The sequence below is a fragment of the Enterobacter sp. 22499 genome, assembly GCF_052044815.1.
GTDB classification, from domain to species: Bacteria; Pseudomonadota; Gammaproteobacteria; order Enterobacterales; family Enterobacteriaceae; genus Enterobacter; species Enterobacter bugandensis.
The window spans coordinates 1,361,287-1,417,777 of sequence record NZ_JBQENR010000001.1 but is presented as its reverse complement, the minus strand read 5'-3'; the positions used below and the strand labels follow the sequence as shown (position 1 = coordinate 1,417,777).

Here is a 56,491-nt window from a genome sequence, read left to right as displayed (position 1 = left end):
TCTCATATGCCCGAATCCGGACGCTGAGTTTCCTGCCTGAAGAGAAAGATTTTACCGCGAAATGAAATAGTTATAGCACGTGGGGGCAGGGTTTTCATGTTATCTAAAGCAAATTAGAAAATATCCTCAGGAGAGAGAGGGTTGTTTTTTCAACCTTGCCTGGATATTATTTTGTTATGTTATAACAAAACACAAAGGGTTTATGATGAAACCAAACATCCATCCAGCGTATCGCACCGTGGTATTCCACGACACCAGTGCCAATGAATACTTTAAAGTGGGTTCAACCATTAAAACCGACCGCGAAATTGAGCTCGACGGTGAAACGTATCCGTACATCACTATCGAGGTTTCTTCAAAATCGCATCCGTTTTATACCGGTAAGCAAAAAACGTTTTCCACGGATGGCAGCGCAGCGCGCTTCCGCAAGCGTTTTGGCGGTTTTCTTAATGCGAAGCGGGGCTAACCATGCAGGTGCTTAACTCATTGCGCAGCGCAAAACAGCGTCACCCGGATTGCCAGATAGTCAAACGCAAGGGACGCTTATACGTGATTTGCAAATCCAATCCGCGTTTTAAGGCGGTGCAGGGACGTAAAAAAAGACGCTAGACGCGCGTTTCTCGCCAGCTTTCCAGGGATCTTTTCTGTTTGCCATCGGCAGTAAAATTGTCGGTGGCAAGCCAGCTTTCAAAGGCGCTCGCCAGCGCCGGCCACTCTTTGTCGAGAATCGAAAACCAGTCGGTATCCCGGTTACGGCCTTTTATGACCAGCGCCTGGCGAAAACGGCCTTCAAACTGAAAGCCCAGACGCAGTGCCGCTTTGCGTGATGGTTCGTTCAGGCTGTTGCACTTCCATTCATATCGCCGGTAGCCCAGGGTATCGAACGCGTACCGCATCAACAGATATTGCGCTTCTGTTGACATGGGCGTGCGGCTTAACAGCACGGAGAAGTGAACGTGTCCCACTTCCACAACGCCGTTTTTAGGATCGATCCGCATCAGGGCCAGCGTCCCGACCGGGGCCTGGGTCTGATTATCTATAACGGTAAAGTGCATCGGGTCAGATAACTCACACACGCTTGCCACCCATTCGGCAAACTCAGCGGCCGTGGCATCGGGTTCACGCAGTAGCCACGTCCAGCTCCGGGTATCTCCGGCCAGAGCATAGGCGGAGAACAGCGCCCCGGCATGCTCCACGCGCAGCGGTTCAAGCCGACAATAATGCCCCTGCAGTACTACCCGGGACGGATGAGGGCGAGGCTGCCAGTCGGTAAGGGCTTCGCCCACAGGTTGTCCAAACTCATTGAATATCTTCATCTTTATTTCCGTGACGTTGAGAAGAGTTTCAGATTAGAAAATTACTGGTTCCTTAAAAAGAACCACTCAGCTATGTTTTGGTGGTACCACAAGGAGATGAGATGAACATACCGGGCGATGAACTTTATACCTTGCTCCATGCTGCGCTTAAAACGCGTGGGGAAGAGACGCTCCAGCGCGCGCTCTATCTCGCTTTACGGGAGGCCATACTGGGCGGAAGGCTTCGGTCCGGCAGCCAGCTGTCCGGCTCGCGAACGCTGGCGCAGCAGCTTTCCGTTTCACGGAACACCGTCAATGCGGCGCTGGACCAGCTCACGCTCGAAGGCTATTTGCTGCGTAACCGTCAGGGGACGCGGGTGGCGCAATTCGCCCATCGTGCCAGCCCGCGGGTTCTGACCGATCCTGAGGTCAGGCTGGCAAAACGTGTCGTTCAGCTGCCTGCGCCTGTGCCGCGCGACACCCCGGTGATGGCCTTTACGCCGGGAACGCCCGCCATCAACTATTTCCCCTTGCCGCTGTGGCGGCGATTGTACGATCGCGTCCTGCGGGAGGAGGGGAGCGCTCTGCTGGGCTATGGCGACCCGGCCGGTGAGCCGTCGCTGCGGGCAGCCATCGCCCGTCACCTTGCGCTTTCTCGCGGCATTGACTGCGACGCCAGCCAGATTGTGATAACCGAAGGGGCGCTGGAGGGCGTCAATCTGTGCACGATGCTGTTAAGCGAGCCGGGGGATGTCGCCTGGGTGGAAAATCCCGGCTACAGCGGGGCCAAAAGCGCCTTTGTCAAAACCGGCCTTGCGATGACCGGCATACCGGTGGATGACGAGGGAATGTGCTGGGAAGGGCTGCATGCGCCTTCACCTGCGCTCATTTTCACTTCGCCGTCGCATCAGTTTCCTTACGGGAGCGTGCTCAGCGCGCGGCGGCGTCTGGCGCTGCTGGAACTGGCCCGCCAGCACAAGACGTGGATCATTGAGGACGATTATGACAGCGAGTTCCGCTATGTCGGCGAGCCCGTACCGGCGATGCTGGGCATGGTCAACAACGCGCCCGTTGTGTATCTGGGGACGTTCAGTAAAACGCTGTTTCCGTCGCTCCGAATGGGGTTCATGGTGTTACCGCCAGCGCTGGCGAAAGCGGCGCGTCCTGCTATCGGCTCGCTGCTGCGCGGCGGGCATCGCGCAGAACAGCGCACCCTGGCGCTGTTTATCGAGGAGGGGCACTATGCCCGTCATCTTGCCGCCATGCGTCGCCTGTATCGTAAGCGTTACCGCCAGCTGCGGGAGGTGCTGAGCGCAGAGCTTTATACTCCGCACCGTGTTCTTGCCGGTGAAGGGGGAATGCACCTGACATTGGCGATTGACGGTATCGACGACCAGCGGCTGGTGGAGAAAGCGAGGGCATTTCAGCTGGCACCCGCTGCGCTGAGCGGCTATTACCTGGAGACGAAGCAGGGGCAAACCGGCCTGGTTTTAGGTTACGGCAACACCTCTGCTTCGCAGTTTGCGCCGGGTATCCGACGCCTGCAGGCGTTAATTACGCAGCAGCAGGACGGGAAAGGGTAAAAACATCATAAAAAGAGAGCTGGCCTTTCGTTGCGACCATTTTCTGCAGCTTCTCTTTGTGCACGGTTTCGACAGCCGGAGAGTGCAGGATGCTGTCGATAAGCTCATTTGGCACAAAACGCGTGTTGTACCATTCGCCGTTGTAGCAGACCCGGAAATCGAGGACGTCGATATCTTCGTAACGGTAGCGGGGATTCACGTCGAAAAAGAAAAAGGCGTTAAACACGACAAACAGCACCACCAGCAGCCAGACGGAGTCCACCAGCGTTTCGGACTTCAGCATGACAATCAGCGTCGCCAGCCAGGCGGCATACATGGCAACAAAAAGCCCGGGATGTTTGCGGATAAAGCTAATGCTAAAGCGCGGGCGATTGTCTCGCTTTTCGCGGTGGTTAAGATCGTCGATGGTGGCGGTAAGCAGGCGCTGTATCTCGGTCATTTTTGGCCTTTTGAGAGTTGACAATACAGGGTATCTGCCAATTTTAGGGGAGCCATCCGGCTGAAAAAAGTAACAGTCGGGCGCTAAAAGACCATAACAGTTGGCTCCCCGGATCGTTACAGCGTTTTGATGATTTTCGCCGGGTTGCCGCCCACGACGACGTTAGCCGGCACGTCTTTCGTCACGACGGCACCGGAAGCCACAACCACATTATCCCCGATGGTGACGCCTGGGTTAATGACCGCACGTCCACCAATCCAGACATTATTGCCAATGGTGACGGGCTTACCAAACTCCACTCCGCTGTTACGTTCTTGCGCATCCAGCGGATGGGTGGCCGTATAAATATGAACGCCCGGCGCGAGCATGCAGTTGTCGCCAATATGTACAGGGCAGACATCCAGCATTACGCAATCAAAGTTGGCGTAAAAGTCTTTGCCCAGATAGATGTTATATCCATAGTCACAGCGGAAGCTCGGCTCAATATACGCCCCTTCGCTTTGTCCCAGCAGTTCCGCCAGAATGTTCTGGCGTTCTGTTTTTTCGTCAGGCGCGGTGTGGTTATAGCGGTGAAGCAGATGGCGCGCCCGAAGCCGGTCGGCGCGTAACGTCTCATCACCAGGGCGGTAATGTTCACCTGAAATCATCTTCTGTTTTTCTATGCTCATCGGAAACCTCTCTGGATGTTATTCCTGAAGGGTAATCGCAACAGGCGTTAAGGGGAACGTTCCCGGAAGGCCGATGTGACCACAGTCACAACATTGTTGCTGATGAGCGCGTTTAACACGGAGACCTGGCTTTCGCGCAGGGAGCATAACGGGACAGGTGAATACAGCTTATAACGTGGCGTAGAACCTCTACAGACACACTTCAAAGATTAACGGACAAATTTCCATACAGAAGTAGGGATTTTGTCATACAGCTTATTCATCGTTAGCTCTGCAAGGCGATGGTCAGCGGCTGAATAAAATACCGCCAGTTCATTATCAGAAAGCTCGTATTTATTCTTTTCAATGACGCGTTCAAGGGTGTCAATTGACTGACAACGTCGTAAGCGCATCAAATAATCGATTTTTGTGAGTGGTTTATCAGACATAAATTCACCTTAGTAATTGTAATAATTTTAACAGGAAAGACTAACCGGGTTAGCTCTGCTCACGTTGACGAAACAGCGGAATAGCCGGTTTCCCGATTTACGCCATTTTTGCAAATCCTGAGTGTTAATGCCGTAACTGCTGAACAACATAAAGGTGTCGTCCAAGTATTCATCAATTTGCTCAATGAGCTTATTATCTTCATTGTACTTAATTTTATAATTAAGCGCGAAGGTAGCGATATGCTCTATCAGCTCATTCAACTGTAAATTGATGGCAGACGTTGGGTCATTTACCCAGCCATGGTTGCTTTCATCAAGATTGGCAAGGCAGTCATGGTACAAGGATTCGCAGAGAAATTTCAACTGCGCGATATCATGCCTTTTTGGCGAGTACTCGTCCATAGCGCATCCCCTTCTGAGTGATTTCTTACTCACCGAACATCATTGTCGGGATGGATACATCTGACTTAGCTACATGAGCGCTGTGTTCCTGATAACCTAACTATAAGCCACTCCTTCCTGGATTTCACCGCGCTATTACGAAAAATTACAAATAAAACCGCAGGCTGCGAGCGTCTACGCAAATGTTCATCCGAAACTGAACTTTTTTATCAGGATTAACGGTAGTTTTTTCGCTTCCTTACATTTCATTGGCTTAGCTTACAGCCATAAGAAAAGTTCACATCCGGAGTTCCGTTTGTCTTAACTTTTAATTAGGAATATTCCTAACAACTTAAGCAGGGAAATAGATTTAAAAAAATCCTGAGTTCACCTATTAAGTTATCAGTTAAATATGATATGTCTGTTTAAGATGACAGAAAATAAATAGGACCTCAATAAGCTTATTTTATGATTTTTTCTGAAAATGAAAAAGGCCGCAAATGCGGCCTTTTTATTATATGAAACCGGTATCAGTGAGGTTCTACCGAATGACTGTGCTCAACATCTTCATTCTTCCGGCTGAAGCGGCGGCGCACCACCACGAAGAACACCGGGACGAAGAAGATAGCCAGTACGGTCGCGGTGATCATACCGCCCATTACACCTGTACCGACCGCGTTCTGCGCACCGGAGCCTGCACCGGAGCTAATAACCAGCGGCATTACGCCGAGGATGAACGCCAGAGAGGTCATCAGGATTGGACGCAGACGCATACGCACTGCTTCCAGCGTCGCCTCAATAAGGCCTTTACCCTCTTTCTCCATCAGATCTTTGGCGAATTCAACGATAAGTATCGCGTTCTTCGCCGACAAGCCAATGGTTGTCAGCAGGCCTACCTGGAAGTACACGTCGTTGGTCAATCCACGGAACGTTGCCGCAAGCAGCGCACCAATAACCCCGAGTGGAACCACCAGCATAACGGAGAACGGAATTGACCAGCTCTCGTACAGCGCCGCCAGACACAGGAAGACCACAATCAGTGAAATGGCGTACAGGGCAGGGGCCTGGTTACCGGACAGACGTTCCTGATAGGACATACCGGTCCAGTCATAGCCGATACCCGCAGGCAGTTTGCTGGCCAGCTCTTCCATCAGGTTCATGGCTTCACCGGTGCTTCGGCCCGGTGCGGCCTGGCCCAGGATTTCCATCGACGGCAGACCGTTGTAACGTTCCAGACGCGGAGAGCCGTATTCCCAGTGTGACGTTGAGAAGGATGAGAACGGCACCATCTGACCGTTGCTGCCGCGAACGTACCAGTTGTTGATATCGTTCGGCAACATACGGTACTGCGCTTCGGACATGACGTACACTTTCTTCACGCGACCACGGTCGATGAAGTCGTTGACGTAGCTACCGCCCCAGGCCGCGCCCAGCGTGGTATTGATGTCGCTGATGGACACGCCCAGCGCCTGCGCTTTTTCCTGATCGATGTTGATCTTATACTGCGGCGTATCTTCCAGTCCGTTTGGACGTACGCCGACCAGCAGGTCAGGGTGTTTAGCCACTTCGCCGAACAGCTGGTTACGCGCCTGCGTCAGTTTCTCGTGACCCAGACCGCCCTGGTCGATCAGCTGGAAGTCGAAGCCGGTCGCCGTACCCAGTTCAACAATCGCTGGCAGGTTAAAGGCGAAGACCATCGCATCTTTAATCTGCGAGAAGGTGCCCATGGCACGGCCCGTGATCGCTTCAACTTTATTCTCATCGCCCGGACGATCCGCCCAGTCTTTCAGAGAAACGAAGGCGATACCGGTGTTCTGACCACGACCCGCAAAGCCAAAGCCGTTAACCGCAAACACGGATTCAACGTTCGCTTTCTCTTTGGTGAGATAGTAGTCCGTCACTTCGTCCAGCACCTTCTGGGTACGCTCTTGCGACGCCCCTGCCGGAAGCTGTGCCATCGTCAGGAACACGCCCTGGTCTTCATCTGGCAGGAACGAGCTTGGCAGACGAACGAACAGGAACGCCATCCCCACTACGATGATGATATAGAGCAGCAGATAACGACCGGTGCTGCGCAGGATATTGCCCACGCTGTCGGTGTAGTGGTGCGCGCTCTTATCAAACATGCGGTTAAACCAGCCGAAGAACCCTTTATGCTCGCCGTGACCGCCTTTCTGAACCGGCTTCAGCATGGTGGCACACAGCGCTGGCGTCAGGATTAACGCTACCAGTACCGACAGCGCCATCGCGGAGACGATGGTAATGGAGAACTGGCGGTAAATCGCACCCGTAGAGCCCCCGAAGAAGGCCATCGGGATAAATACCGCGGACAGCACCATCGCAATACCGACCAGTGCGCCCTGGATCTGGCCCATAGATTTACGGGTGGCTTCTTTCGGCGGCAAACCTTCTTCCGCCATCACGCGCTCGACGTTCTCTACCACCACGATGGCGTCATCCACCAGCAGGCCGATGGCGAGCACCATCCCGAACATCGTCAGGGTGTTTATCGAGAACCCAAAGGCTGCAAGGATGGCAAAGGTCCCCAGCAGAACGACCGGCACGGCGATGGTTGGGATCAGCGTCGCGCGGAAGTTTTGCAGGAACAGATACATCACCAGGAACACCAGGATGATCGCTTCTACCAGCGTTTTAACCACTTCGTGAATCGAAATTTTAACGAACGGCGTAGTGTCATACGGATAAACGATTTTCAGGCCTGACGGGAAGAACGGTTCCATCTTCTTCAGTTCCGCACGGATCGCCGTCGCGGTGTCCAGGGCGTTCGCGCCTGTCGCCAGTTTGATACCCAGACCGGACGCCGGTTTACCGTTAAACTTCGCGATGATGTCGTAGTTCTCACCACCCAGCTCAACCCTGGCCACGTCGCGCAGACGAACCTGCGAACCGTCCTGGTTCACCTTCAGCAGAATTTTGCTGAACTCATCGGCGGAGGTCAGACGGGTTTGCGCGATAATGGACGCGTTAAGCTGCTGGCCTTTCACCGGCGGCGTACCGCCTAACTGACCGGCTGCCACCTGGGCGTTCTGCGCTTTAATCGCGTTAATCACGTCAACCGGCGTCAGCTGGAAGTTGTTCAGTTTGTTCGGATCCATCCAGATACGCATCGCGTACTGGGAACCGAACAGCTGGACGTCACCCACACCGGACGTACGGCTGATGGCGTCCTTCATGTTGGCGCCCACGTAGTCGGAAATATCCTCCTGCGTCATGGTGCCGTTGGTGTTAATAACGCCGACAACCATCAGGAAGCTGCTGGACGATTTCTCGACGCTCACACCCTGCTGTTGCACTTCCTGCGGCAGAAGAGGCATTGCCAGCTGCAGTTTGTTCTGCACCTGAACCTGCGCAATGTCCGCATCCGTACCGGATTCAAAGGTCAGGGTGATCTGAACCGTACCGGTGGAGTCACTGTTTGAGGACATGTACATCAGGTTATCGATACCATTCATGTTCTGTTCGATAACCTGAGTCACGGTATCCTGCACCGTTTTCGCATCAGCCCCCGGGTAGGTTGCGGAGATCGTTACCGCCGGTGGCGCAATCGTTGGATATTGCGCAACAGGCAGCTTCAGGATCGCAAGTCCCCCGGCCAGCATGATGATAATGGCGATCACCCACGCAAATATGGGGCGATCGATAAAGAAATTAGGCATGTCTTAACGGCTCCTGTTTAAGTTAAGACTTGGTTTGTTCTGACTGGCCAGCGGCCGAAGCTTGTTGTTTATCGTCAGATGTCACTTCCTGTGCTTTTACCTGCGCGCCAGGACGTACTTTTTGCAAACCAGTAACAATCACGCGATCGCCATCTTTCAGACCTTCCGTCACCAGCCATTTATCGCCAATCGCCTGCGTGGCGGTGATATTGCGCGTTTCGACTTTGTTATCTGCCCCAACAACCAGTGCGCTCGCATCGCCGCGTGGCGTACGGGTCACACCCTGCTGTGGAACAAGAAGTGCGGTTGGATTCGTTCCTTCTTCCAGACGCGCGCGAACGAACATACCTGGCAGCAGATTTTTGTCAGGGTTCGGGAAAATCGCACGTAAGGTGATGGAACCGGTGGTCTGGTCGACCGTCACATCAGAGAATTCCAGAGTACCTTCCTGCGGGAACTTGATACCGTCGTTGGTAACCAGCTCCACTTTGGCTTTGCCGTTTTCCTGTTTCAGGGTGCCGTTAGCCAGCTCCTGTTTCAGGCGCAGGAAATCGTTGCTGGACTGCGTCACGTCAACGTAGATCGGATCAAGCTGCTGCACGGTAGCCAGCGCAGTGGTCTGCCCGTTCTGCACCAGCGCCCCTTCCGTCACGGCAGATTTACCAATACGACCGCTGATAGGGGAGGTCACTTTGGTATAGGCCAGGTTAATGCGTGCAGTTTCGACAGCCGCTTTGGCTGCTACCACGGCCGCGTTAGCCTGCTGGGCATCTGCCAGCGCGGTATCGTAATCCTGTTGGCTGATGTACTTCGTGCCGAGCAGTTTCTGATAGCGGTTCAGCGTCAGCTGAGCGATTTTTGCCGCCGCTTGTGCTTTAGCCAGGTCACCTTTCGCGCTTTCATAAGAAGCCTGATAGGTTGCGGGATCAATCTGATACAGAGACTCACCGGCCTTCACATCGCCGCCTTCGGTAAAGTTACGTTTCAGGATAATGCCGCTAACCTGAGGACGCACTTCCGCAATGCGGTAAGCGTTTGTACGGCCTGGTAATTCTGTGGTGATCTGCAGAGGTTCAGATTTGAGTGTCACAACGCCGACTTCTGGCGCCTGCTGAGCTCCTTGTTGAGCCGGTTTGTCGTCACATCCTGTAAGCGCTAAGCTGCCTGAGAGCATCAGAACGACCGCCAGAGGCGTTAACCCTCTGTTTTTGTTCATATGTAAACCTCGAGTGTCCGATTTCAAATTGATCAAGGGTCCTGAGTCTAAAAACCCATTGCTGCGTTTATATTATCGTCATGCTATGGTACATACATTCACAAATGTATGTAAATCTGACTCCTGTAAATTCACCCACCTATGGCACGAAAAACTAAACAACAAGCGCTGGAAACCCGACAACATATTCTGGATGTGGCAATACGTTTGTTCTCTCAGCAGGGTGTTTCTTCTACCTCGCTGGCGCAAATTGCTCAGGCTGCCGGTGTGACGCGGGGAGCGATTTACTGGCATTTTAAAGACAAGTCAGATCTGTTCAGTGAAATCTGGGAGCTTTCAGAGTCCAGCATTAGCGATCTCGAGAGTGAGTATCGGGCAAAATTCCCTGACGATCCACTCTCAGTATTAAGAGAAATATTAGTATATATCCTTGAAGCAACGGTAGTTGAAGAGCGTCGCAGATTAATGATGGAAATTATCTTTCATAAATGTGAGTTCGTGGGCGAAATGGCGGTGGTGCAACAGGCGCAGCGCAGCCTCAGCCTGGAGAGCTACGATCGTATCGAACAGAACCTGAACCTGTGTATGCAGGCAAAGCTGTTACCGGCCAATTTACTCACCCGCCGGGCGGCCATCCTGATGCGCAGCTACATTTCAGGTCTGATGGAAAACTGGCTTTTTGCGCCGCAATCCTTTGACCTCAAAGAGGAAGCCCGCAGCTACGTGGCGATTTTACTGGAAATGCTACAGCTCTGCCCGACGCTGCGCAGCGACGCGCCTTCGCTCACGGCCTGAGTCCTTCCAGGATTTATCCCAGAGGCTTACGTTCTCGCTATTCTGCTTCCGACGAGCGTGATATTCTTCACGCCGGACTATTTTCGGTCATCTGCTGACATCATTCACAACTATGCTGCCCATCAATCGCTCGCAACATCCTGTATTTGCATTGCTCTTTGCTATGCTGTTTTTCTTCTCCACCGCGCCGCTTTCCTGGGCCCGCGCAGACAACAGCACTGATATTCCCTCGCGCAGTGAAATTCAGTCGCAGCTCGATACCCTGAACAAACAAAAAGAGCTCTCTCCTCAGGAGAAACTCACCCAGCAGGATCTGACGGAAACGCTGGAAAACATTGATAAGATTGAGCGCGTTAAAGCTGAAACCACCCAGCTTCGTCAGAAGGTGGCGCAGGCGCCGGAGAACATGCGTAAGGCCACGGAAGCGCTGAGCGCGCTGAGCGACGTCGATAACGACGATGAAACGCGCAAAACGCTCTCCACGCTCTCCTTACGCCAGCTGGAATCGCGCGTCGCGCAATTGCTCGACGATCTGCAAACCGCACAGTCTGACCTCGCGACCTACAACAGTCAGCTCGTCTCCCTGCAAACTCAGCCCGAGCGCGTGCAAAACGCGATGTACGCTGCGTCTCAGCAGCTACAGCAGATCCGCAACCGCCTGAACGGCACGACGGTAGGGGAGGGCACGCTGCGCCCGACCCAGCAAACCCTGCTGCTGGTTCAGCAGTCGCTGCTCAATGCGCAAATCGAACAGCAGCGTAAAAGCCTGGAAGGGAATACGGTGCTGCAGGACACGCTCCAGAAACAGCGTGATTACGTGACGGCGAATATTAATCGTCTGGAGCATCAGCTTCAGCTGTTGCAGGAGGCGGTAAACAGCAAACGCCTGACCCTGACGGAAAAAACCGCTCAGGAAGCCGTCTCGCCGGACGAAACTGCCCGCATTCAGGCCAACCCGCTGGTGAAACAGGAGCTTGAGGCTAACCACCAGCTCAGCCAGCGTCTGATACTGGCGACGGAAAGCGGCAACTCGCTGGTTCAGCAAAATATCAAAGTGAAGAACTGGCTGGATCGCGCGCTGCAGGCGGAGCGCAACATCAAAGAGCAGATCGCGGTCTTGAAGGGCAGCCTACTGCTGTCGCGTATTCTCTACCAGCAGCAGCAGACGCTGCCGTCTGCCGACGAGCTGGAGGACATGACCAACCGCATTGCGGATTTACGTCTGGAGCAGTTTGACGTCAACCAGCAGCGCGATGCCCTTTTCCAGAGTGATGCTTTCGTCGCCAAAATTGAAGAGGGGCACTCCAGTGACGTAAACCCGGAAGTGCATGACGCGCTGCTCCAGGTGGTGGATATGCGCCGTGAACTGCTGGACCAGCTCAATAAACAGCTGGGCAACCAGTTGATGATGGCAATTAACCTGCAGATCAACCAGCAGCAGCTGGTCAGCGTGTCAAAAAGCCTGCAGGAGATTTTGACGCAGCAGATTTTCTGGGTGAACAGCAACAAGCCGATGGACTGGGACTGGATTAAGTCCTTCCCGGAGACGCTGAAAACGCAGATTAAGAGCATGAAAATCACCGTGAACTGGGAGAAAGCCTGGCCTGCGGTAATGATTGCTTTCCTGGCGGGCTTACCGCTGCTGCTGATTGCCGGTCTGATCCGCTGGCGTTTGAAATGGCTGAAACAGTACCAGGCGAAGCTGGCCTCGGAAGTGGGGCAACTGCGTAACGACAGCCAGCTCCATACGCCAAAAGCGATTCTGATCGATCTCATTCGCGCGCTGCCGGTGTGCCTGATTATTCTGGCCGTGGGCCTGATCCTGCTCACGATGCAGCTTAACGTCAGCGATCTGCTCTGGGCGTTCAGTAAAAAACTGGCGCTGTTCTGGCTGGTATTTGGCGTGTGCTGGAAGGTGCTCGAAAAAGACGGCGTGGCGGTGCGTCACTTCAACATGCCTGCGCAGCTGACCAGCCACTGGCGTCGCCAGATTGTGCGCGTCAGCCTGGCGCTCCTGCCGCTGCACTTCTGGTCGGTAGTCTCCGAGCTTTCCCCGCTGCATCTGATGGATGATGTGCTGGGTCAACTGGTCATTCTGCTCAACCTGCTGCTGATTGCGATCCTGATGTGGCCGATGTGCCGCGACAGCTGGCGTGATAAAGAGTCCCACAATATCCGCCTGGCCACCGTGACGGTGCTGGCGATCATTCCGCTGGCGCTGATGGTGCTTACGGCAACGGGCTACTTCTACACCACGCTGCGCCTGTCCGGGCGCTGGATCGAGACGGTCTATCTGGTGATCGTCTGGAACCTGCTCTATCAGACCGTGCTGCGCGGCTTAAGCGTCGCGGCCCGCCGCATTGCTTACCGTCGTGCCATTGCGCGTCGTCAGCATCAGGTGAAAGAGGGGGCTGAAGGCGCGGAGCCGCAGGAAGAGCCGACCATCGCGCTGGAGCAGGTTAACCAGCAGACGCTGCGTATCACCATGCTGGTGATGATCGCGCTGTTTGCGGTGATGTTCTGGGCGATCTGGTCTGATTTAATTACCGTCTTCGCCTATCTCGACAGTATTACCCTCTGGCAGTACAACGGTACCGAAGCCGGCGCGGCGGTGATGAAAAGCGTCACCATGGGCAGCCTGCTGTTTGCGCTGGTGTCGTCGGTAGTGGCCTGGGCGCTGATTCGTAACCTGCCGGGTCTGCTGGAAGTGCTGGTGCTCTCAAGGCTGAACCTGCGTCAGGGGGCGTCTTACGCCATCACCACCATCCTGAATTACGTCATCATTATCGTCGGGGCGATGACGGTATTCGGCTCGCTGGGCGTCTCGTGGGATAAACTGCAGTGGCTGGCGGCGGCCCTCTCGGTCGGTCTTGGTTTTGGCCTGCAGGAGATCTTCGGTAACTTTGTCTCCGGCCTGATTATCCTCTTCGAACGTCCGGTGCGTATCGGCGATACCGTCACCATCGGTACGTTCTCCGGTACCGTCAGCAAGATCCGAATTCGTGCGACCACCATCACTGACTTCGATCGTAAAGAGGTGATCATTCCGAACAAAGCGTTCGTGACCGAGCGTCTGATCAACTGGTCGCTCTCGGATACCACCACGCGCGTGGTGATTCGCCTCGGCGTGGCCTACGGTTCCGATCTGGATAAAGTAAAAGAGGTATTGCTTAAAGCCGCTAAATCGCATCCAAAAGTCATGCACGATCCTGCGCCAGATGTCTTCTTCACCACCTTCGGGCCAAGCACGCTGGATCACGAGTTGCGTTTATACGTGCGTGAACTGCGCGATCGCAGCTACACCGTTGATGAACTGAACCGCGCGATCGACCGCCTGTGCCGTGAAAACAACATTAACATCGCCTTCAACCAGCTTGAGGTTCACCTGCATAATGAGAAAGGTGACGAGCACACGGAAGTGAAGCGCGACATTAAGGGCGACGACCCGACTCCGGCTTAATCTATTTTCCCTCTCCCACAGGGAGAGGGTTAGGGTGAGGGGGAAGTTTCCCCTCAAAATCCCGCCGCACAATCTCCAGCGCTTTAAGCACCGTCTCGGCCGGGATCTCATGATTCTCCAGCAGCATAATCAAATCGACGGCCAGCTTGACCTCGTCGGGTGCATTTTCCAGTGACATAGATGTGGCTCCAGTTAACGGGTCAGGCGTTCAATCACGCGTTCAATCTCATCCAGCGCCTGACGGCAGCGGACGATGCGGCCTTCCAGCGCGCTAATCTCGCGCATCAATAGCTGCTGCTCTTCCAGCGTTTCGCTATTGTTCAGGCGGGCTTCGCGCTCGCGCTTCATCTCAAACAGACGCCGCTCAAACTCCTGGTTCTCCAGTCGCTTGCGCTGCCATTTTCCCAGCCCAGGCGAGGCGCTGTCCCACGCCCGTAGCGGCCAGGCGGCGATTTCGCGGTGCAGGGCGGTGATCTGCTCGGTAAGATGCTCCGCAAGCCACACCACCTGTTCCTGTTGTTCACTCTCAACCGCGTGGCGAAGCTCATCGAGGTTGGTCTGCATCTCAGCAAGGTAATCCTGAATGACGGTGCTGCGGGTGCGGAAAAGCTGCCGGTCAAAGCGCGGTTTCAGCGTGGCGTGTCCCATCAGCGGCGTGGCCTGCGCCCGCAGAGCGATCAGCTGATTTTGCAGCTTCTCAAGAAGCAGTGCTGTTTTCAATGCGCTCTCCAGTGGTAAAGTAGCCGTTCAGTTTGATAACGATTCGCATTATGCAGCGTACTATTTTAATCATCATTGGCTGGCTCGCGGTAGTGCTGGGTACGCTAGGTGTGGTTTTGCCCTTGCTGCCGACCACGCCGTTTATCCTGCTGGCCGCCTGGTGCTTCGCCCGCTCGTCGCCGCGTTTTCACCACTGGCTGCTGTATCGCTCGTGGTTTGGCGGCTACCTGCGGCACTGGCAAAAACACCGGGCCATGCCGCCCGGTGCCAAGCCGCGCGCCATTGCCTTTATCCTGATCACCTTCGCCGTTTCGTTATGGCTGGTGAACATGATGTGGGGGCGTATTCTGCTGCTGGCGATCCTGGCCTGCCTGCTGATCTTCATGTGGCGGATCCCCGTGGTTGATGAAAAGCAACAAAAGCACTGAAGCCTCATCATGGCGGTTGCAATTATGGCGCGCAGCCAGTAAATTCGACCGTTTTCGAGCACAGGTGCGCCTGGTCAAAGGTTAAACAACTGTTACTTTGACCGACTCGTCGCGCGCCGTGAGTAACACTGTTTCATTTAGGCACAAACCGATGACCGCAACTGCACAGCAGCTTGAATATCTGAAAAATAGCATCAAAAGCATCCAGGACTATCCAAAGCCTGGCATTCTTTTCCGTGATGTCACCAGCTTGCTGGAAGACCCGAAAGCGTACGCGCTCAGCATTGAACTGCTGGTGGAGCGTTATAAAAACGCCGGGATCACCAAAGTAGTAGGTACCGAAGCCCGCGGCTTCCTGTTTGGCGCACCGGTTGCGCTGGCGATGGGCGTGGGTTTTGTGCCGGTGCGTAAGCCGCGCAAACTGCCGCGTGAAACCATCGCCGAGAGCTACGAGCTGGAGTACGGCACCGATCAGCTGGAGATCCACGTTGACGCGATCAAGCCTGGCGACAAAGTGCTGGTGGTTGACGATCTGCTGGCAACCGGCGGCACCATTGAAGCGACCGTCAAGCTGATCCGCCGTCTGGGTGGTGAAGTGACCGACGCGGCCTTCATCATCAACCTGTTCGATCTTGGCGGTGAACAGCGCCTGGAAAAACAGGGCATTAACAGCTACAGCCTGGTGCCTTTCCCGGGTCATTAATCCCGGTTTTCACAACCTCGCTCAATGGGTGAGGTTGTGATAGCATTCCCCTCCATAAATTCACCTTCCAGCGTTGCAGAGCCTGCCCATGAGTTATCAGGTGTTAGCCCGTAAATGGCGACCACAAACCTTTGCTGACGTTGTCGGTCAGGAACATGTGCTGACGGCCCTGGCGAACGGCTTGTCGCTAGGTCGCATCCATCACGCCTATCTTTTTTCCGGCACCCGCGGCGTCGGTAAGACCTCTATTGCCCGTCTGCTGGCGAAAGGTCTGAACTGCGAAACCGGGATCACCGCCACCCCGTGCGGCGTGTGTGACAATTGCCGCGAGATCGAGCAGGGGCGTTTTGTCGATCTGATCGAGATCGACGCCGCCTCGCGCACCAAGGTGGAAGACACCCGCGATCTGCTCGACAACGTGCAGTACGCCCCGGCGCGCGGCCGCTTCAAGGTCTACCTGATCGATGAAGTGCACATGCTGTCGCGCCACAGCTTTAACGCCCTGCTGAAAACGCTGGAAGAGCCGCCCGCGCACGTTAAATTCCTGCTGGCGACCACCGATCCGCAAAAGCTGCCGGTCACCATCCTGTCGCGCTGCCTGCAGTTCCACCTGAAGGCGCTGGACGTTGAGCAGATCCGCGCTCAGCTTGAGCACATCCTTGATGAAGAGAAGATCGTTCACGAGCCGCGCGCCCTGCAGCTGCTGGCCCGCGCGGCTGACGGCAGCCTGCGTGATGCGCTAAGCCTGACCGACCAGGCGATTGCCAGCGGTGACGGCAAGCTCTCGACCGAAGCGGTCAGCACCATGCTCGGCACGCTGGATGACGATCAGGCGCTGTCGCTCATCGAAGCGATGATTGCCGCCAACGGCGAGCGCGTGATGTCGCTGGTGAACGCGGCCGCTGCCCGCGGTATTGAGTGGGAAGCGCTGCTGGTCGAGATGCTCAGCCTGCTGCACCGCGTGGCGATGCTGCAGCTGTCTCCGTCGGCCATCGGTGCGGACATGGCCGCCATTGAACAGCGGATGCGTGAACTTGCCCGCACCGTGCCGCCTGCCGACGTGCAGCTGTATTACCAGACGTTGCTGATTGGCCGCAAAGAGTTACCGTTCGCGCCGGACCCCAGGATGGGCGTCGAAATGACGCTGCTGCGCGCGCTGGCGTTCCACCCGCGCATGCCGTTGCCGGAGCCGGAAGCGCCGCGGCAGTCTTTTGCCCCGGTCGCCCCTACGGCGGTGATGTCACCGCAGCAGGTGCCACCGCAGCCGACGCCGCCGCCACAGCAAAACGTGCCGCTGTCGGATGCCACCAGTTCGGTGCTTGCCGCACGCAGCCAGCTGCAGCGTGCGCAGGGAGTAACCAAACCAAAAAAGAGTGAACCGGCAGCGCCAGGAAGAGCGCGGCCGGTGAACAACGCCGCGCTTGAACGACTGGCCTCGGTAACGGAGCGCGTACAGTCGTGTCCGGCACCGTCCGCGCTCGAGCAGAAAGCCCCGGTGAAAGAAGAGGCTTACCGCTGGAAGGCGACCACCGTTGTTGAAACGGTCAAGGAAGTGGTCGCCACGCCGAAAGCGCTGAAAAAGGCGCTGGAGCATGAAAAAACGCCGGAGCTTTCCGCTAAGCTCGCCGAAGAGTCCATCGCGCGCGACGCCTGGGCCGCTGAGGTCAGCAAACTCCAGTTGCCGAAGCTGGTGGAGCAGGTCGCGCTGAACGCCTGGAAAGAGCAGGACGGCAATCAGGTGCGTCTGCACCTGCGTCCGGGCCAGCGGCACCTCAATTCCCCTGGCGCGCAAAAGGCGCTGGCCGAGGCGCTTGCTGCTTTACAGGGTTCACCGGTTGAATTGACTATCATTGAAGATGATAATCCGGCAGTGAAAACGCCGCTCGAGTGGCGCCAGGCCATTTATGAAGAGAAGCTCGCGCAGGCGCGCGAGGCAATTATTGCGGATAACAACATCCAGACCCTGCGCCGGTTCTTCGACGCCGATCTGGATGAAGAGAGTATTCGCCCCATTTGATCGTGAGTCTGACTTACGGTTGTAATCCTTAAACGTGAAAGAAGAGAGAAGCCTATGTTTGGTGGAAAAGGCGGTCTGGGTGGCCTGATGAAGCAGGCTCAGCAGATGCAGGAAAAAATGCAGAAGATGCAGGAAGAGATCGCTCAGCTGGAAGTCACGGGTGAATCCGGTGCCGGTCTGGTCAAGGTGACCATCAACGGTGCGCACAACTGCCGTCGCGTTGAAATCGACCCGAGCCTGCTCGAAGACGACAAAGAAATGCTGGAAGATCTGGTTGCAGCCGCGTTTAACGATGCCGCTCGCCGTATCGACGAAACCCAGAAAGAGAAAATGGCCTCTGTTTCCAGCGGTATGCAGCTGCCGCCGGGCTTTAAGATGCCATTCTGATGCAAACCAGTCCGCTGCTCACGCAGTTAATGGAAGCACTGCGCTGCCTGCCGGGCGTTGGCCCGAAGTCGGCGCAGCGCATGGCGTTTACGCTATTGCAGCGCGACCGCAGCGGCGGGATGCGCCTGGCGCAGGCTTTAACCCGCGCCATGTCAGAAATTGGTCACTGTGCGGATTGCCGGACCTTTACCGAGCAGGACGTGTGTAACATCTGTACGAACCCGCGTCGTCAGGAAAACGGTCAGATTTGCGTGGTGGAGAGTCCGGCGGACATCTACGCCATCGAACAAACCGGGCAGTTTTCCGGCCGCTACTTTGTGCTGATGGGGCACCTCTCCCCGCTGGACGGCATTGGCCCGGACGATATCGGTCTCGATCGCCTTGAACAGCGTCTTGAGTCCGAAACCATCAAAGAGGTGATCCTCGCCACCAACCCGACGGTGGAAGGGGAGGCAACCGCCAACTATATCGCCGAGCTGTGCGCGCAGTACGGCGTTGACGCCAGCCGCATCGCCCACGGCGTGCCGGTCGGCGGCGAGCTGGAGATGGTCGACGGCACCACGCTGTCGCACTCGCTGGCCGGACGTCACAAGATTATTTTCTGACCAAACGGAGGCTGCGCGCGCGGCCTCCGCTTGAAAATTTCCCCCCTTATCCCCATCTCTCACTCAACGTTTTACAACCCCATTAAATGGCATTGTTGAGGTCGACTTAGATGAAAGGACAAGAAACCCGTGGTTTCCAGTCAGAAGTAAAACAGCTTCTGCACCTGATGATCCATTCCCTGTATTCCAACAAAGAAATTTTCCTGCGTGAGCTGATTTCCAACGCCTCCGATGCGGCGGACAAGCTGCGCTTCCGCGCGCTGTCCAACCCGGATCTGTATGAAGGCGAGGGCGAGCTGCGCGTGCGCGTCTCTTTCAACAAAGAGAACCGCACCCTGACCATCGCTGATAACGGCATCGGGATGAACCGCGACGAGGTGATCGACCACCTCGGCACCATCGCTAAATCCGGCACCAAAGCGTTCCTGGAGTCCATGGGCTCTGACCAGGCGAAAGACAGCCAGCTGATTGGCCAGTTCGGCGTAGGCTTCTACTCGGCGTTCATCGTGGCGGACAAAGTCACCGTGCGCACCCGTGCCGCGGGCGACAGCGCCGAGAACGGCGTGCTGTGGGAATCCAAAGGGGAAGGCGAATACACCGTTGATGACATCACCAAAGCGGATCGCGGCACCGAAATCACCCTCCACCTGCGCGAAGGCGAAGATGATTTCCTGAACGACTGGCGCGTACGCTCCATCATCAGCAAATATTCCGACCACATCGCGCTGCCAGTAGAGATTGAAAAACAGGAAGAGAAAGACGGTGAAACCGTTGTTTCCTGGGAGAAAATCAACAAGGCGCAGGCGCTGTGGACGCGTAACAAGGCTGAAATCAAAGACGACGAGTACAACGAGTTTTATAAGCACATCGCCCACGACTTTACCGACCCGCTGACCTGGAGCCACAACCGCGTGGAAGGGAAGCAGGAGTACACCAGCCTGCTGTATATCCCGGCACAGGCACCGTGGGACATGTGGAACCGCGATCACAAGCACGGCCTGAAGCTGTACGTGCAGCGCGTCTTCATCATGGACGACGCCGAGCAGTTCATGCCGAACTACCTGCGCTTTGTTCGTGGCCTGATAGACTCCAACGATCTGCCGCTGAACGTCTCCCGTGAAATCCTCCAGGACAGCACCGTTACCCGTAATCTGCGTAACGCCCTGACCAAACGTGCGTTGCAGATGCTGGAAAAACTGGCGAAAGACGACGCGGAAAAATACCAGACCTTCTGGAAACAGTTCGGCCTGGTGCTGAAAGAAGGTCCGGCGGAAGACATGGCGAACGTTGAAACCATCGCTAAACTGCTGCGCTTCGCCTCTACGCACACCAACTCCTCCGCCCAGACCGTGTCGCTGGAAGAGTACGTCTCCCGCATGAAGGAAGGGCAGGAGAAGATCTACTACATCACCGCCGACAGCTATGCGGCAGCGAAGAGCAGCCCGCACCTGGAGCTGCTGCGTAAGAAAGGCATCGAAGTGCTGCTGCTTTCTGACCGCATCGACGAGTGGATGATGAACTACCTGACCGAGTTCGACGGTAAGGCGTTCCAGTCCGTTGCCAAAGCCGACGAGTCCATCGACAAGCTGGCGGATGAAGTGGACGAAAGCGCGAAAGAAGCCGAGAAGGCGCTGGAGCCGTTCGTTGAGCGTGTCAAAACCCTGCTGGGCGACCGCGTGAAAGAGGTACGCTTCACGCACCGTCTGACCGATACTCCGGCGATTGTCACCACCGATGCGGACGAAATGAGCACCCAGATGGCGAAGCTGTTCGCCGCGGCGGGCCAGGCCGTGCCGGAAGTGAAATATATCTTTGAGCTTAATCCGGATCATCCGCTGGTGAAACGCGCGGCGGATACCCAGGATGAAGCTCGCTTTGCCGAGTGGGTTGAACTGCTGCTGGATCAGTCCCTGCTGGCCGAGCGCGGCACCCTTGAAGATCCTAACCTGTTCATTAAACGTGTGAATGCGCTGCTGCTGGCGTAACTGACCACGTCTCCCCTGGTCTTCTCCCTCTCCCCGTGGGAGAGGGCCGGGGTGAGGGCACCAGACCGCACTCTCCCAAATTATCTCCCCCCATTAACCGTTTCAGCCTTCCCGCCTTCCTTGAGCCACGCCCGTTCTGGTGGTATTGTTTAGCGCTTTTGAAAAATTGAAACGACATTTGAGGGGATTTTCGCAATGCGTATTATTCTGCTTGGCGCTCCGGGCGCGGGTAAAGGAACTCAGGCTCAGTTCATCATGGAGAAATACGGTATTCCGCAAATCTCCACCGGTGACATGCTGCGCGCCGCTGTAAAATCTGGCTCCGAGCTGGGTAAACAAGCGAAAGACATCATGGACGCAGGCAAGCTGGTAACCGACGAGCTGGTTATCGCGCTGGTTAAAGAGCGCATTGCGCAGGAAGACTGCCGTAACGGTTTCCTGCTGGACGGCTTCCCGCGCACCATTCCTCAGGCTGACGCCATGAAAGAAGCGGGCATCAACGTGGACTACGTGCTGGAGTTCGACGTACCGGACGAGCTGATCGTTGACCGTATCGTTGGCCGTCGCGTGCACGCTGCCTCTGGCCGCGTTTACCACATCAAATTCAACCCGCCTAAGGTTGAAGGCAAAGACGACGTGACCGGCGAAGAGCTGACCACCCGTAAAGACGATCAGGAAGAGACCGTGCGTAAACGCCTGGTGGAATACCATCAGATGACCGCGCCGCTGATTGGCTACTACACCAAAGAAGCGCAGGCGGGTAACACCAAATACGCCAAAGTTGACGGCACCAAAGCCGTGGCTGACGTACGTGCAGAGCTGGAAAAAATCCTCGGCTAATCACGCGCCTCTCACCCGGGCTTCCGGGTGAGAAATATTCTCATCTTACCTATTACAGCAATGGGTTTCGTTTAAACGCATTTCCGCTACAATTGACAACCTATCAAATGGTTAAGAGGCGTGAATGAGTCAGGCGAAAACCGGCATCCTGCTTGCCAATCTGGGCACCCCAGAAGCACCCACTCCAGCGGCGGTAAAACGCTACCTGCGACAATTTTTAAGCGACACCCGCGTCGTGGATTTTCCGAGACTGCTGTGGTGGCCGCTGCTACGTGGCGTCATTCTGCCGATTCGCTCTCCGCGCGTCGCCAAACTTTATCAATCCGTCTGGATGGAAGAGGGCTCGCCGCTGATGGTTTACAGCCGTCGTCAGGAAAAAGCGCTGGCCGCCCGTCTGCCGGATATGCCCGTCGCACTCGGCATGAGCTACGGTAAACCTTCGCTGGAAAGTGCCGTCGATGCGCTGCTGGCACAGGGCGTGGATCATATCGTCGTGCTGGCCTTGTATCCGCAGTACTCCTGCTCGACGGTGGCCGCCGTCTGGGACGAGCTGGCGCGTATTCTGAAGACGCGTCGCCGCATTCCGGGCGTGACCTTTATTCGCGATTACGCCGATAACGACCTCTACATCAAGGCGCTTGCCAACAGCGCCCGAGCATCGTTTGAGAAGCACGGTGAGCCGGATCTGCTGCTGCTCTCCTATCACGGTATTCCGCAGCGTTTCGCCAACGAAGGGGATGATTACCCCCAGCGCTGCCGCGATACCACCCGCGAGCTGGTCTCCGCCCTTGGCCTGCCGCCGGAGAAGGTGATGATGACCTTCCAGTCGCGCTTTGGCCGCGAGCCGTGGCTGACGCCGTACACCGATGAAACCCTCAAAATGCTTGGCGAGAAGGGTGTGAAGCACATTCAGGTGATGTCGCCGGGCTTCTCGGCGGACTGCCTTGAAACGCTGGAGGAGATCGCGGTGCAAAACCGGGAATTTTTCCTTGAGGCCGGCGGCGAAAAGTATGAGTACATTCCGGCGCTTAACGACTCACCTGAGCATATCGACATGATGGTCTCGCTGGTGACGAACAGCCGCTGATCGCACTCCGGACCGGGTTTGTGCTACCATTCCCGGCCCATATTCTTCGTACAGTTCAGACCATGAAATTTCCCGGTAAACGCAAATCCAAACACTACTTTCCCGTCGATGCCCGCGATCCGCTCCTGCAGCAAATCCAGCCTGAAAATGAAACCAGCGCGGCCTGGGTTGTCGGTATCGACCAGACGCTGGTGGACATTGAAGCGAAAGTGGATGATGAGTTTGTCGCCCGTTACGGTCTGAGCGCCGGTCACTCGCTGGTGATTGAGGACGACGTTGCCGAAGCGCTGTACCAGGAGCTGGTGCGCGAAAATCTGATTACCCATCAGTTCGCTGGCGGCACCATCGGCAACACCATGCACAACTACTCGGTGCTGGCAGATGACCGCTCGGTGCTGCTCGGCGTGATGTGCAGCAATATCGAAATCGGTGGCTACGCCTACCGCTACCTGTGCAACACCTCCAGCCGCACCGATCTGAACTATCTCCAGGGCGTAGACGGGCCGATTGGCCGCTGCTTTACGCTGATCGGCGAATCCGGCGAGCGTACCTTTGCCATCAGCCCGGGCCACATGAACAAGCTGCGCGCGGAAAGCATTCCCGAAGAGGTGATCGCGGGCGCGTCTGCGCTGGTGCTGACCTCCTACCTGGTGCGCTGCAAGCCGGGCGAGCCGATGCCTGAGGCGACCATGAAGGCGATTGAGTACGCGAAAAAGTACGACGTGCCCGTCGTTCTGACGCTGGGCACCAAATTCGTGATTGCCGATAACCCGGAGTGGTGGCAGACCTTCCTGAAAGAGCACGTCTCGATTCTGGCGATGAACGAAGAAGAGGCCGAGGCGCTGACCGGTGAAAGCGATCCGCTGCTGGCGTCCGACAAAGCGCTGGACTGGGTGGATCTGGTGCTCTGCACCGCGGGTCCGGTTGGGCTGTATATGGCGGGGTTCACGGAAGAAGAGAGCAAGCGCAAAACCCAGCACCCGCTGCTGCCGGGGGCGATTGCGGAGTTCAACCAGTACGAGTTCAGCCGCGGCATGCGCCACAAAGACTGCGTGAATCCGCTGCGTATCTACTCCCACATTGCGCCGTATATGGGCGGGCCGGAGAAGATCATGAACACTAACGGCGCGGGCGACGGCGCGCTTGCCGCGCTGCTGCATGACATTACCGCGAACGCCTATCACAAAACTAACGTGCCGAACTCCAGCAAGCACAAGTTCAGCTGGCTGACCTATTCGTCACTGGCGCAGGTGTGTAAGTACGCCAACCGCGTAAGCTACCAGGTACTGAACCAGCATTCGCCGCGCTTAACGCGCGGTCTGCCGGAACGAGAAGACAGCCTCGAAGAGGCGTACTGGGACAGGTAAAAGCAAAACGGCAACCTGCGGTTGCCGTTTTTAGTATTTGTTCCCTCTCCCTGTGGGAGAGGGCCAGGGTGAGGGCATCAGGCCGCAGCAAACTTACCCCGTAACCGCCTCTTCAATTGGCGGCTTCGTCAGCAGCGTCAGCATGGTGTTCGCAATCTCACGCTCGCCCATCACCACCTGATTCGCGCCGCGCTCGGTAATGTACTCTACCTCGTCGTCATAGTGCGCTCGGGCAATGATCTCAATACCGGGGCACTTCTCACGCGCGGAGGCCACAATCTCACCCGCTTCATAACCATTTGGAATGGTCAGCAGCAGCCAGCGGGCACAGTCCAGATGCGCCAGCTCCATGATCTCTTCGTTCGCCGCATTGCCCAGCACCGCACGAATCCCGCGCTCGCGAAGCTCATCCACGCGGGTGCGTGACGTCTCAATCACCACCAGCGGGATCCCCTGCGCCATCAGCTTCTCGCCGAGCAGGCTACCCACGCGGCCAAAGCCCACCAGCAGGGCGTGATTACAAATATCCACCGGGATCTGCTTCTCTTCTTCCGTTGCCTCTTCCAGCGTCTGCTCTTCGAGGGTTTCGGTCTTCTCGAGGTATTTTTCCAGCAAGGCAAACAATACCGGGTTTAGCATGATGGAGAGGATTGCCCCCGCCAGCACCAGATTTTGCCCCGCCTGCGGCAGCAGGTTCAGGGCCATACCCAGGCCGGCCAGAATAAAGGCGAACTCACCGATCTGCGCCAGGCTGGCGGCAATGGTCAGCGCCGTGCGCGGGGAGTGGCCGAACATTCGCACCAGGAAGAAAGCCGCGAGCGACTTACCAAAAATAATGATCGCCAGCGTGCCCAGCACGGCCAGCGGCTGCTGGATCAGCACCAGCGGATCGAACAGCATCCCGACGGAGACGAAGAACAACACGGCAAACGCATCGCGCAGCGGCAGCGTGTCGTGCGCCGCACGGTGGCTCAGCTCGGATTCGTTCAGCACCATCCCGGCGAAGAACGCCCCCAGGGCAAAGGAGACATCAAACAGCTCAACGGCACCGAAGGCGATGCCCAGCGCCAGCGCCAGCACGGAGAGCGTAAACAGCTCGCGGGAGCCGGTCGCCGCGCTGCGGGACATGATCCACGGCACCAGACGGCGGCCCACCAGCATCATGATGGCGATAAAGGCCACCACCTTACCGATGGTGATGCTCATATCCAGCGCCAGCGAGGCGAAGCCGATGTTCTCTTTTTCCATCATCCCGGCGACGGCGGGCAGCAGCACCAGCGTCAACACCATCACCAGATCTTCAACAATCAGCCAGCCAATCGCGATTTGCCCGCGCTGGCTGTCTATCAGCTGCCTCTCTTCAAGCGCGCGCAGCAGCACCACGGTACTGGCGGTGGAGAGGCACAGCCCAAAGACGATGCCGGTCATCAGCGACCAGCCCAGCACTGCCGAAAGCGCCATGCCCAGCAGCGTCGCCACCCCTATCTGGGCGATCGCTCCGGGTATGGCGATCGACTTTACCGCCATCAGGTCCTTCAGCGAAAAATGCAGACCGACGCCAAACATCAGCAGGATCACGCCCAGTTCCGCCAGCTCTGGCGCCAGTTTGGTATCCGCTACGAAGCCTGGCGTGAAAGGCCCCGCCAGTACACCCGCTAACAAATAGCCGACAAGAGGAGAAATACGCAGCTTATTGGCAATCATGCCAAGAATAAAAGCGAGCACAAGTCCACCAACAATGGTGGTAATAAGCGGTGTGGCGTGGTGCATTCCGTCTCCTTTCGTGGTGAGTGTTCCATTTTTGGCGTGAATACCAAAAAGCCAGGTATTAGTTTATGACAATTTTTGCCCTTATGTTTATGAATAATTGTTGAAGTTTGAATAAAACGGCAATATGCGATTAAAAAGGCGCATATTGATAAATTCAGAGTGGGGATGAATAGGAAACCCTTATCGCATAAGGGGGGAGGGTAGCCAAAGCATAACTTTAGCTACCCGTAAATCACGCTTTATGACGATTATCAGGCAGGAATATGGTCAACATCCCAAGAAGCGGCAGGAAAGCACAGATTTTGTAAACCAGGAAGATGCTGGTGTGATCCGCAACCATCCCTAATACGGCTGCGCCAAGGCCGCCCATCCCAAAGGCGAAACCGAAAAAGAGCCCGGAAACCATACCAATACGGCCCGGCAGCAGCTCCTGAGCATAGACCAGGATGGCGGAAAACGCGGAGGCGAGGATAAAACCGATTATCACGGTTAAAATCCCGGTCCATTCCAGGCTTGCGTACGGCAAAATAAGGGTAAACGGTGCCACCCCGAGGATAGAGCCCCAAATGACATATTTACGGCCAATTTTATCCCCCACCGGCCCGCCAATGACCGTTCCTGCGGCCACCGCGAAGAGGAAAGCAAACAGGTGAAACTGCGCGTTTTGTACCGATAATCCGAATTTTTGCATCAGATAAAAGGTGTAATAGCTGCTGATGCTCGCCATATAGAAGTATTTCGAGAAAATCAGCACCAGCAGCACGGAGACCGCAAGAATGACCTTATTACGAGGCAGGGGATTGATAACCTTCGCTTTAGGTTTCCCTTTGTTCACGCGATGCTGGGCGGCGTACCAGCGGCTGATCTGTGCCAGCACGACAATGGCGAGCAGGGCGGCCAGCACAAACCAGGCCACATTGCCTTTGCCATACGGGGCGATAATCACCGCCGCCAGCAGCGGGCCGAGGGAGCTACCGAAGTTGCCCCCTACCTGGAAGAGTGACTGCGCCAGCCCGTGACGGCCACCGGAGGCCATACGCGCCACGCGGGACGATTCCGGATGGAAGACGGACGAGCCGGTTCCCACCAGCGCGGCGGCGAGCAGAACCGCTTCAAAACTGCCTGCCATGGCCAGCAGCACCAGCCCGCTTAAGGTAAAGCACATGCCTATCGGCAGCGACCACGGCATCGGGTATTTATCCGTCCAGTAGCCCACCACCGGCTGCAGCAGCGACGAGGCCAGCTGGAAGGTCAGGGTGATCATCCCGATCTGTACGAAGGTTAACGAAAATTCGGACTGCAGCAGCGGGTAGATCGCCAGAATCAACGACTGGATCATGTCGTTGAGCAGGTGCGAGAGGCTGATTGCGCCTAAAACTTTAAAAGAGGTGCGCGACGCCGGCGCGCCCGGAGCGGGCTGGGTTGATTCACTGATTGCCATAAATACCACGTCAATTTGTTATTAGAGATGCAGGGAGTAATTATTATCCGACTAACATACTCGTCCGTGACATTTGAAGAAAGTCGCAATTCTGAAAACTTATTTGTCTATTCTTGTTAGTCACTGTAATTTTTGCCTTTGTCTATTGGTCAGGGAGAGAGAAGATGAAGTTAATGAAGCGGGGCGTCGCGCTGGCGCTTATTGCCGCATGGGGCCTGGCAAGCCTGCCCGCGCAGGCGTATGAAAAAGATAAAACCTATAAAATCACCATTCTGCATACCAACGATCATCACGGTCATTTCTGGCGCAGTGAATACGGCGAGTATGGTCTGTCGGCGCAAAAAACACTGGTGGACGGCATTCGCAAAGAGGTGGCGGCCCAGGGCGGCAGCGTGTTGCTGCTGTCGGGCGGGGATATTAATACCGGCGTGCCGGAATCGGATTTACAGGATGCTGAACCCGATTTCCGCGGCATGAATTTAATCGGTTACGACGCGATGGCCGTCGGCAACCACGAGTTTGACAATCCGCTGAGCGTGCTGCGCCAGCAGGAGAAATGGTCCAAATTCCCGTTCCTCTCCGCCAATATTTACCAGAAAAGCACCGGCGAACGTCTGTTTAAACCGTGGGCGCTGTTTAAGCGTCAGGATCTCAAAATCGCGGTCATCGGCTTAACCACCGACGATACGGCAAAAATCGGTAACCCTGAGTTCTTCACCGATATCGAATTCCGCAAACCGGCAGACGAAGCGAAGCTGGTGATTCAGGAGCTGCAGCAGAACGAAAAGCCGGACGTGATTATCGCCACTACCCACATGGGACACTACGATAACGGCGAGCACGGCTCCAATGCGCCCGGCGACGTGGAGATGGCGCGCAGCCTGCCAGCGGGCTCGCTGGCGATGATTGTGGGCGGTCACTCGCAGGATCCGGTGTGCATGGCGTCGGAGAACAAAAAGCAGGTGGACTACGTGCCGGGCACGCCGTGTGCGCCAGATCGTCAGAACGGGATCTGGATTGTGCAGGCCCACGAGTGGGGTAAATACGTGGGGCGGGCGGACTTTGAGTTTCGTAACGGTGAGATGAAGCTGGTGCGCTATCAGCTCATCCCGGTAAACCTGAAGAAGAAAGTCACCTACCCGGACGGGAAAAGCGAGCGCGTACTTTACACGCCAGAGATTGCTGAAAACCAGCAGATGCTCTCCCTGCTGACGCCGTTCCAGAACAAAGGCAAGGCGCAGCTGGACGTGAAAATCGGCACGCTGAACGGTCGTCTGGAAGGGGACCGCAGTAAAGTCCGCTTCGTGCAGACCAACATGGGCCATCTGGTGCTGGCGGCGCAGATGGCGCGCACGAATGCGGACTTCGGCGTGATGAGCGGCGGCGGCATTCGTGACTCCATCGAAGGCGGAAATATCACCTATAAAGACGTGCTGAAGGTGCAGCCGTTCGGCAACGTGGTGGTGTATGCGGATATGAGCGGGAAAGAGGTCGTTGACTACCTGACCGCCGTAGCGCAGATGAAACCGGACTCGGGTGCCTATCCGCAGTTTGCTAACGTCAGCTTTGTGGCGAAGGACGGCAAGCTCAACGATCTCAAAATCAAAGGCGAGCCGGTAGACCCTGCGAAAACCTACCGTCTGGCGACGTTAAGCTTTAACGCCACCGGCGGCGACGGCTATCCGCACATTGATAATAAACCGGGCTACGTAAACACCGGTTTTATTGATGCGGAAGTGCTGAAGCAGTACATCGAGCAGAATTCGCCGATTGACGTGAATGCCTATGAGCCGAAAGGTGAGGTGAGCTGGCAGTAGTGTTGTGCGGCCTGATGCCCTCACTCCAACCCTCTCCCACCGGGAGAGGGCGCGAACACAAAAAACGGTAACGCCTGTTACCGTTTTGCTTTTACCTCGTAGCCGCCACCCGGCTTTTTTTACTCCCGGCGGGCAATATCCGCAAACTTCGCGTCCAGCATTTTCGCCAGATCGCCCGCGGCCAGTTCAATATCCAGCCCGCGTTTACCGCCCGAAATATAGATCGTCTCAAATTCCTGCGAAGGCGCATCGATCAGCGTCGGCAGGCGTTTTTTCTGTCCGAGCGGGCTGATCCCGCCCACCAGATAGCCCGTGGTGCGTTGCGCAACCATCGGGTCCGCCATATCCACCTTTTTCGCCCCCAGCGCTTTCGCTACCTTTTTGAGATCGAGCTGTCCGGCAACGGGCGTTACCGCCACGGCGAGGTGCTTCATATCGCCATTCACTGCGACCAGCAGCGTTTTATAGACCTGGTCAGCGTTCAGCCCCAGCTTGCGCACCACTTCATCACCAAAGTTGGTTTCGTTCGGATCGTGATCGTAGGTATGGATCCGGAAAGAAATATTGTTTTTTTCGAGTAATTTAACGGCGGGAGTCATAGCTATCCTTCTTACGACAGACAATTCATGCAGCCAGCATACGCCTGACGTTTGTCTAAAAAATAGCACCATCTTGCGCAATAGTGTTGGCAGTGATGGTCACTTTGAGCGACAATCGGCTCAGCCGAAGGTCACTTCGGTATAATAAAAACGATGAAATTCCTCTTTGACGGGCCAATAGAGATATTGGCCATTTTTTTATTTCAACAGCGACGGCAAATTCCCTTCGCCGTATAAATGCAGCGCCCCGACCGCGACCACGTACTCCCCCGCAGGTAAAGCATGCAGCGTCTCTCGCCAGGCTTTGTTGCGCGCATTCATCAGCACATCATAAAGCGATTCACTGAACGTCGACGGTAGCGCCAGCTTACCGTCCGCGGGCGGCGCATCCAGCCACCAGCCAATCATGGTTTGCAGCAGACGCGCGTTGGTGTGCCAGTGGGTCAGGGTATCATCCAGCAGCATCAGACCGTCGTCAGGAAGCTGGCGCAGGAGCGCAATCTGGCTGTCCGTTCCTTCCAGCTCGATGATGGGCATACGGCGCGCCCGCGCCACGTTCAGCAGCTGGTAATCAATGCCGTAGTCACCGCGCAGGCCCAGACGCTGCGCCTGCGTGGCCTGCAGCACCATCGCAATTTGCCACAGCGGCAGGGTGTCAATCATGGAGAGCGACACGCCGGTTTCTGCCGCCACGCGCCTCAGCTCCGCGAGCTGGTCGTCGTTCAGGCGCTCCGCCAGCGGGAGATCGCTTTCAAGCCCGGCAAACGGCGACTCGTGGCCGGAAATGTCCGCCTCGACGACCAGCGCGTCGGCGCGCTTCAGGCGTTTTATCAGACCGGATGGCAGAGGAGACATTCCCTGCGTGCCCATATGGATGCTGCCGACCAGGTGCAGGTGTTGTCCGCCGGGAAGCGAGATATCCAGGCCGGGCCAGGCATAGCGGCGGGGGAAGAGGGCGCGAAACGATGCTTTTATACGATTAAACAGACTCATACGCGCTCCATGACCGGAAAGGGTCATGCTAGCGCGTACGAGAACAAGGTTCAATCCTTCGGTTTAAACCGCAGCAGACGGTTGGCGTTGCTCACCACGGTAATGGAGGAGAGTGCCATCGCCGCACCCGCAACCACGGGGTTCAGCAGGGTGCCGGTCAGCGGCCACAAAATGCCCGCAGCAACCGGAATACCGAGCGAGTTATAGATGAACGCCCCCAGCAGGTTCTGCTTCATGTTGCGCAACGTGGCTTTCGAAATGGCCAGGGCGTCGGCAACGCCCATCAGGCTGTGGCGCATCAGCGTAATGGCGGCGGTTTCGATGGCGACATCGCTCCCGCCACCCATGGCTATCCCTACGTCCGCCTGGGCCAGCGCCGGGGCGTCGTTGATGCCGTCGCCCACCATCGCGACCTGGCGACCCTGGCTTTGCAGGTTCTTGATGGCGTCCGCTTTGCCGTCCGGCAGCACGCCCGCAATCACCTCATCAATACCGGCCTCTTTCGCGATAGCGTTGGCGGTGGTCGGGTTATCCCCGGTCAGCATCACCAGGCGATAGCCCGCGCGGTGCAGGCGCTGTAAGGCATCCACGCTGTCCTGGCGAAGCGGATCGCGCACGGCCAGCAGCGCGGCGGCTTTGCCATCCACCGCCAGCAGAACCGGGGTGGCGCCCCGAGACGCCTGTGCTTTCAGCTCTTCTTCCAGCGCGGACGTATCAACACCGTTTTCATTCAGCAATGCCTGGTTACCCAGCAGCAGCGCGTGGCCGTCGGCTTCACCGCTGACGCCAAGCCCGCGCAGGGTACGGAAATTGCTGACCTGTGGCAGGGCTGCATCGCCCGCTTTGTCGAGAATGGCGCGGGCCAGTGGGTGGCTGGAACCTTGCTCCAGCGCGGCGGCAAGGCGCAGCGCATCCTCTTGCGCAATGCCAGCGGTACTCACGGCCACTACCTGCGGTTTGCCCTCGGTCAACGTGCCGGTTTTATCAAAGACAATCGTATCCAGGGTGCTCGCCCGCTGCAGGGCATCCGCATCACGGACCAGCACGCCAAACTCGGCGGCACGGCCCACGCCGGAGATAATCGACATCGGCGTCGCCAGGCCAAGAGCGCACGGACAGGCGATGATCAGCACCGTAGTGGCGATGACCAGGGTGTAGACAATTTGAGGTGCCGGGCCGAAGAAATACCAGATCGCCGCGCTCAGCAGCGCAATGCCGACCACTACCGGCACAAAAATGGCCGAGATTTTGTCAGCAAGCTGGCCAATCTCCGGCTTGCTGCTCTGGGCCTGGCGGACCATGCGGATAATACGCGACAGCGTGGTGTGGCTACCGACGGCACTGGCGCGGAACAGCACGCTGCCGTCCTGCACTACCGTACCGGCATGAACCGCATCGCCCTGTGATTTTTGTTGGGGGATCGGCTCCCCGGTCAACATCGCTTCATCCAGCCAGGCGTCGCCCTGGGTGATTTCACCGTCGACGGGCACCCGGTCGCCGGTGGTCAGGCGCAGCGTCATGCCCGGCTGTACCTCAGCCAGCGGGACGCTTTTTTCCCCATCGTCCGTGACCACGCGGGCCGTCGGCGGGGTTAAATCGAGCAAGCGTTCCAGCGCTTTCGAGGAGCGCTGACGGGCGCGCGCTTCCAGCATGTGGCCCAGGTTAATCAGGCCGATAATCATGGCGCTGGCTTCATAATAGAGATGGCGGGCTTCCATCGGGAACCACTGGGGCCAGACGTTCACGCTCATGGAGTAAAGCCACGCCGCGCCGGTACCGAGCGCAACCAGCGTATCCATCGTCGCCGTGCGGTTTTTCAGGCTCTTCCAGGCGCTGGTATAAAAATGCCCACCTGCAAAGACCATGACCGCAAGGGTAATTAAACCAATCACCAGCCACAGCGTGCGGTTGTCTGCGGTGACCATCATGTTGTCACCCATCATGCCCCACACCATCACCGGAATACCGACCAGCAGGGCGACGATCGCCTGCCAGCGGAAGCGCTTCATGGTGGCAATAGCCGTTTCCTGCTGGCGTTCGCGGCGCTCGGCATCATCTTCGATGGCCTCCGCCCCGTAGCCCGCTTTTTCCACGGCCTGCACTAAATCTGCGGCGGAGGCACTGCCCATCACCAGCGCAGTACGCTCCGCAAGGTTGACCCGTGCCTGTGCGACGCCCGGTACCGCCTGCAGGGCGTTCTGCACGCGGGAGACGCAGCTGGCGCAGCTCATGCCGTTGATCAGCAGCTGTTGGCTGTCATCAATATCATCCGCTGCCGGAAGCTCAGGAGTGGCCGCTGTCAGTGCTTCCGACGGGGATGATGACTCTGCCAGCGGGTTAGCCTTTGGGTGGCTTAATTCCGCCCCATAACCGGCCTGTTTAATGGTATCAATCAGCGCGTCCGCGCTGGCGCTGCCGGTCACGGCGGCATGGTCGATAGTCACTTCAGCGCTTTCAACGTCAGGACGCTGTTCCAGGCTTTCTTTAACGCGTTTGACGCAGTGGCCGCAGGAGAGGCCGTCCAGCGTCAGGTCGATAGTGTGAGACATAACAAAACTCCCGTATAATATATTGGTCAGTTGTTGACCGGAGTAACGCTTTTCGCTAACTGTTATGAAGGTTAAACCTTCCATCAAGGGGAAGGTCAAGGGGGAAATGTGAATATCAGTGACGTGGCAAAAAAAACCGGCTTAACCAGCAAGGCGATCCGCTTTTATGAAGAGAAGGGGCTGGTAACGCCACCGCTGCGCAGTGAAAACGGCTACCGCAGCTACACGCAGCTGCATCTCGATGAACTGACGCTGCTGCGCCAGGCAAGACAGGTGGGGTTTAACCTGGAAGAGTGCGGCGAGCTGGTTAACCTGTTTAACGATCCGAAGCGCCACAGCGCGGACGTGAAAAAACGCACGCTGGAAAAAGTGGCGGAGATCGAGCGCCACATCATCGAGCTACAGGCGATGCGCGAACAGCTGCTGCAGCTGGCGGAATCCTGTCCGGGTGATGACAGCGCCGACTGCCCGATTATTGATAATCTTGCCGGCTGCTGCCATCGCAAAACCCACGTCTAGCAGGCTTTTACCCGCAACGTAATCCCTTCCACCGCAATGACCTCAACCTGCGTTCCGGCACTGAGGTCGTCGTCGGCCACCACCGGCCACGAGCTGTCGCCCACGCGCATGTGCCCGCGCCCGTTCACCAGTGCGGCGTCGAGCGTAAAGCGCTTGCCGACAATCTGCTGTCCGCGCTGGTTGAGATGCGCGTCCAGCGGTTTCTGCTCTTTGACCTGACGGTTAAGCCAGCGCCACCACAGCCAGGCGGCAACCAGCGTCAGCACGGCAAACAGCGCGCCCTGCCACGCCCAGCCCAGAGGAAGGATCCAGACCAGCAGGCCCGTAATGACAGCGGCAACACCGCTCCAGAGCAGGTAGCCGTTGCCGCCAAGCATCTCCGCCGCCAGCAATAAGCCACCGAGGCTTAGCCAGAAGGCATGAGGATGTGCAACGATGAGCTCAATCATTTTTTACGCTCGTTTCCGCTGTCTTTGATCAGTTCGGCGATCCCTGCGATAGAGCCCATCAGGCTGCTGGCGTCCAGGGGCATCATCACCACTTTGCTGTTGTTCGCGGAGCCGATCTCTTTCAGCGCATCGGTATATTTTTGCGCCACGAAGTAGTTCACGGCCTGGATATCACCGGCGGCAATCGCCTCGGAGACCATCTGCGTTGCGCGGGCTTCCGCTTCTGCGGAACGTTCACGCGCTTCCGCCTGTAAGAACGCGGACTGACGGTCGCCTTCGGCTTTCAGGATCTGCGACTGTTTTTCCCCTTCCGCTTTGAGGATCTCCGCCTGACGGACCCCTTCGGCTTCCAGAATATAGGCACGCTTGGTACGCTCGGCCTTCATCTGCGCGTTCATGGAGGCGATCAGCTCTGCCGGTGGGCGCACGTCGCGGATCTCAATACGGGTGACTTTGATCCCCCACGGGTTCGTTGCCTCATCAACAATGTGCAGCAGGCGGGTATTGATGCTGTCGCGCTGGGAGAGCATTTCGTCCAGCTCCATCGAGCCGAGCACGGTACGGATGTTGGTCATCGTCAGGTTGACGATCGCCAGCTCCAGGTTGCTCACCTCATAGGCCGCTTTCGGCGCATCAATCACCTGAATAAAGCAGACGGCATCAATGGTAACGTTGGCGTTATCTTTGGAGATCACTTCCTGAGAGGGGATATCCAGCACCTGCTCCATCATGTTGATTTTGCGGCCAATCCGGTCCATGAACGGAACAATCAGGCTCAGGCCGGGCTGCAGCGTGTTGGTATAGCGGCCAAAGCGCTCGACGGTCCACTGGTAACCCTGAGGGACAATTTTGACACCTGCGCCCACGATAACCAGCGCGACGAATATAAGGACGGGAACAACGATGAGCATAAAAACCTCCTGTTTTGCATGCTTTGATGAGAAAAAGCGCGTGTTTGCTATTCGTAAGTATATCGGCTAATGGGCTAAATTTCGCCCCGTCCGACGGGCGGGGCAGAGCGTTAGTGGTAGCTGTAAATAAAGTCAGCGATCAGCGCATCGTCACCCGCATCGGCGATGGCTTTCGACAGGCCGTGATAGAAGGTCTCCAGCCCAATCTCTTCGACCTGGCGCAGCTGCTCGCGGATCGGCGCGCAGAACAGTTCCGCATTGCCCGCGCCCACGCGCTTGTTGTTCGGCGGAAGCTGACCGGTGATCCCTTTGAACCAGGTGCGAACCGCGCCCTTCAGAGAGGTGGGCGCGTCGTTGACGGCGTCGTGTCCCGTCAGAATTTGCAGCGTCGGGAACTGGTCTGCACAGACTGCCGTTTTCATACGCGCATAAAACTGGCTGAAGAGTTCGAAAGACTGCAGATCGGTGACTTTGGGTTTGGTCGTTTTGCCCTGAACGTTGCCTGTCTTTTTCGCCGCGGGCTGCGCGGGCGCCAGCTTATTGAGCTGCAGATCGAACAGCAGGTTCGCGTGTTCGCGTCGTTTGCTTACGTCCGGGAAGCGCTCAATAAACGCGCGGATAAATTCCGGCGTCATCAGGTCCGCAAAATCATGGTTGACCAGCCACTGGCCGCGGGCAAACTCACCGGGAGACTGGAACCAGGCCGGAACCTTGCCCGGCTCGAACTCTTTGACATTCCCTCTGCCGTCGATTTCAACGAAGCGAGTGCCGTTATCAAACGCAAAGCGGCAATTCTTCAGCTGAATGACCGGCTTCATCTTCAGCAGGCCCTTAACGAACCGGACAAGCTCTCCCCCGAACACATAAGCCGTAACGGATTCTGAAGCAATGGCAGCAAGAAGCTGATCGATGGTTTTCACGCCGGGTTCAAGTTCAGAAAACTCATAAAAAGTGTGAATATTAGACATTCTTGTACTTCCTTATTGTGTTGCGGGCAGAGCTTAACACCACTTTAACGAATGTTCTAAACCAGGGATACGGAAGTGTCGCTAAGGTCACGGCGTAAACTGTAAAGCGAAAGTGTAAAGCATGTCTAATGAATGCACGGTAAACACAATCGGAAGTCTTGGTGGCGAAAGGGGGCGCTAAAACGCGTTGTGACGAACGTGCGGCACGGATTATGCTAATTACGCTCAGGAGTTACTGGAAAAAATATGAACAACGAAAATGCAGTTTTGCAGATAAAGGACGTCGGCTTTCGTGTCGCAAATAACACGATCCTTCAGCACGTCGGGTTTAACCTTTCTCCCGGTGAGTTCAAGCTGATAACGGGACCGTCAGGCTGCGGTAAAAGCACCTTACTGAAGATTGTGGCCTCACTGCTGAGCCCAACGGAGGGAACCATTCTGTTTGAAGGGCAGGATATTGCGTCACTTTCCCCGGAAAGCTATCGCCAGCAGGTCTCTTATTGCGTCCAAACGCCCGTGCTTTTTGGCGACACGGTTTTTGATAACCTGATTTTTCCGTGGCAAATCCGCAATAAAACGCCGGAGCCGGAAAAATTCATCGACGATCTGGCCCGTTTTGGCCTGGCGAAGGAGACGCTGACCAAATCCATCAGTGAGCTCTCGGGCGGCGAAAAGCAGCGCGTCTCGCTGATCCGTAATCTGCAGTTCTTACCGAAGGTATTGCTGCTGGATGAGATCACCAGCGCGCTCGATGATGCCAACAAACGCAACGTCAACGAGCTTATTCATCGTTACGCCCGCGAGCAGAATATTGCCGTGCTGTGGGTGACGCACGACTCAAACGAAATTACCCATGCGGATGACGTGATTACGCTCCAGCCGCACGGCGGGAAAATGCAGGAGGCCAACCGTGGGTGAGCATAACATTACCAATGAATCTCTGGCGTTTTCGATGGTGCTGGTGCTGATTGCTATCGTCGTCAGCTACCGGGAAAAGCTGGGCCTGGAAAAAGATATTGTCTGGAGTATCTGCCGCGCGGTGGTACAGCTCATCATCGTCGGCTATGTGCTGAAGTATATTTTCAACGTCAACCACGCGGTGCTGACGCTGCTGATGGTGCTCTTCATCTGCTTTAACGCGGCGTGGAACGCGCAGAAACGCAGTAAATATATTGATAAGGCGTTTATCTCGTCATTTATCGCGATTACCACCGGGACGGCGCTCACCCTGGCGGTACTGGTGCTCTCTGGCTCGATTGAGTTTACGCCGATGCAGGTGATCCCTATCTCCGGGATGATTGCGGGAAACGCCATGGTGGCCGTTGGCCTGTGCTACAACAACCTCGGCCAGCGTTTCAGCAGTGAACAGCAGCAGCTGCAGGAGAAGTTAAGCCTGGGGGCGACGCCAAAAGTGGCTTCAGCGCGGCTGATTCGTGAGAGCATTCGCTCATCGCTGATCCCGACCGTGGATTCTGCCAAAACGGTGGGGCTGGTGAGCCTGCCGGGCATGATGTCGGGGCTGATCTTTGCCGGTATCGATCCGGTAAAAGCGATTAAGTATCAGATCATGGTGACGTTTATGCTGCTTTCCACGGCGAGCCTGTCCACCATCATTGCCTGCTACCTGACCTATCGGAAGTTCTACAACCCGCGCCACCAGCTGGTGGTGACGCAGTTGAAAAAGACGGGGTAATATCCGTTTTTGTAGGCCCGGTAAGCGTTAGCGCCACCGGGCATTTTTTGTTAGTAGAGCAGCGCGTACAACTGACGACGATACTTCGACGCCAGCGCGTCTCCGGTGCCCAGCGCGGCCAGGATCTCCTGGAACATCTTGCGCGCCTGACCGTCTGCGGCAGCCAGATCTTTCTGCAGGTGGCTGAACAGCAGCTCCAGCGCCTCTTCGTTACGTCCCACCTGATGCAGCTGGAGCGCCAGCTGGCTTGCCAGCGCGGCATCCGCCGGGTTGTCGGCCACCTGCTGCTGCAGCTGCTGAATTTCCGGGGTGTCCGCCGCCTGCTTCAGCAGTTCAATCTGCGCCACCAGCCCCTGATAGCGGGTGTCCTGATCCTGCATTGGAACCGTCTTGAGCACGGCTTCCGCGTCTTCTGAACGGTGCAGGGCGATCTGCGTTTCCGCCAGCAGCAGGCCGATCTGGCTGTTCTGGTTCGACAGCTGCCACGCCTCTTTCAGCAGCGGCAGCGCCTCGTCGTATTTGCCTTCCTGCATCAGCGCCATCGCTTCCTGCGCTTTCAGCTCTTCTTCGCGCGGCAGCACTTTATCCAGCAGGGCGCGAATCGCCTCTTCCGGCTGGGGGCCCTGGAAGCCATCGACAGGCTGGCCGTTCTGGAACAGATAAACGGTTGGAATGGCGCGCAGACCAAACTGCGACGCCACCATCGGCTCGGCGTCACAGTCCAGTTTCGCCAGAATGAACTGACCGTTGTACTGCGCGGCAAGGCTTTCCAGCACCGGCGTCAGCTGCAGACAGTGCTGGCTGCGCTCAGACCAGAAGTAGAACAGCACCGGTTTAGCCATCGACTGTTCGAGGACCTGTTGCAGGTTTGCTTCTGTAATATTGACGATATTCTGTACGGACATGCGGCTTTCTCTTTTGTCGGTTTACTCTTTACATGGGGATGAGCGTCGTCGCTTCAACTCAGCCGTGCAAAATTTTGTCCATTATCCTGCCCGGCAGCAGGCGCTTTAACCAGCCGACGGCATGGGTGACCAGCGTCACCGGATAGCGCATTTTGGGATGCTCGCTCTCAAAAGCATGGCGCACTTTGGCAACCACCGCCTCTGGCCCGAGGGTAAAACGTGCGGCGATGCCGGGGTTTTCGACCGGTTTATCCGCCTGGGTCTGGTTAACGTTTTCGGTAAAGCGGGTGCGGATCGGGCCGGGTTCAATCAGGCTGACCTTGATGCCGCTGTGGCGCAGCTCCATGCGCAGGGCGTCGGACCAGGCTTCCAGCGCATATTTGCTGGCCGCGTAGGCGCCGCGGCCCGGGGTGGAAATCAGCCCCATCACTGACGATGTCATCACGATGCGCCCTTCGCCGTGCGGCAGCATGGCCGGGAGCAGACGCATGGTGAGCTGATGGACGCCAAAGAAATTGGTTGAAAACTGCTTCTCCAGCGTTTCGCGCGAGAGCGTATCCAGCGGGCCATACACGCCGTAACCGGCATTATTAAAGAGACCGTACAGACGGCCTTCGGTCAGGGCTATCACCTCGTCGGCGGCGCGTTCAACGCTCTCCGGCGAGTCCATATCCAGCTGTATGCCGGTAAAGCCCAGCCCGTTCATGCGCTCGACATCGTCAGGCTTGCGGCACGCTGCCAGCACCCTAAATCCCTGGCGCTTTAGTTCAAGCGCGCTCTCAAGGCCGATTCCGCTGGAACATCCTGTAATTAAGACCGATTTTTGCATAACTTTACCTGTCAGGAACTCCGCTGAATTACGAGTCATGTTTAACTAAAGGAGCCAGCCGCGTTGCCATCCAGTCGGCAATAAACGGCTGCGCATCGCGATTGGGGTGGATACCGTCGTCCTGCATCCACTGGGGTTTGAGATAGACCTCTTCCATGAAAAATGGCAGGAGCGGAATATCAAACTCTTTGGCAAGCTTAGGGTAGATCGCGCTAAAGGCCTCATTATACCGACGACCGTAGTTGGCGGGCAGGCGAATTTGCATCAGCAGCGGCTGGGCGTTTGCCGCCTTGATGTCCCGCAAAATGGTGCGCAGCGTTTGCTCGGTTTGCTGCGGCTGGAAGCCACGCAGGCCGTCATTACCGCCAAGCTCAACCAGCACCCAGCGCGGCTGATGCTGCTTGAGCAGCGCAGGCAGGCGCGACAGACCCTGCTGCGAGGTATCGCCGCTGATGCTGCCGTTGATAACGGTCGTCTTGCTTTGCCATTTGTCATTGAGCAGAGCCGGCCAGGCCGCGCTGGCCGCCATGCGGTAGCCCGCGCTCAGGCTGTCGCCAAGAATCAGTAACGTGTCCGCTGCCGCCGCGCGGAAGGTCATCAGCATCAAAAACAGGAAGGGCAAATGCCAGCGGAAAACAGTGTTGAAGTTCATCGTCTTAAGAAGTCCGTCGGTCAGGGGGAGCAGGAGCTTTCAATCCTTACCGGAGTTGAACTCGTTGTCAAACGCGCCGAAACCATCGCGCTGATTGGCGAATCCGGTTCCGGCAAGTCTACGCTGCTGGCGATTCTGGCCGGTCTGGACGACGGCAGCAGCGGCGAAGTCCACCTGGTCGGGCAACCGCTGCACCAGCTTGATGAAGAGGCGCGAGCCGCGCTGCGCGCGCGGCATATCGGTTTTGTCTTTCAGTCCTTTATGCTGATCCCGACCCTGAACGCGCTGGAAAACGTCGAGCTCCCGGCGCTGCTGCGCGGCGAAAAGAGTCGCGAAAGCCGCGATCACGCCAAAGCGCTGCTGGAACAGCTCGGCCTGGGCAAGCGCCTCGACCATCTTCCGGCACAGCTTTCCGGCGGCGAGCAGCAGCGCGTGGCGCTGGCGCGGGCGTTTAACGGCCGCCCGGAAGTGCTGTTTGCCGATGAACCCACCGGCAACCTTGACCGTAAAACCGGCGACAAAATTGCTGACCTGCTGTTTTCGCTTAACCGCGAACATGGCACCACGCTGATCCTCGTGACCCACGATCCGCAGCTGGCCGCCCGCTGCGACCGCCGCCTGCGGCTGGTGAACGGTATTCTTCAGGAGGAAGCATGATCGCCCGCTGGTTCTGGCGCGAATGGCGCTCGCCCTCGCTGCTGATTGTCTGGCTGGCGTTAAGCCTGGCGGTGGCCTGCGTGCTGGCGCTCGGCAGCGTCAGCGACCGTATGGAAAAAGGGCTCAGCCAGCAGAGCCGCGAATTTATGGCCGGGGACCGGGCGCTGCAAAGCTCGCGTCCTGTGCCGCCTGGCTGGATTGAGGAAGCGCGCAAGGAAGGGCTAAAGGTGGGAGAGCAGCTCACCTTCCAGACCATGACCTTCGCGGGGGACACCCCGCAGCTCGCCAGCGTGAAGGCCGTGGACGACATCTACCCGATGTACGGGGAATTACAAACCAGCCCGCCGGGGCTAAAGCCGACGCCCGGCACGGTGCTGCTGGCATCGCGCCTGATGGCGCTTCTTAACCTGAAGCCCGGCGACAGTATTGACGTTGGCGATGCCACGCTGAAAATCGCCGGGGAAGTGGTGCAGGAGCCCGACTCCGGCTTTAATCCGTTCCAGCTCGCGCCGCGCCTGCTGATGAACACCGCCGATGTCGCGAAAACCAACGCCGTCCAGCCGGGAAGCCGCGTCACCTGGCGCTACAAGTTTGGCGGCACGCCCGCGCAGCTGGAGGCGTATGAAAAATGGCTTCTGCCGCAGCTCAAGCCGGAACACCGCTGGTACGGGCTGGAGCAGGACGAAGGGGCGCTCGGCAAATCCCTCGAACGTTCCCAACAGTTCCTGCTGCTGTCGGCGCTGTTAACCCTGCTGCTGGCGGTGGCGGCGGTTGCCGTGGCGATGGGGCACTACTGCCGCAGCCGCTACGACCTGGTGGCGATCCTTAAAACCCTCGGCGCGGGGCGGGCGCAGCTGCGCAAGCTGATCGTCGGCCAGTGGCTGATGCTGCTGGCCATCTCTGCGCTCACCGGCGGAATAATAGGCCTGCTGTTTGAAAAACTGCTGATGGTGATGCTGAAACCGGTACTGCCGGCCGCTTTGCCCCCGGCAAGCCTCTGGCCGTGGCTGTGGGCGATGGGCGCGATGACGGTGATCTCGGTGCTGGTGGGGCTGCGCCCGTACCGCCTGCTGCTCGCGACGCAGCCGCTGCGGGTGCTGCGCAATGATGTGGTGGCGAACGTCTGGCCGCTGAAGTTCTATCTTCCGGCGATTATTGCTGTTGCGGTCGGGCTGCTGGCCTGGCTGATGGGCGGCAGCACCCTGCTGTGGGCCGTGCTGGCCGGCGCGGTGGTACTGGCGCTGCTGTGCGGCGTGCTGGGCTGGATACTGCTCAACGTCCTGAAAAGGCTGACGGTAAAATCCCTGCCGGTGCGGCTGGCGGTCAACCGCCTGCTGCATCAGCCCTGGTCAACGCTCAGCCAGCTGTCGGCCTTTTCGCTGTCGTTTATGCTGCTGGCGCTGCTTCTCGTGCTTCGCGGGGATCTGCTGGATCGCTGGCAGCAGCAGCTTCCGCCGGAAAGCCCGAACTATTTCCTGATCAACATCGCACCGGAACAGGTGACGCCGCTGAAGGGCTTCCTGTCGGAGCATCACATTATCCCCGAGTCGTTCTATCCCATCGTCCGCGCGCGTCTGACGCAGATCAACGGCCAGTCAACCGAGGGGAACAAGGACGAGTCGCTTAACCGCGAACTCAACCTGACCTGGCAGGAGAAACGTCCCGACCATAACCCGATTATCGCCGGTAGCTGGCCGCCGAAAGCGGGAGAGGTGTCGATGGAAGAGGGGCTGGCGACGCGCCTGAACGTGAAGCTCGGGGACAGCGTGACCTTCACCGGTGATACCCAAGATTTTACCGCCAAAGTCACCAGCCTCCGTAAAGTGGACTGGGAAAGCCTGCGGCCAAACTTCTTCTTCATCTTCCCGCCGGGCGCGCTGGACGGGCAGCCGCAGAGCTGGCTGACCAGCTTCCGCTGGGAAAACGGCAACGGCATGCTGACGCAGCTTAACCGGGAGTTCCCGACGGTGAGCCTGCTGGATATTGGCGCGATCCTCAAACAGGTCGGGCAGGTGCTGGAGCAGGTGAGCCGCGCGCTGGAGGTGATGGTGGTGCTGGTGACAATCTGCGGCATATTGCTGCTGTTGGCGCAGGTGCAGGTGGGCATGCGCCAGCGTCATCAGGAACTGATAGTCTACCGCACGCTCGGCGCGGGTAAGCGGCTGCTGCGGGCGACGCTCTGGAGCGAGTTTGCGCTGCTTGGGCTGGTGGCGGGTCTGGTCGCGGCGATTGGCGCGGAGACGGCGCTGGCGGTGCTGCAGACAAAGGTCTTCGACTTCCCGTGGGAGCCTGACTGGCGTCTCTGGCTAGTACTCCCTCTCTGCGGCGCGGTGCTGCTCTCCCTCTGCGGGGGCTGGCTCGGGGCGCGATTGTTAAAGGGCAAGGCCCTGTTCCGGCAGTTTGTGAATTGATTTGGCATGGTAATAATTACGCACCGGTTTTTATGCCGGTGCGCAATGCTTAAATAGCACAAAGTGATAATGCCAACGCATTTAGTAGCACAAAACATTAAAAACCCGCCCACACAGCCCGAAAATTTCCGGTTAATATTCACCAGCTAAATATTTAGCAGCGTGTCTATTAAGGAAAAATAATGACTATAAAAAAATCAGCGCTGGCGGCAACGATCGCCGCGGCAGTGGCATTGACTACTTTTGCATCTCAGGCAGAAATCACCGTACTTAAGCAGGATCCTCAAGCGGGTATCCCGCTGAGCCGCCTGAACTTCACCGTTGGCGGCAGTATTCGTCCTCAGTTCCAGAACATGACCGGCGATGACGGCAAAAACGGCTACAAGCGTAACGGCTTTGACGGCGGTACCCGCTTCCGTTTCGCGGCAGACTACTACCTGTTCGATGACATCAGCTGGATCAGCTACTACGAGCTGGGTGTGAACATTCCGGCGCAGTTTAACTGGGATAACCACTACGCCGACGGCGCGCACGACACCTCACGCCGTATGCTCTACACAGGCCTGAAGAGCGATACCTGGGGTACGCTGACCTTCGGCCAGCAGAACAGCGTGTACTACGATGTGGTGGGCGCGAAAACCGATATCTGGGACTACGACATGATCGGCCAGGCGCCGGGTAACGGGATCAACGGCGACTACGACGGCTCTTACCGTTCACGCCAGATGCTGAAATATAAGAAAACCGTGGGCGATGCGGACATCTATGCATCCTACCTGTTTGAAGACAGCGAATACCTGCCGGGCAACGGCCTGCGCTACAAGCGTAAAGGCGGCGGCTCACTGGGTATCGATTACCACCTGACCACCGCTCTGACCTGGGGCGCTGCGTGGAACTACACCCGCGCGGACATGCGTAACCCGGACAACGGCGACAGCAAATCCTACGACCAAAATATTGTCGGTACCGCGCTGAGCTGGACGCCGGACAACTGGACCTTCTCCGCTGGCGGCGGCTGGTACCAGAACTTCCTGACCACCAAAAAAGTGTCTGTTAACGACTACTTTGCGGGCGACGCGTGGGGTATTGAATACTTCGCAGGGTACAAATTCCCAATCGGTCAGTACGCGGTGAAATCCATCCAGCCTTACTTCATGGGTGACCGCATCGAGTACGTGAACGGCCGTAACTACCAGCGCATCGACAACGGCGTGGGTATCAGCTTCCAGCTGGATTACGGTTTCCGCGTGGATTACGAACACGTGTTCACCTCCAGCACCGACAACCTGGGCGACATGAACCTGGTGCGTCTGCGTTACGACTTCTAAGGTGTCATGTAGGGTGCGGCCTGATGCCCTCACCCTGACCCTCTCCCACGGGGAGAGGGAAAAAACATTATAAACGGCAACCCAGGTTGCCGTTTTGCTTTTACCTCGCCACCCGGCTTTTTTTAGCGATTAAGCCACTCGGCAATTTCTGCGAACGTCCCGCGATAGACAATCTTCTCCGCTTTCTTCTCCAGCTGATAGCCGTACATCGGGTCGTAATAGTCCTTCAGCAGCGGTACAAGCCAGCTGAAGTGCGCGTCGGTGCTGCCCGTTCGCTGTTGTTCGGCAAGGGCCGCGTCCAGCAGCGCCGTAAATTCCGCAAAACGCTGTAGCCCAAGCCGACGGCGAATGGCAAACAGGCCGTGGTGCAGGTACTCGCTGTACTCCTTCCAGCCCGCCTCCTCACCGTACGCGGCAGAAAAATCCGCCCACATGTGGTCAAAATACTCTTCGCGCAGGCGCTCAAGTCGGGTTTCAAACGGGTCTTCGACGACAACGATAGGGGCGTCAACCATGCGGTCGCGCAGGCACTCCGGCAGGTGGTTGGAGCCAATCATCCGGCCCTCGTCCTCCAGCACCCAGCGCGCGGCGTCTTTTTTCAATAGCTCAACCGCAAGGTGATTCTCGAAGCTCGCCTGGGAAAGCTGCGGCGTAAGCGTGCGGCCAAACGACGAGCCGCGATGGTGCGCCAGCCCTTCCAGATCGATGCCCTGCGCGTGCTGCTTCACCAGCAGCGTTTTACCGTTGCCGGTACAGCCGCCAATAAGCACCATCGGCTTTTGCGACTGCTCAATGGTGACCTGAATCGCCGTCTGGCGCAGGGCCTTATAGCCGCCGCGGATCAGCGGATAGTCGATGCCAGCCTCTTTCAGCCAGGCCTGAGAGATATGTGAACGCTGACCGCCGCGCGCGCAGCAGAGATAGCCCTCGGGGTGCGCAAGGCTGGCTTCGCGCCAGGCGTTAATGCGCGCCTCCCGCGTCTCGCCGCTCACCAGGCTATGGCCGAGCGCCAGCGCGGCGTCGGGTCCCTGGCGCTTGTAGCAGGTACCGACGGCGGCACGCTCGTCGTCGTTCATTAAGGGCAGGTTGAGTGCGGCGGGCATCGTACCCTGGGCAAATTCGATCGGCGCGCGAACGTCGATTAAAGGGGTATCAGACGCGAGGATCGCGCGATAGTCCGTTCCATCGTTCATGGTGATTCCAGAAGAAAACTCAGCAGCAATGGGCGGGGATTGTACGCCGGGGAAGGGGAAGGTCAACTCCCCGGCGCAGATGTCTTACTTGAGCTTTGACTGTGCCCAGACAATTCCGCTCGCGTATTCTGGCGGCAGGAGAGGAACGATCGCCTCCAGGGTGGCGCTCAGGCGGTCGGTATCACTGTCGTTCAGGTTGAGATGACCCACTTTACGACCCGCGCGAACCTCTTTGTCATACCAGTGCAGATGCACCAGCGGCAGCTTCAGCCAGTCGTAGTTCAGATCGGTCCCGATCAGGTTGATCATCACCGACGGGCTGTTAACGACGGGCTGTGGCAGCGGCAGGTCGGTGATGGCGCGCAGGTGCAGTTCGAACTGGCTGATGGAGGCGCCGTTTTGCGTCCAGTGGCCGCTGTTGTGCACGCGCGGCGCCAGCTCGTTGATCAGCAGGCCCGACGGCGTGACGAAGCACTCCATCGCCATCACGCCTACGTAGCCCAGCTCGTGCATGATGGCAGAAAGCATCTCTTCCGCCTGCACCTGCTGGTCGGCATTGGCGTGCGGGAAGGCGACGCTGGTGCGCAGAATGCCGTCCTGATGCAGGTTATGCGTCAGCGGGTAAAACACCGTGCGGCCATCGTGCCCGCGAGCGCCAACCAGCGACACTTCGCCGCTGAAGTTGATGCCCTGCTCAACGATGCACTCACCGTAGCAGTCGTCCGGCAGCTCGGCGGTGTNCGCCACTGGCCGCGACCGTCGTAGCCACCCACGCGGCGCTTCACAATCGCCAGCTCGCCCAGCATGGCGAAGACGTCGTTCCACTCGCTTTTATCAGATAACAGCTGCCACGGGGCGGTTGCGAGGCCCAGCTTGTCGAACAGCTGCTTCTGCGTCAGACGGTCGGCAATGATCGGGAACACGTCGCGGTTCACGAAGGCGTTATGGCGCGCCAGCTCGCGGGTCAGGGCGGTTTCCGGCCAGCGTTCAATTTCGGCGGTGATTACGCTCTGATGGAACGGCACCGCTTCCGGCTCGGCGTCCAGCCCGACGGGCCAGACGGCAATCCCCAAAGGTTCGCCAGCCTGACGCAGCATGCGGCCCAGCTGGCCGTTGCCGAGGACGCAAACCTGCTTCATGCCGCACCCCGCGGGTCCGGGTTATCCAGCACCTCGTCGGTCTGGGCTTTACGCCACTCCGCCAGGCGCTGGTGTAAATCTTTGTCGTGCGTTGCAAGAATTTGCGCGGCCAGCAGGGCGGCGTTCGCCGCGCCCGCTTTGCCAATTGCCAGCGTGCCGACAGGAATACCGCGCGGCATCTGGACGATGGAGTAGAGGCTATCGACACCGCTTAACGCGGCGCTTTGAACAGGAACGCCCAGAACCGGCACCAGCGTTTTGGCGGCAATCATGCCCGGCAGATGTGCTGCGCCGCCCGCACCGGCAATAATCACCTCATACCCGTTCTCTTCGGCGCTTTCGGCGAAGCTGAACAGTTTGTCCGGCGTACGGTGTGCGGAAACCACTTCAACGTGGTGCGGAACATTCAGGATTTCAAAGATTTCGGCGGCGAACTGCATGGTAGCCCAGTCGCTTTTGGACCCCATCACGATGGCGACACGCGCCGGATTATTGCGGGAAGACATGCGTCTTAAAACTCCTGTGGTGCGAAACACACTGCTTTCGAGGGCACAGAGAATAGCATGTTATACGGGCAAGGAAAACGGTTGCGTGGCTGAGAAACAAGCGAAACGACGAGAAAACGTTAAAACGGAAAAGCGATCAGTTCGACACCTTCCGGGGTGACTTTGACCATCGAACCCTCAGTGTGCCATGCGCCCAATACCACGCGATGGGCCGGTTCACCGTTGGCGCTCAGAGAATGCACGTCAGGGCGATGGGTATGACCGTGGATCAGCCACTGAACGCCATGCTTTTCCATCACGCTCACCACAGCTTGCGGGTTGACGTCCATGATGGTCAGGGATTTGCTGCTGTTGGCGGCTTTGCTGCCCGCACGCATTCTGGCGGCGATGCGGTTGCGGATAAACAGCGGCAGGGCAAGGAACACCTTCTGGATCCACGGGGTGTGGACCTTGGTGCGAAACGCCAGGTAGCCGGTATCGTCTGTGCAGAGCGTGTCGCCGTGCATGATCAGTACCTTGCGGCCATAGAGATCGAGCACCTGCTCTTCCGGCAGCAGCGTCATACCGCTTTCGCGGGCATAGCGCTTGCCGAGCAGGAAATCACGGTTGCCGTGAATGAAGTAGCAGGGGACGCCGGAATCTACCAGCGTTTTAATGGCGGCAGCCATTTCACGATGCAGCGGGTTAGGATCGTCGTCGCCAATCCAGGCTTCAAAGAGATCGCCCAGGATGTACAGCGCATCGGCGCTTTTCGCTTCACCGCTTAAAAAACGCAGAAAACCGGCGGTTATCGCCGGTTCTTCTGTTTGCAGATGCAGATCCGCAATAAAGAGTGTCGCCACGAATTACTCGCTGACGGTCACGCTTGTAATCACAACATCTTCTTTAGGAACGTCCTGGTGCATGCCGCTGCGGCCGGTAGAGACGGCTTTGATCTTGTCGACCACGTCCATACCTTCAACCACTTCTGCGAACACGCAGTAGCCCCAACCCTGCAGGCTTTCGCCGGAGAAGTTCAGGAAGTCGTTGTCCGCTACGTTGATGAAGAACTGCGCGGTGGCAGAGTGAGGCGCCTGAGTACGGGCCATTGCCAGCGTACCGCGGGTGTTTTTCAGGCCGTTGTTCGCTTCGTTTTTGATCGCCTCTTTGGTCTCTTTCTGGCGCATGCCAGGCTCGAAACCGCCGCCCTGGATCATAAAGCCGTTGATCACGCGGTGGAAAATAGTGTTGTTGTAGAAACCTTCGCGGCAGTAGTCCAGGAAGTTTTTAACTGTTTCAGGCGCTTTGTCATCAAAGGTCTTGATTACGATATCGCCATGATTAGTGTGGAAAGTAACCATTTTTGCATCCTGTTCCGTTATTGTGGTACATCGACCCGCCTTCGGGTCATATATAGGGGCTTGTTATAGCATAACCACAGGACGCGATCACCTTGCATTGTGTGCTGATCCTATTCCGAATTATGGGTATTATAGGGAACAAACAACTCACACACGTGTTTACATGGAATCTTCGATGTTAAAAATCTTTAATACAATGACGCGCCAGAAAGAGGAATTTAAACCTATCCATGCCGGGGAAGTCGGCATGTACGTGTGTGGTATTACGGTTTACGATCTCTGTCATATTGGCCATGGCCGTACCTTTGTCGCGTTCGACGTGGTCTCTCGCTACCTGCGCTTCCTGGGCTATAACCTGAAGTACGTGCGTAACATCACCGACATCGACGACAAAATCATCAAGCGCGCTAATGAAAACGGCGAAAGCTTTGTTGCGCTGGTGGATCGCATGATTGTTGAGATGCACAAAGATTTTGATGCCCTCAATATTCTGCGTCCGGACAGCGAGCCGCGTGCGACCCACCATATCCACGAAATTATCGAGATCACCGAAAAGCTGATCGAACGCGGTCACGCCTATGTGGCAGACAACGGCGACGTGATGTTCTCCGTCCCGACGGACCCAACCTACGGCGCGCTTTCCCGTCAGGACCTGGACCAGCTGCAGGCCGGCGCGCGCGTGGACGTGGTTGACGTGAAGCGTAACCCGATGGACTTCGTGCTGTGGAAGATGTCCAAAGAGGGTGAACCAAGCTGGCCATCCCCGTGGGGCGAAGGCCGTCCGGGCTGGCACATTGAATGTTCCGCGATGAACTGCAAGCAGCTGGGCAACCACTTCGACATTCACGGCGGCGGTTCGGATCTGATGTTCCCGCACCACGAAAACGAAATCGCACAGTCTACCTGCGCCCACGGCGGCGAGTACGTAAACTACTGGATGCACTCCGGGATGGTGATGGTTGACCGCGAGAAGATGTCTAAATCGCTGGGCAACTTCTTTACCGTGCGCGACGTGCTGAAGTATTACGACGCGGAAACCGTGCGCTACTTCCTGATGTCTGGCCACTATCGTAGCCAGCTGAACTACAGCGAAGAGAACCTGAAGCAGGCGCGCTCGGCGCTGGAGCGTCTGTACACCGCGCTGCGCGGCACCGACAAATCTGTGCCTGCGGCGGGCGGCGAAGCGTTCGAAGCGCGCTTCGTTGAGGTGATGAACGATGACTTCAACACCCCGGAAGCCTACTCCGTACTGTTCGACATGGCGCGTGAGGTGAACCGACTGAAGTCAGAGGACATGGCAGCGGCGAATGCGCTGGCATCTCATCTGCGCAAGCTCTCTTCCGTGCTTGGCCTGCTGGAGCAGGAGCCGGACGCGTTCCTGCAGAGCGGTGCGCAGGCGGATGACGGTGAAGTGGCGGAAATTGAAGCGCTGATTAAAGCGCGTCTGGAAGCGCGTCAGGCCAAAGACTGGGCGGCGGCAGATGCGGCGCGTAACCGTCTGACCGAGATGGGCATCATTCTGGAAGACGGCCCGCAGGGCACCACCTGGCGTCGTAAGTAAGTCTGTAACGCCCGGTGGCGCTAACGCTTACCGGGCCTACTTTTACCTTCTTTTCCACCACAACATCCCCATCAGCACCACCCCCGGCAGCCACACCCACAGCAGTTCCGAGATAATGACCTCATGCCCGTACGGCGTGGCGTAGCGCGACAGCGCAAACGGCGCGACCTTAATCACCTGCCACGGCGCAAAGAAGCGCTCGTCTGACCACGGCCACAGCCAGCCGACGCCTTTTCCGCCGGTGGTAACGGAATCCAGCAGGCTGTGCGACAGCAGTGAAACGGTTAAGAACAGCCAGCAGCGCGTCAGGCTGGCCCGGAACCATCGTCGGCCAATCAGCACGCAGAGTATCGGTACCGCAAAGGCAAACAGCAGCGAATGGGTAAAGCCGCGGTGGCCGAAAATATTCCCGTAGGCGACGCCGAATTTGAACGCCAGCACGTCGGCGTCCGGCAGCATGGCGAGCACGATCCCGGCAAACAGCAGGCGGGGAGGGATGACTTTCGTTCCCAGACCTAAGCCCAGGCAAAGGGGAACAGCAGCGTGAGTGATAACGGTAGGCATTGCAATTATCCATGGCAAATCACGGCAATATAGCAGCGAATCCGCTGCAGCAAACCTGTGTCAAATTCTGATTTTACGCCGACTCGCGGGCGATAAGCTGCCCGGACAGCGTAATGCGCTGGGTTTGCAGATCCGGCTCCTTCAGCTTGCGGATAATCAGCCCCGCCGCCTGTCGTCCTGTTTCATCGCTGGCCGAAGAGACATAGGTGAAGGAAGGGGAGGTGAGGTTGACGTGGAGCATATCTTCAAAACCGATCAGCGCCACCTGCTGGGTCAGGAACACGTCTTTCCCCACGGTGCGGCCCACCTGATGAATGCCGGAAATGGAGCCGATCATCGCATCCGGGGAGTGGCAAAGCAGGGCGGTGATGGAGCTGTTTTTCTCCAGCAGCTGGCGCGTTGCCATCGCGGCGGCCTGGGTGTCGTCGCTGCAGGCCGGTGAATAATCATCGCGCCAGACCAGCCCGTTTTGCGTCATCGCGCTGCGAAAGCCGAGCAGGCGCTGCTCGCGGATAAGACAGCCCTCGCGCCCGCCAATGTAGGCGATCGTGCGGTGTCCGCGTTCGATAAGATAGCGTGCGGCCAGGTTCGCCGCCTGGCGATTATCGCGCATGACCAGATTGCATTTTTCGTCCAGCAGAGACTGCGAGACCGCCACCAGCGGCAGCGGGCACTGGCGGATCTGCTCCGGTAAAGCGGCGTTACGGGTGTCAGACGCCAGATAAATAACGCCCGCGACGCCCTGCTGCTTAAACGACAGCAGGGTCCGTTCCAGATGTTCCTGGTCGTTCAGCGGCTGGCCGAGAAACACCATATAACCCTGCTTCTCCAGCTCCTGAACGATGCTCGCCATCACCTTGATGGAAAAGCTGTCGCTGAAGTCGCGCAGGATCAGGCCGATAAGATTGGAGGTGTTGGCGCGGAGGTTGGCAGCGGCAACGTTATGAACATAGCCCAGCGTCGTGATGGCGGCATTGACCTTCTCGATCGTCGCCTCTGAGATTTTCCCTTTCTGACGTAGCACCAGCGACACGGTAGAGACCGAGACGCCCGCGTGCTTTGCGACATCAATGATGCTGACTTTCTTCAAAACCGCTCCCTGAAATTTACCGATTATCAGCCGGATAAAACACGTCTCCCAGCGTACAGGAGACGTGTCGTTCAGGCATCTTATTACTTGCCGATCATGGTGGACATGGTCTGGGCGATAAACTGTGCTCTGGCACCGAAAATCACCTGGATCCCGTTGTCGCCGACGAAGACCACGCCGCGTGCGCCAAGCCCGTTCAGTCCGTCCCTGTCCACCGCATCGCTCTTCGCCACTTCCAGACGCAGGCGGGTGATGCAGGAGCCGACGGAGTCAATGTTCTGCGCGCCGCCCAGCAGGCCGATGATTTCGGTGGCAAGTTCGGAATCGGACTTGTCATTCGCGCTGGCGGTCACCTCCGTACGGCCCGGCGTTTTCACGTCGAAGCGCCGGATCACGAAGCGGAACGTGAAGTAGTAAATCAGCGCCATCGGAATGCCGATGATAATGGCACTCAGGAAGTTGGTCTGATAGCCGTTAAACGACGGCAGGATCCCGAACGACAGGTAGTCGATAAAGCCCGCCGAGAACGATTTGGCGATATGCGCGTGCAGCAGGTACATAGTCATGTACGCCAGGCCCGCCATGATGGCGTTGAAGACGTACAGAATCGGCGCCACGAAGATAAAGGTGAACTCTACCGGCTCGGTGATCCCCGTCAGGAAGCAGGTGAGGGCAGCGGAGAAGAGAATACCGGCCGCGATTTTCTTATTCTTCGTATGCGCTTCGTGGTACATCGCCAGGCATGCCGCAGGCAGCGCGAACAGCATCAGCGGGAACTCGCCCTGCATGAACTTACCGGCGTTCTGGTAGGTGTCGCTGCTGAAGGATTTCACCCCCTCTTCGAGCATCTTGAACCAGATGGTCTGGTCACCGTGGATCACCTGGCCCGCCTGGGTGGTGTAATCCCCGAACGAATACCAGAAGGACGGATACCAGATGTGGTGCAGGCCGAGCGGGATCAGCGCGCGCTCCACCAGCCCGAAGATAAAGGTTGATGCCGCCTGGTTATCACCGTTTACGATCACGGAGAGCGCGTCGATACCGGCCTGAATATGCTGCCAGACGTACGGCAGCAGCAGCCCCATCAGGAAAGAGAGGAACGCCGTGGCGATCGCCACAAAGCGCTTCCCGGAGAAGAAGCCGAGGAACTCCGGCAGCTGCATGGTGTGGAAGCGGTTGTAGCACCAGGCTGCGAGAATGCCGCAGATAAGCCCGCCGAAGACGCCCATCTGCAGCGTCGGGATGCCGACCACCATGGCATATTTTCCGCCCTGTGAGGCCATTTCCGGCGTAATGCTTAATACGGTACTGATGGTGATGTTAGTGACAAACACCGACACCGCCGCCGAGAGTGCTGCAATGCCGGATTCCGAGGCCAGACCGACAGCAGAGCCGATGGCAAACAGCATCGGCAGGTTATCAAAGATAACCCCGCCGGCGTTCATCATCAGCGGCAGGTGGAACTTATCGCCGAAGGCCAGCAGCAGGCCCGCAGCGGGAAGCAGTGAAATTGGCAGCATTAAGGCGCGACCAATCATCGATAACTTAGACAGCGATTTAACAAACCCTGATATCAGACTCATGCTGATTTCCCCCGAGTAGCGCTTTTTAAGCGCTGTTATTGTAAGTAGAACGTTTTAGTAGAACGTTCTACTTATCGTGGGGAAAGAGTGAAAAACGCGCAACTGAAATCTCACCTTTCAACAGATGAAATAGTGATTATTTGAAGTTGATCGATAAATAACCGTGATGGATATGGGGGGATTTTTGATCCCCTCTCCCCTTTGGGGAGAGGGTGAGGAGGACTCAGGCCGTCACGGTCACGCTCTGCCCTTCAAAACTCACGGTCTGGCCGGCGACAATTTTGCAGCGCTTGCGGGTTTCCACCACGCCGTCGACTAAAACCCGCCCGTCGGCGATAACGATTTTCGCCTGCGCGCCGCTTTCGCTCCAGCCTTCGAGCTTGAGCAGATCGCACAGCTCAACGTGCGGGTGTTTGCCTAATGAAAATGTGGCCATCTTATGCTTCCTCTACATCGTGGTACTCTTCGCATGCCTGCAAAGTATTCTGAATCAGCGTTGCTACAGTCATCGGACCTACGCCGCCCGGGACCGGGGTAATATAAGACGCGCGAGCCGCTGCATCTTCGTACACCACGTCGCCGACCACTTTGCCGTTTTCCAGACGGTTAATCCCGACGTCCACGACAATCGCGCCCTCTTTGATCCACTCGCCCGGAATAAAGCCCGGCTTGCCGACCGCGACGATCAGCAGATCGGCGTTTTCAACGTGGTGACGCAGGTTTTTGGTAAAGCGGTGGGTCACGGTGGTGGTGCAGCCGGCCAGCAGCAGCTCCATGCTCATCGGACGGCCCACGATATTGGACGCGCCGATGACCACGGCGTTCAGACCGTAGGTGTCGATGTTATAACGCTCCAGCAGCGTCACGATGCCGCGCGGGGTGCACGGGCGCAGACGCGGCGCGCGCTGGCACAGGCGGCCCACGTTGTACGGATGGAAACCGTCGACGTCTTTATCCGGCGCGATACGCTCCAGCACCTTCACGTTGTCGATGCCCGCAGGCAGCGGCAGCTGAACCAGAATGCCGTCGATCTCTTTATCGGCATTCAGGGTGTCAATAAGTTCCAGCAGTTCCGCTTCGCTGGTGGTTTCCGGCAAATCGTAAGAGCGGGAGACGAACCCCACCTCTTCACACGCTTTGCGTTTACTGCCGACATAAATCTGTGATGCCGGGTTGCTGCCAACCAGCACAACGGCCAGCCCGGGAGCGCGTTTTCCGGCGGCTTTACGCGCCTTCACTTTTTCCGCGACCTCAGAGCGCACCTGCTGCGCAATCGTTTTACCGTCAATAATCTTTGCTGCCATCAGAGAGAAGATTCCGTCTGTAACGTTTGAAGGGGGGATTGCCTGTATTTTGTCAGAAGCGAGCGCCGCTGTCAGTCATCCTTTACGAGTTTTCATCCGTGAGGCGCAAAAACCCTTCTTAAGTGATGGTCAATTTCTTAGACGGGATTAGGATGTGACCTGGCGAAATGGCAGTGTTTTGACATATTTAAAAATTACATCCTGAGCTACTTTGTCTCCTCCGAAATAAGTTTTCAATTATGCAATTGAACGTATTTCTTATTCCCGATTTTTCGCGGGAAGGGTTATTTACATTTTAAAGGAATAGACATGAAACTCAGCAACATTGCTTCTTCTGTTATTGCAACACTGGCCCTGGTCGCGGGTGCCGCTAATGCAGCCGATCCCGTTACGCCGGTTACCGTAAATGGCGGTACCGTGCATTTTAAAGGTGAACTGGTTAATGCTGCTTGTTCAGTAAATACCGATTCTTCCGAGCAGACGGTTAATCTCGGTCAGTATCGTACCGCGAAATTCACCAAAGTGGGCGACACCACCTCTAATATTCCGTTCAACATTGAACTGAATGACTGCGATCCACTGGTTGCGAAAACCGCTGCCGTTGCTTTCACCGGCCAGATCGACGCGACCGACAAAACCCTGCTGGCCGTGACGTCCGGTAACAACGACAACACCGCGAAAGGCGTGGGTATCGAGATCCTCGACAGCAAATCCAGCGTGCTGACCCCGGACGGTGCCACCTTCTCTGCCGCGAAAGACCTGATTAAAGGGACTAACACCCTGCAATTCACCGCGCGCTACAAATCAACGGCTGCAACCACCGAGCCAGGCCAGGCGAACGCTGACGCCACCTTCGTAATGAAATACGAATAATACCCTCGCACAGGGATGTTCAGGCCTCAGGGACGAGGCCCGTCATACGCTACTGCCAGGAACGAAGGATGACAAGGACTGGAACACTACTGCTGTTAACCCTTGCAATGGCCTGCCCGGCATCGGCGCATACCGTGGTGATCGAAGGCGGCAAGGTGCATCTTCGGGGAGAACTGGTAAACGGCGGCTGCGCCGTGGCGCCCGACAGCCAGAATATGCGCATCGACATGGGGCAGTACCGAACCAATTCATTTTCCGGTGTGGGCAGCTTTTCAACGGTTAATGTGCCGTTCACCGTGCGGCTGCTGGACTGCAGCGTGGATGTATCCCGCATCGTGGGGATCCAGTTTCAGGGCGTGACGCCCGCGGAAGATCCGCAGGTTTTTCTGGCGACATCGCGGCCAGGTGAAACGCCTGTCAGCAGCGGCGTGGGGCTGGCGCTTTTTGATGAGCAGCAGCGTCAGATTATCCCGAATGCGACGGCCGTCAGTTGGTTGCCCGTGAATACCAGCGAGCTCGCATTTCATTTTAGCGCCCGCTATCGCGCTATTTCCGAACACCTCGTGCCAGGCAATATTCAGTCGGATGTCTGGTTTACGTTGATTTATCCATAACACCTGCGAACACATTATTAAAGGTACGGTTTTGATGAATATGCTAATTAAACCAGGACTGCTTTTATCGTTTATTTTAATGATGGTTTCTGCTTGCGCGAATGCTTCCGGCGGTATTGCGCTGGGGGCCACGCGCGTTATTTATCCGGCGG

54 protein-coding genes, 1 pseudogene and 1 other annotated feature (1 of these 56 cut by a window edge) are annotated in these 56,491 nt (G+C 57.1%); of the genes and pseudogenes, 25 read left to right on the top strand and 30 right to left on the bottom strand.

Going from position 1 to position 56,491, the window contains the following annotated elements; genetic code table 11:
* Positions 1-205 precede the first annotated feature (205 nt).
* Together ACTJI7_RS06955 and ykgO are read left to right on the top strand one after the other, a co-directional pair.
* Positions 206-466 carry a type B 50S ribosomal protein L31 gene (locus ACTJI7_RS06955; RefSeq protein ID WP_006176933.1) on the top strand — a complete coding sequence of 87 codons (261 nt, stop codon included), beginning with the start codon at positions 206-208 and terminating at the stop codon, positions 464-466.
* Positions 467-468: 2 nt separating this feature from the next.
* The gene (ykgO, locus tag ACTJI7_RS06950) at positions 469-609 is read left to right on the top strand and encodes a type B 50S ribosomal protein L36 (RefSeq protein WP_003859006.1); all 141 of its coding nucleotides are present in this window, start codon (positions 469-471) and stop codon (positions 607-609) included.
* Here ykgO and ACTJI7_RS06945 read toward each other — a convergent pair.
* The gene (locus ACTJI7_RS06945) at positions 606-1,316 is read right to left on the bottom strand and encodes a GNAT family N-acetyltransferase (protein ID WP_063155351.1); all 711 of its coding nucleotides are present in this window, start codon (positions 1,314-1,316) and stop codon (positions 606-608) included. The two genes, ykgO and ACTJI7_RS06945, sit on opposite strands and share 4 nt — an antisense overlap.
* A 101-nt stretch (positions 1,317-1,417) precedes the next feature.
* On the opposite strand from ACTJI7_RS06945, the gene pdxR reads away from it, so the two are divergent.
* The gene (gene pdxR, locus ACTJI7_RS06940; protein ID WP_063155350.1) at positions 1,418-2,878 is read left to right on the top strand and encodes a MocR-like pyridoxine biosynthesis transcription factor PdxR; all 1,461 of its coding nucleotides are present in this window, start codon (positions 1,418-1,420) and stop codon (positions 2,876-2,878) included.
* On the opposite strand, the gene ACTJI7_RS06935 is transcribed toward pdxR, so the two are convergent.
* The 6 genes from ACTJI7_RS06935 to acrA form a co-directional block, all read right to left on the bottom strand.
* Complete coding sequence (locus ACTJI7_RS06935) at positions 2,850-3,317, bottom strand: YlaC family protein (protein ID WP_028012186.1); 468 nt, start codon at positions 3,315-3,317, stop codon at positions 2,850-2,852. The genes pdxR and ACTJI7_RS06935 overlap by 29 nt on opposite strands.
* Before the next feature lie 116 nt (positions 3,318-3,433).
* Positions 3,434-3,985, bottom strand: a complete 552-nt coding sequence (maa, locus tag ACTJI7_RS06930) for a maltose O-acetyltransferase (protein WP_028012187.1) — start codon at positions 3,983-3,985, stop codon at positions 3,434-3,436.
* A 209-nt stretch (positions 3,986-4,194) separates the two neighbouring features.
* Complete coding sequence (locus tag ACTJI7_RS06925; RefSeq protein WP_008499287.1) at positions 4,195-4,413, bottom strand: HHA domain-containing protein; 219 nt, start codon at positions 4,411-4,413, stop codon at positions 4,195-4,197.
* Between the two features lie 27 nt (positions 4,414-4,440).
* A complete protein-coding gene (tomB, locus tag ACTJI7_RS06920) occupies positions 4,441-4,815 on the bottom strand; it encodes an Hha toxicity modulator TomB (RefSeq protein ID WP_028012188.1) in 375 nt (124 codons plus the stop codon).
* A gap of 509 nt (positions 4,816-5,324) precedes the next feature.
* The gene (gene acrB / locus ACTJI7_RS06915) at positions 5,325-8,471 is read right to left on the bottom strand and encodes a multidrug efflux RND transporter permease subunit AcrB (protein WP_047367620.1); all 3,147 of its coding nucleotides are present in this window, start codon (positions 8,469-8,471) and stop codon (positions 5,325-5,327) included.
* A gap of 22 nt (positions 8,472-8,493) precedes the next feature.
* Positions 8,494-9,687, bottom strand: a complete 1,194-nt coding sequence (acrA, locus tag ACTJI7_RS06910) for a multidrug efflux RND transporter periplasmic adaptor subunit AcrA (RefSeq protein WP_028012190.1) — start codon at positions 9,685-9,687, stop codon at positions 8,494-8,496.
* Between the two features lie 141 nt (positions 9,688-9,828).
* On the opposite strand from acrA, the gene acrR reads away from it, so the two are divergent.
* Positions 9,829-10,482, top strand: coding sequence for a multidrug efflux transporter transcriptional repressor AcrR (gene acrR / locus ACTJI7_RS06905; protein WP_023310602.1), 654 nt, complete (start codon positions 9,829-9,831; stop codon positions 10,480-10,482).
* 112 nt (positions 10,483-10,594) lie between these two features.
* Positions 10,595-13,942, top strand: coding sequence for a mechanosensitive channel MscK (gene mscK / locus ACTJI7_RS06900; protein WP_047362428.1), 3,348 nt, complete (start codon positions 10,595-10,597; stop codon positions 13,940-13,942).
* 1 nt (position 13,943) lies between these two features.
* Here the strand turns inward: mscK and rsmS are convergent, their stop codons facing one another.
* Entirely contained in the window at positions 13,944-14,120 is a 177-nt protein-coding gene (rsmS, locus tag ACTJI7_RS06895) for a pleiotropic regulatory protein RsmS (RefSeq protein ID WP_045631461.1), read from the bottom strand.
* A gap of 14 nt (positions 14,121-14,134) precedes the next feature.
* Positions 14,135-14,662 carry a primosomal replication protein N'' gene (priC, locus tag ACTJI7_RS06890; protein ID WP_047367622.1) on the bottom strand — a complete coding sequence of 176 codons (528 nt, stop codon included), beginning with the start codon at positions 14,660-14,662 and terminating at the stop codon, positions 14,135-14,137.
* A 50-nt stretch (positions 14,663-14,712) separates the two neighbouring features.
* Between priC and ACTJI7_RS06885 the strand changes: the two genes are divergently transcribed.
* From ACTJI7_RS06885 to ACTJI7_RS06845, 9 genes are all read left to right on the top strand, one after another.
* Complete coding sequence (locus tag ACTJI7_RS06885) at positions 14,713-15,090, top strand: DUF454 family protein (protein WP_063438292.1); 378 nt, start codon at positions 14,713-14,715, stop codon at positions 15,088-15,090.
* Between the two features lie 151 nt (positions 15,091-15,241).
* Positions 15,242-15,793: an adenine phosphoribosyltransferase gene (gene apt, locus ACTJI7_RS06880; RefSeq protein WP_063438291.1), complete on the top strand. Its 552-nt coding sequence runs from the start codon at positions 15,242-15,244 to the stop codon at positions 15,791-15,793.
* Positions 15,794-15,881: 88 nt separating this feature from the next.
* Positions 15,882-17,810: a DNA polymerase III subunit gamma/tau gene (dnaX, locus tag ACTJI7_RS06875; RefSeq protein ID WP_440669931.1), complete on the top strand. Its 1,929-nt coding sequence runs from the start codon at positions 15,882-15,884 to the stop codon at positions 17,808-17,810.
* Positions 17,140-17,204 (top strand) — a sequence feature (DnaX frameshifting element). (Overlaps the previous gene by 65 nt.)
* A gap of 54 nt (positions 17,811-17,864) precedes the next feature.
* A complete protein-coding gene (locus ACTJI7_RS06870; RefSeq protein ID WP_003858972.1) occupies positions 17,865-18,197 on the top strand; it encodes a YbaB/EbfC family nucleoid-associated protein in 333 nt (110 codons plus the stop codon).
* Positions 18,197-18,802 (top strand): recombination mediator RecR, encoded by a 606-nt coding sequence (gene recR, locus ACTJI7_RS06865; protein ID WP_006809843.1) that lies wholly within the window; start codon positions 18,197-18,199, stop codon positions 18,800-18,802. The genes ACTJI7_RS06870 and recR overlap by 1 nt, the downstream gene beginning before the upstream one ends.
* A gap of 110 nt (positions 18,803-18,912) precedes the next feature.
* Positions 18,913-20,787 carry a molecular chaperone HtpG gene (gene htpG, locus ACTJI7_RS06860; RefSeq protein ID WP_232929316.1) on the top strand — a complete coding sequence of 625 codons (1,875 nt, stop codon included), beginning with the start codon at positions 18,913-18,915 and terminating at the stop codon, positions 20,785-20,787.
* Positions 20,788-20,982: 195 nt separating this feature from the next.
* Positions 20,983-21,627, top strand: a complete 645-nt coding sequence (adk, locus tag ACTJI7_RS06855) for an adenylate kinase (protein ID WP_006809841.1) — start codon at positions 20,983-20,985, stop codon at positions 21,625-21,627.
* Between the two features lie 124 nt (positions 21,628-21,751).
* A complete protein-coding gene (gene hemH, locus ACTJI7_RS06850; protein ID WP_041911054.1) occupies positions 21,752-22,714 on the top strand; it encodes a ferrochelatase in 963 nt (320 codons plus the stop codon).
* 62 nt (positions 22,715-22,776) lie between these two features.
* Entirely contained in the window at positions 22,777-24,081 is a 1,305-nt protein-coding gene (locus ACTJI7_RS06845) for an inosine/guanosine kinase (protein ID WP_045260696.1), read from the top strand.
* Positions 24,082-24,174: 93 nt separating this feature from the next.
* Here the strand turns inward: ACTJI7_RS06845 and ybaL are convergent, their stop codons facing one another.
* Both ybaL and ACTJI7_RS06835 read right to left on the bottom strand, forming a co-directional pair.
* Positions 24,175-25,851: a YbaL family putative K(+) efflux transporter gene (ybaL, locus tag ACTJI7_RS06840; protein WP_063154777.1), complete on the bottom strand. Its 1,677-nt coding sequence runs from the start codon at positions 25,849-25,851 to the stop codon at positions 24,175-24,177.
* A gap of 232 nt (positions 25,852-26,083) precedes the next feature.
* Complete coding sequence (locus ACTJI7_RS06835) at positions 26,084-27,292, bottom strand: MFS transporter (RefSeq protein ID WP_028012201.1); 1,209 nt, start codon at positions 27,290-27,292, stop codon at positions 26,084-26,086.
* 164 nt (positions 27,293-27,456) lie between these two features.
* On the opposite strand from ACTJI7_RS06835, the gene ushA reads away from it, so the two are divergent.
* The gene (gene ushA / locus ACTJI7_RS06830) at positions 27,457-29,109 is read left to right on the top strand and encodes a bifunctional UDP-sugar hydrolase/5'-nucleotidase UshA (RefSeq protein ID WP_028012202.1); all 1,653 of its coding nucleotides are present in this window, start codon (positions 27,457-27,459) and stop codon (positions 29,107-29,109) included.
* A gap of 119 nt (positions 29,110-29,228) precedes the next feature.
* On the opposite strand, the gene ybaK is transcribed toward ushA, so the two are convergent.
* From ybaK to copA, 3 genes are all read right to left on the bottom strand, one after another.
* Complete coding sequence (ybaK, locus tag ACTJI7_RS06825) at positions 29,229-29,708, bottom strand: Cys-tRNA(Pro)/Cys-tRNA(Cys) deacylase YbaK (RefSeq protein WP_008499307.1); 480 nt, start codon at positions 29,706-29,708, stop codon at positions 29,229-29,231.
* Positions 29,709-29,906: 198 nt separating this feature from the next.
* Positions 29,907-30,701: a TraB/GumN family protein gene (locus ACTJI7_RS06820; RefSeq protein ID WP_045631425.1), complete on the bottom strand. Its 795-nt coding sequence runs from the start codon at positions 30,699-30,701 to the stop codon at positions 29,907-29,909.
* A gap of 50 nt (positions 30,702-30,751) precedes the next feature.
* Complete coding sequence (gene copA, locus ACTJI7_RS06815) at positions 30,752-33,250, bottom strand: copper-exporting P-type ATPase CopA (RefSeq protein WP_063154776.1); 2,499 nt, start codon at positions 33,248-33,250, stop codon at positions 30,752-30,754.
* A gap of 108 nt (positions 33,251-33,358) precedes the next feature.
* Here copA and cueR point away from each other — a divergent pair, with 108 nt between their 5' ends.
* Complete coding sequence (cueR, locus tag ACTJI7_RS06810) at positions 33,359-33,769, top strand: Cu(I)-responsive transcriptional regulator (protein ID WP_028012206.1); 411 nt, start codon at positions 33,359-33,361, stop codon at positions 33,767-33,769.
* Here cueR and ACTJI7_RS06805 read toward each other — a convergent pair.
* The 3 genes from ACTJI7_RS06805 to ACTJI7_RS06795 all read right to left on the bottom strand — a co-directional run bounded on the left by ACTJI7_RS06805 (position 33,766) and on the right by ACTJI7_RS06795 (position 36,097).
* The gene (locus tag ACTJI7_RS06805; protein WP_028012207.1) at positions 33,766-34,218 is read right to left on the bottom strand and encodes an NfeD family protein; all 453 of its coding nucleotides are present in this window, start codon (positions 34,216-34,218) and stop codon (positions 33,766-33,768) included. The two genes, cueR and ACTJI7_RS06805, sit on opposite strands and share 4 nt — an antisense overlap.
* Complete coding sequence (locus ACTJI7_RS06800; protein WP_008499312.1) at positions 34,215-35,129, bottom strand: SPFH domain-containing protein; 915 nt, start codon at positions 35,127-35,129, stop codon at positions 34,215-34,217. The genes ACTJI7_RS06805 and ACTJI7_RS06800 overlap by 4 nt, the downstream gene beginning before the upstream one ends.
* Before the next feature lie 110 nt (positions 35,130-35,239).
* Positions 35,240-36,097, bottom strand: a complete 858-nt coding sequence (locus ACTJI7_RS06795) for a hypothetical protein (protein ID WP_049137543.1) — start codon at positions 36,095-36,097, stop codon at positions 35,240-35,242.
* Between the two features lie 246 nt (positions 36,098-36,343).
* On the opposite strand from ACTJI7_RS06795, the gene fetA reads away from it, so the two are divergent.
* Entirely contained in the window at positions 36,344-37,015 is a 672-nt protein-coding gene (gene fetA / locus ACTJI7_RS06790; RefSeq protein WP_060573177.1) for an iron efflux ABC transporter ATP-binding subunit FetA, read from the top strand.
* Positions 37,008-37,790: an iron efflux ABC transporter permease subunit FetB gene (fetB, locus tag ACTJI7_RS06785; RefSeq protein ID WP_045260704.1), complete on the top strand. Its 783-nt coding sequence runs from the start codon at positions 37,008-37,010 to the stop codon at positions 37,788-37,790. The genes fetA and fetB overlap by 8 nt, the downstream gene beginning before the upstream one ends.
* A 50-nt stretch (positions 37,791-37,840) precedes the next feature.
* Here fetB and ACTJI7_RS06780 read toward each other — a convergent pair whose 3' ends face one another.
* The 3 genes from ACTJI7_RS06780 to tesA are packed head-to-tail and all read right to left on the bottom strand — an operon-like array spanning position 37,841 to position 40,176.
* Positions 37,841-38,695: a co-chaperone YbbN gene (locus ACTJI7_RS06780; protein ID WP_028012211.1), complete on the bottom strand. Its 855-nt coding sequence runs from the start codon at positions 38,693-38,695 to the stop codon at positions 37,841-37,843.
* A 58-nt stretch (positions 38,696-38,753) separates the two neighbouring features.
* Complete coding sequence (locus ACTJI7_RS06775) at positions 38,754-39,563, bottom strand: SDR family oxidoreductase (protein ID WP_102863616.1); 810 nt, start codon at positions 39,561-39,563, stop codon at positions 38,754-38,756.
* Positions 39,553-40,176: a multifunctional acyl-CoA thioesterase I/protease I/lysophospholipase L1 gene (tesA, locus tag ACTJI7_RS06770; protein WP_028012213.1), complete on the bottom strand. Its 624-nt coding sequence runs from the start codon at positions 40,174-40,176 to the stop codon at positions 39,553-39,555. The genes ACTJI7_RS06775 and tesA overlap by 11 nt, the downstream gene beginning before the upstream one ends.
* Here tesA and ybbA point away from each other — a divergent pair.
* From ybbA to ACTJI7_RS06755, 3 genes are all read left to right on the top strand, one after another.
* Positions 40,147-40,833: a putative ABC transporter ATP-binding protein YbbA gene (gene ybbA, locus ACTJI7_RS06765; protein WP_047367632.1), complete on the top strand. Its 687-nt coding sequence runs from the start codon at positions 40,147-40,149 to the stop codon at positions 40,831-40,833. The two genes, tesA and ybbA, sit on opposite strands and share 30 nt — an antisense overlap.
* Positions 40,830-43,244 carry a putative ABC transporter permease subunit YbbP gene (gene ybbP, locus ACTJI7_RS06760; protein ID WP_192978790.1) on the top strand — a complete coding sequence of 805 codons (2,415 nt, stop codon included), beginning with the start codon at positions 40,830-40,832 and terminating at the stop codon, positions 43,242-43,244. Before ybbA ends, ybbP begins: the two co-directional genes overlap by 4 nt.
* Before the next feature lie 182 nt (positions 43,245-43,426).
* Positions 43,427-44,572, top strand: coding sequence for a porin (locus ACTJI7_RS06755; protein ID WP_440669925.1), 1,146 nt, complete (start codon positions 43,427-43,429; stop codon positions 44,570-44,572).
* 122 nt (positions 44,573-44,694) lie between these two features.
* On the opposite strand, the gene mnmH is transcribed toward ACTJI7_RS06755, so the two are convergent.
* The 5 genes and pseudogenes from mnmH to ppiB all read right to left on the bottom strand — a co-directional run bounded on the left by mnmH (position 44,695) and on the right by ppiB (position 48,750).
* Complete coding sequence (gene mnmH / locus ACTJI7_RS06750; protein ID WP_192978786.1) at positions 44,695-45,765, bottom strand: tRNA 2-selenouridine(34) synthase MnmH; 1,071 nt, start codon at positions 45,763-45,765, stop codon at positions 44,695-44,697.
* A gap of 84 nt (positions 45,766-45,849) precedes the next feature.
* Positions 45,850-46,904 (bottom strand): annotated as a pseudogene (gene purK / locus ACTJI7_RS06745) (5-(carboxyamino)imidazole ribonucleotide synthase).
* Entirely contained in the window at positions 46,901-47,410 is a 510-nt protein-coding gene (gene purE, locus ACTJI7_RS06740; protein ID WP_006809824.1) for a 5-(carboxyamino)imidazole ribonucleotide mutase, read from the bottom strand. Before purE ends, purK begins: the two are co-directional and overlap by 4 nt.
* A gap of 119 nt (positions 47,411-47,529) precedes the next feature.
* Entirely contained in the window at positions 47,530-48,252 is a 723-nt protein-coding gene (lpxH, locus tag ACTJI7_RS06735) for a UDP-2,3-diacylglucosamine diphosphatase (protein WP_234106088.1), read from the bottom strand.
* 3 nt (positions 48,253-48,255) lie between these two features.
* Positions 48,256-48,750, bottom strand: coding sequence for a peptidylprolyl isomerase B (gene ppiB, locus ACTJI7_RS06730; RefSeq protein ID WP_000256009.1), 495 nt, complete (start codon positions 48,748-48,750; stop codon positions 48,256-48,258).
* A gap of 175 nt (positions 48,751-48,925) precedes the next feature.
* On the opposite strand from ppiB, the gene cysS reads away from it, so the two are divergent.
* Complete coding sequence (gene cysS, locus ACTJI7_RS06725) at positions 48,926-50,311, top strand: cysteine--tRNA ligase (RefSeq protein WP_045260709.1); 1,386 nt, start codon at positions 48,926-48,928, stop codon at positions 50,309-50,311.
* A gap of 42 nt (positions 50,312-50,353) precedes the next feature.
* Here the strand turns inward: cysS and ACTJI7_RS06720 are convergent, their stop codons facing one another.
* The 5 genes from ACTJI7_RS06720 to folD all read right to left on the bottom strand — a co-directional run bounded on the left by ACTJI7_RS06720 (position 50,354) and on the right by folD (position 54,852).
* Complete coding sequence (locus tag ACTJI7_RS06720; RefSeq protein ID WP_028012221.1) at positions 50,354-50,875, bottom strand: metal-dependent hydrolase; 522 nt, start codon at positions 50,873-50,875, stop codon at positions 50,354-50,356.
* Between the two features lie 73 nt (positions 50,876-50,948).
* Complete coding sequence (gene malI, locus ACTJI7_RS06715; protein WP_028012222.1) at positions 50,949-51,965, bottom strand: Mal regulon transcriptional regulator MalI; 1,017 nt, start codon at positions 51,963-51,965, stop codon at positions 50,949-50,951.
* Between the two features lie 83 nt (positions 51,966-52,048).
* On the bottom strand, positions 52,049-53,548 hold the full coding sequence (locus ACTJI7_RS06710) for a PTS transporter subunit EIIC (protein WP_028012223.1): 1,500 nt from the start codon (positions 53,546-53,548) through the stop codon (positions 52,049-52,051).
* 223 nt (positions 53,549-53,771) lie between these two features.
* Positions 53,772-53,984, bottom strand: coding sequence for a ribosome-associated protein YbcJ (ybcJ, locus tag ACTJI7_RS06705; protein ID WP_045356450.1), 213 nt, complete (start codon positions 53,982-53,984; stop codon positions 53,772-53,774).
* Between the two features lies 1 nt (position 53,985).
* Entirely contained in the window at positions 53,986-54,852 is an 867-nt protein-coding gene (gene folD, locus ACTJI7_RS06700) for a bifunctional methylenetetrahydrofolate dehydrogenase/methenyltetrahydrofolate cyclohydrolase FolD (RefSeq protein ID WP_028012225.1), read from the bottom strand.
* A gap of 309 nt (positions 54,853-55,161) precedes the next feature.
* Between folD and fimA the strand changes: the two genes are divergently transcribed.
* The 3 genes from fimA to fimC all read left to right on the top strand — a co-directional run.
* A complete protein-coding gene (gene fimA, locus ACTJI7_RS06695) occupies positions 55,162-55,725 on the top strand; it encodes a type 1 fimbrial major subunit FimA (RefSeq protein ID WP_028012226.1) in 564 nt (187 codons plus the stop codon).
* Between the two features lie 68 nt (positions 55,726-55,793).
* A complete protein-coding gene (gene fimI, locus ACTJI7_RS06690; protein WP_028012227.1) occupies positions 55,794-56,339 on the top strand; it encodes a type 1 fimbrial protein subunit FimI in 546 nt (181 codons plus the stop codon).
* Positions 56,340-56,373: 34 nt separating this feature from the next.
* A protein-coding gene (gene fimC, locus ACTJI7_RS06685) for a type 1 fimbria chaperone FimC (RefSeq protein ID WP_028012228.1) crosses the window boundary here: on the top strand, positions 56,374-56,491 show its 5' portion. It continues 575 nt past the right edge of the window; 118 of the gene's 693 nt are visible here — the first part of the coding sequence; the start codon lies at positions 56,374-56,376; its stop codon lies off the right edge, out of view.

Coding starts and splice junctions, on each gene's coding strand:
- ACTJI7_RS06955 (WP_006176933.1), top strand. CDS start 206: ATGAAACCAAACATCCATCCAGCGTATCGCACCGTGGTATTCCACGAC.
- ykgO (WP_003859006.1), top strand. CDS start 469: ATGCAGGTGCTTAACTCATTGCGCAGCGCAAAACAGCGTCACCCGGAT.
- ACTJI7_RS06945 (WP_063155351.1), bottom strand. CDS start 1,316: ATGAAGATATTCAATGAGTTTGGACAACCTGTGGGCGAAGCCCTTACC.
- pdxR (WP_063155350.1), top strand. CDS start 1,418: ATGAACATACCGGGCGATGAACTTTATACCTTGCTCCATGCTGCGCTT.
- ACTJI7_RS06935 (WP_028012186.1), bottom strand. CDS start 3,317: ATGACCGAGATACAGCGCCTGCTTACCGCCACCATCGACGATCTTAAC.
- maa (WP_028012187.1), bottom strand. CDS start 3,985: ATGAGCATAGAAAAACAGAAGATGATTTCAGGTGAACATTACCGCCCT.
- ACTJI7_RS06925 (WP_008499287.1), bottom strand. CDS start 4,413: ATGTCTGATAAACCACTCACAAAAATCGATTATTTGATGCGCTTACGA.
- tomB (WP_028012188.1), bottom strand. CDS start 4,815: ATGGACGAGTACTCGCCAAAAAGGCATGATATCGCGCAGTTGAAATTT.
- acrB (WP_047367620.1), bottom strand. CDS start 8,471: ATGCCTAATTTCTTTATCGATCGCCCCATATTTGCGTGGGTGATCGCC.
- acrA (WP_028012190.1), bottom strand. CDS start 9,687: ATGAACAAAAACAGAGGGTTAACGCCTCTGGCGGTCGTTCTGATGCTC.
- acrR (WP_023310602.1), top strand. CDS start 9,829: ATGGCACGAAAAACTAAACAACAAGCGCTGGAAACCCGACAACATATT.
- mscK (WP_047362428.1), top strand. CDS start 10,595: ATGCTGCCCATCAATCGCTCGCAACATCCTGTATTTGCATTGCTCTTT.
- rsmS (WP_045631461.1), bottom strand. CDS start 14,120: ATGTCACTGGAAAATGCACCCGACGAGGTCAAGCTGGCCGTCGATTTG.
- ACTJI7_RS06885 (WP_063438292.1), top strand. CDS start 14,713: ATGCAGCGTACTATTTTAATCATCATTGGCTGGCTCGCGGTAGTGCTG.
- apt (WP_063438291.1), top strand. CDS start 15,242: ATGACCGCAACTGCACAGCAGCTTGAATATCTGAAAAATAGCATCAAA.
- dnaX (WP_440669931.1), top strand. CDS start 15,882: ATGAGTTATCAGGTGTTAGCCCGTAAATGGCGACCACAAACCTTTGCT.
- ACTJI7_RS06870 (WP_003858972.1), top strand. CDS start 17,865: ATGTTTGGTGGAAAAGGCGGTCTGGGTGGCCTGATGAAGCAGGCTCAG.
- recR (WP_006809843.1), top strand. CDS start 18,197: ATGCAAACCAGTCCGCTGCTCACGCAGTTAATGGAAGCACTGCGCTGC.
- htpG (WP_232929316.1), top strand. CDS start 18,913: ATGAAAGGACAAGAAACCCGTGGTTTCCAGTCAGAAGTAAAACAGCTT.
- adk (WP_006809841.1), top strand. CDS start 20,983: ATGCGTATTATTCTGCTTGGCGCTCCGGGCGCGGGTAAAGGAACTCAG.
- hemH (WP_041911054.1), top strand. CDS start 21,752: ATGAGTCAGGCGAAAACCGGCATCCTGCTTGCCAATCTGGGCACCCCA.
- ACTJI7_RS06845 (WP_045260696.1), top strand. CDS start 22,777: ATGAAATTTCCCGGTAAACGCAAATCCAAACACTACTTTCCCGTCGAT.
- ybaL (WP_063154777.1), bottom strand. CDS start 25,851: ATGCACCACGCCACACCGCTTATTACCACCATTGTTGGTGGACTTGTG.
- ACTJI7_RS06835 (WP_028012201.1), bottom strand. CDS start 27,292: ATGGCAATCAGTGAATCAACCCAGCCCGCTCCGGGCGCGCCGGCGTCG.
- ushA (WP_028012202.1), top strand. CDS start 27,457: ATGAAGTTAATGAAGCGGGGCGTCGCGCTGGCGCTTATTGCCGCATGG.
- ybaK (WP_008499307.1), bottom strand. CDS start 29,708: ATGACTCCCGCCGTTAAATTACTCGAAAAAAACAATATTTCTTTCCGG.
- ACTJI7_RS06820 (WP_045631425.1), bottom strand. CDS start 30,701: ATGAGTCTGTTTAATCGTATAAAAGCATCGTTTCGCGCCCTCTTCCCC.
- copA (WP_063154776.1), bottom strand. CDS start 33,250: ATGTCTCACACTATCGACCTGACGCTGGACGGCCTCTCCTGCGGCCAC.
- ACTJI7_RS06805 (WP_028012207.1), bottom strand. CDS start 34,218: ATGATTGAGCTCATCGTTGCACATCCTCATGCCTTCTGGCTAAGCCTC.
- ACTJI7_RS06800 (WP_008499312.1), bottom strand. CDS start 35,129: ATGCTCATCGTTGTTCCCGTCCTTATATTCGTCGCGCTGGTTATCGTG.
- ACTJI7_RS06795 (WP_049137543.1), bottom strand. CDS start 36,097: ATGTCTAATATTCACACTTTTTATGAGTTTTCTGAACTTGAACCCGGC.
- fetA (WP_060573177.1), top strand. CDS start 36,344: ATGAACAACGAAAATGCAGTTTTGCAGATAAAGGACGTCGGCTTTCGT.
- ACTJI7_RS06780 (WP_028012211.1), bottom strand. CDS start 38,695: ATGTCCGTACAGAATATCGTCAATATTACAGAAGCAAACCTGCAACAG.
- ACTJI7_RS06775 (WP_102863616.1), bottom strand. CDS start 39,563: ATGACTCGTAATTCAGCGGAGTTCCTGACAGGTAAAGTTATGCAAAAA.
- ybbA (WP_047367632.1), top strand. CDS start 40,147: ATGCCAGCGGAAAACAGTGTTGAAGTTCATCGTCTTAAGAAGTCCGTC.
- tesA (WP_028012213.1), bottom strand. CDS start 40,176: ATGAACTTCAACACTGTTTTCCGCTGGCATTTGCCCTTCCTGTTTTTG.
- ybbP (WP_192978790.1), top strand. CDS start 40,830: ATGATCGCCCGCTGGTTCTGGCGCGAATGGCGCTCGCCCTCGCTGCTG.
- ACTJI7_RS06755 (WP_440669925.1), top strand. CDS start 43,427: ATGACTATAAAAAAATCAGCGCTGGCGGCAACGATCGCCGCGGCAGTG.
- mnmH (WP_192978786.1), bottom strand. CDS start 45,765: ATGAACGATGGAACGGACTATCGCGCGATCCTCGCGTCTGATACCCCT.
- purE (WP_006809824.1), bottom strand. CDS start 47,410: ATGTCTTCCCGCAATAATCCGGCGCGTGTCGCCATCGTGATGGGGTCC.
- ppiB (WP_000256009.1), bottom strand. CDS start 48,750: ATGGTTACTTTCCACACTAATCATGGCGATATCGTAATCAAGACCTTT.
- cysS (WP_045260709.1), top strand. CDS start 48,926: ATGTTAAAAATCTTTAATACAATGACGCGCCAGAAAGAGGAATTTAAA.
- ACTJI7_RS06720 (WP_028012221.1), bottom strand. CDS start 50,875: ATGCCTACCGTTATCACTCACGCTGCTGTTCCCCTTTGCCTGGGCTTA.
- ACTJI7_RS06710 (WP_028012223.1), bottom strand. CDS start 53,548: ATGAGTCTGATATCAGGGTTTGTTAAATCGCTGTCTAAGTTATCGATG.
- ybcJ (WP_045356450.1), bottom strand. CDS start 53,984: ATGGCCACATTTTCATTAGGCAAACACCCGCACGTTGAGCTGTGCGAT.
- folD (WP_028012225.1), bottom strand. CDS start 54,852: ATGGCAGCAAAGATTATTGACGGTAAAACGATTGCGCAGCAGGTGCGC.
- fimA (WP_028012226.1), top strand. CDS start 55,162: ATGAAACTCAGCAACATTGCTTCTTCTGTTATTGCAACACTGGCCCTG.
- fimI (WP_028012227.1), top strand. CDS start 55,794: ATGACAAGGACTGGAACACTACTGCTGTTAACCCTTGCAATGGCCTGC.